The organism is Pseudomonas rhizophila (genome assembly GCF_003033885.1).
In the GTDB taxonomy this organism is placed as follows: domain Bacteria; phylum Pseudomonadota; class Gammaproteobacteria; order Pseudomonadales; family Pseudomonadaceae; genus Aquipseudomonas; species Aquipseudomonas rhizophila.
Genome location: NZ_CP024081.1, coordinates 2,084,870 through 2,142,540 on the forward strand (window position 1 = coordinate 2,084,870; position 57,671 = coordinate 2,142,540).

Genomic DNA, 57,671 nt, shown 5'->3' on the forward strand with positions numbered 1-57,671 from the left:
GGTTCTAGCTGGGTCAGTGCGCCCTCGCCATGTCGATTCGGCGGTAATGCACCTTATAACGTCAATTGGTACGGTTTTTTCTGGACCACCCCGGTAGAAGGTGTGTGCGCCAAAAGGGCTCGTTACTTGATCCCCAGCATGACTTACCGTTATCTGGATTTTGCCTATGAACTGCGTACCCCCAATCCCTTGACCATGTCGACTGGTCAATACACGGGCTCGCTGACTTATAGCGTTGGTCCGGGGCAGGACTTCGATATGGGCGATGTGATGCTCCCGAATGATTCAATAATCGCGTTCAATTTCAAACTGGATGTCGAACACACCCTCAAGGTCGAAGTGCCTCCTGGCGGCAACAAGGTCGTGCTCGAACCTCAGGGCGGTTGGCAGGCCTGGTTGAGCCAGGGGCAAAAACCGACGCGGTTGTTTCGTGACCAGACCTTCCACATCTCAGCCTCATCGCGTTTCAAGATGGGCCTGCAATGCCAGTTCGCCGGTTCGAGTGATAACACCTGCCTGCTCTGGGCACCCAGCTCCGGCCAGATGGTGCCGGTGAACATCAGTGTGACCCTGCCCAATGGCTTGACCGACGCTGGTGGCCAACCGGTCAACCGCCGTCGGCTCTATCTCGATGGAAGCGGCACCGAGTTGTTCCAGCCGGGGCATTACATCGAGCGTCGGCCGGGAACGATGCATTTCGAAGTCGCCCGCAACCAGGTCGAGGAAATGCTGGCCGGCGATGCCAAGAGTTACATAGGCAATGTGACGGTGATCTGGGATTCGGAGGTCTAGCGGTCCACCATCGCTCCTAAGGGGTTGGATTGAGTCAATGGCGCGCCACCAAAGGCTGGCACTGGGTATGGCTACCCGGTTGCAGGTACGGCGAGAGGAACGGCGCCATGCCCTTGAGCACTTGTACCGGCAAGGCCGAGGTGAACTTGAAATTCTGCGCCGAAGCCCCCGGTACATAGGCGGTGAGGGTGCCGAAATGGCTGTCGCCGATGTAGAACACAAAGGTCGCGGTGCGGTTGATCGACTTGGAACTGATGACCCGCCCGCCGGCGCCAACGGCTTCGATGCGATTGTCGCCGGTGCCGGTCTTGCCACCCATCGATAACGGCGTGCCATCGGCCAGGGTGAAACTGCCGGCCACCCGTTTCGCGGTGCCGGCATCGACCACCTGGGACAACGCACCGCGCAAAGCCCGGGCCACTTCCACCGGCATCACCCGTTTGCCGTTATCCGGATCGCTGATCAGCCGTGTCTCATAAGGGGTATTGACGGCGAAGTCGAGGCTGTCGACGCGCAGCGCCGGGAGCCGGATGCCGTCGTTGAGGATGGTGCCCACCAGCTCCGCCAGCGCGGCGGGGCGGTCGCCGGAGCTGCCGATGGCGGTGGCCAGCGACGGCACCAGATGGTCGAACGGGTAGCCGACTTTCTGCCAGCGTTGGTGGATATCAAGGAAGGCCTCGACTTCCAGCATGGTGCGGATACGACTGTCGCGGGCGCTCTTGTGCCGGCTTTTGAATAGCCAACTGTAGACCTCTTGGCGTTCGAACCGGCTGGCTTTGACGATCTGGCTGAACTTGGCATCAGGATTGTTCAGCAGATAACCCACCAGCCACAGGTCCAGCGGATGGACTTTGGCGATAAAGCCCTGGTCGGGCAGGTCATAGTTGCCCGGGCCGTAGCTGCTGTAGAGCCGTTCCAGGCGTTCGTCGGTGAGCTTTTCGGCGCTCTTGGCCGACTTGAGGTGCGAACGCACAAAGTGGTTGAAGCTTTCCTGGCTGTCGCCGGGAAAGAAATAGCGGTGCACGGCGGCCAGGCGGATCGCGGTGGGGCGCATGCCGTCGAGGAAGGTTTCGAGACGCTGGCCCGTGTCCTTTTTCTGATACTTCTTCCAGAACTTGAGCAGGAAGGTGGTGCCTTCGCGGTCGGCGAACTGGGCCAGGTACTCCTGGCGGCGCGGATTCTTGTCGTCCTTGAGCAGCTCCGAACTGCTGTCGGGACCCGCGTACGTGGCGTAGCGCACCAGGTCACGCATCAGGCGAATGAATGGCAGGTTGATCGACTCGCGCAGGGCGTCGCGCAAGGTGGGATTACGGCCGTTATCTTCCTTACGGAAATTATTGAAGGTGTGCAGCCCGCCGCCGGTGAAAAACGCCTCGCCGGGGCTGGCTGAATAGGTACGATCCAGCGCCGCCTCAAGCATCGTCGGCAGGTTGCGATCGCTGTGCTGGATCAGGTAGTCGACGGCCCAGCGGGAGAGGCGGTCCTGGTCGGCGATCTCGGCTTTTTTCAATGTTGCCGGGGTTTCGTGGGCATAACGTTCGTGCAGTTCGGCGATGATCTGCAGGTAGGTGGTGAGCACCCGTAACTTGGCGGTGGAGCCCAGTTCCAGTTTGCTGCCTTCGTTGATATCAAAGGGTTGGTCGGTGCTGTCGGTTTGCACGCGCACGCGCGAGCCGTCCGGGGTCAGTTCCAGCAGGGTGAAGCTGTAGCGCACCTGGGCGGTGCTGGTAGGCGTCAGAAGACGTTCGCCCATCAGGCCGATTTCGGCAGCGAACGCCGGGTCCGCCAAGCGCTTGAGGTAATCGGTGGCCTGGGTCTGCAAGTCGTTTTGCAAGGTGCTGGTGGCGGAGAGGTCCAGGCGATCGAGGTCGTAAAACGAGCGGTTGAGCAGCGTGGCCAGACGACTGCGGGCGGCGCTGATGCCCTTGTTGATTTCGTTGGGCTGGATGGTGGGTTGCTGCACCCAGTCGCGATAGCTGACCTTGCTTGCCAGGGTCGCCTCGGCCAGCGAGGCGTCGATCACGCCGTTCTGGGCCAGCAGCCGGACGTGGCTGTCGGTCAGGCGCGCCAGTTCGTCCCGGCCTTTGGACAGGTAATAGGAGGGGCGGCGCTGGGCGATCATCAACGACAGCATTTCCCGCAGGGCCAGGCCTTTTTCCGCGAGGCTGGCGGGGTCTGTCGCGGTGCTGGACAAGCGTTCGTTGGCACGCTTGAAATCGGCGCCGTACCAGACCCGCAAACCTTCGGCCATGCCGTGGACTTCGCCATGCCCCGGTACGGCGGAGAGCGGCACGCTGTTGAGGTAGTCGCGAATGATTTTCTGCCGGGCCTCAAGGGTCTGCGGGCCCGCCTGATAGGCACGCACACTGGCGGAAATCATCTGGCGGATTTTCTCCGCTCCCGACCCGGTGAGGCCGTCGGCGGAGTGGCGGTACTTTTCCAGCTGCGTCGCCAGTGTACTGCCCCCGGCGGACTGCCCAGGCAGACTCAGGAGCTTGGCGACTTGCGACCACGCCGCCATGCCGAAGCGCGGCCAGTCCACCGCCGGGTTGGCCTGGGGGTGCTTGGGGTCGAGCAGAAAGCGGTTCTCGATGAACAACAGGCTTTGCACCACCACGGGGGGGATTGCCTCGAAGCTGGCGTACAGTTGCTGCGGGTACTTGAACTGGTACAGCGGCGCGACGCGGCAATCGGTGATCGTCAGGCCGGCCTGGATCTTTTCCGCATAAGGGGCAAACAGGCCCTTATCGACGTAGTTCATCAAGGCCGGAGAGAAACGTGCCTGGGCCTGGATCACATAATCGCGCTTGAGCAACCGCGGCAGGAATTCATCCAGCGAGCTGTAACCCAACCGCCGGTCGAACGGACCCGCCCCAGGGTAGACGATGGCGTCGCTGGGCCCCGGTTGCACCGAATAGGTCAGAGACGCGGCGTACCGGCTTAGCTCCTGGGCTTGAAACCTGGACGTGCGCATTTCCTTGGCCACCGCCAGGCCGACCACCACCACGATAATCAACAGCAACAACCAGAACGCTCGCCAGCCATGCCCTGCGCGGCGTTTTTTTTGGGGTAAAGGTGCTTCTTCCATACGTTCAGTCGGGCCCACAGGTTTACTCGAATCGGTTTGCCATAACGCGCCCATAGTCGACTGATCCATTCACGCATTGATCGGGACTTGTTTGAAGCTTAGACGGTGGCGGCGCGGGCGGCGGGGAAATTGTGGACAAGTCAATGTCATAGGCCGCGCCGACGATCCTCTGTGGCGAGGGGATTTATCCCCGTTGGGCTGCGCAGCAGCCCTTCTGAAGCATTCTCGAGCCTCATGATATTGCGACTGCTGCGCAGTCGAGCGGGGATAAATCCCCTCGCCACAGGTGGTGGGGCTTCAAAGCCATTCAGTGTCCCATAGGGGATAATCGCCTATGCGATCCACCAGTCCTGCGCGAAGTGGATTGGCAATGATGTAGCGGGCGAAGGGGAGCAGGTCTTCGTTGTCACGGATCGCACGGTCGTGGAAGCCGCTTTGCCAGAGAGGGCCACAAGCCTCGGTTTTGCTGTTCACGCTATGGGCGCATCGAGCTTTCGTAGCGCCGATGACCCGGCTTAGTTGGTTATCGATGAGTTGCAGCAGCCAATGGAAATGATCCGGCATGACCACCCAGGCCAAGGATTTCACCTGGCCGGAATCATGAGCGCGTTTTAGTTCTGCGACCAACAGTCTTCCAACTGTCCAGTCGGCAAAAACCGGCCGCCGACGATGAATAACGGCAGTCACCAGATAGGCCCGTCCATGCTCCGAATAACGTCCTCGGCGCAAGAGATGGGAATTGGGTCGTGGATGCATTCCTTGCTTCCTTTGATAGAGGGGGTGAATGCAGCTTAGCCATGGCGCTGTCGTTTCGACGCTGAAACGGCGGAACGAATATTCCGAAACTTTCGTAGGTCCTGTGGCGAGGGGATTTATCCCCGCTCGACTGCGCAGCAGGCGCAAAGGTCGTGAGCATTGTCTGAGAGATTGAGGAAGCTTCTCAGAAGGGCTGCTGCGCAGCCCAGCGGGGATAAATCCCCTCGCCACAGGGCCTGTTCAGCCCAAGAACCCTGCGCTAGAGCCATCGGCATGTCCCGGGCATGACGCTGCACCATCGCTGTGCAATACTCGGCGCCGTTTTACGAATTGACTGTAATCCCAGGCAATACGTCTCCACAGATGGGTGTATGGATGAGGTTTATCCCTGATTTTCCCTGGTTTTACAGTGAAACTCTCTGCCTCTGGCTTTTTATACTGCACGACCCGCTGATCCTGCGGCGTTTGTTCTACAGGACGGTCTGTCCACAAAACAGACCCGGTTTCGGCAAGGTGGCAGGCCTATCGGCTTGCGGCTTTGGAGACTCGGTGGTCAATCCAATAACAAAACGAGGTTGTATCCCTATGCCTGTCGGCAATCATCTGCCCCATGGCGAGACCGCTCAGGGTGGTCCGCTCAAACGTGAACTCGGCGAGCGGCATATCCGCCTGATGGCGCTCGGCGCTTGCATCGGTGTCGGGCTGTTCCTCGGCTCGGCCAAGGCCATCGAAATGGCCGGTCCGGCGATCATGCTGTCCTACATCATTGGCGGCCTGGCGATCCTGGTGATCATGCGTGCGCTCGGCGAGATGGCCGTGCACAACCCGGTGGCCGGCTCGTTCAGTCGTTATGCCCAGGACTACCTCGGGCCGCTGGCGGGCTTCCTGACCGGCTGGAACTACTGGTTCCTGTGGCTGGTTACCTGCGTGGCGGAAATCACCGCGGTGGCGGTGTACATGGGCATCTGGTTCCCCGACGTGCCCCGCTGGATCTGGGCCCTGGCGGCACTGATCAGCATGGGCTCGATCAATCTGATTGCGGTCAAGGCCTTTGGCGAGTTCGAATTCTGGTTCGCCTTGATCAAGATCGTCACCATCATCGCCATGGTCATCGGCGGCGTGGGCATCATCGCCTTCGGGTTCGGCAACGACGGCGTGGCCCTGGGTATTTCCAACCTCTGGACGCACGGCGGCTTCATGCCCAATGGCGTGCAGGGTGTGTTGATGTCCCTGCAAATGGTGATGTTCGCCTACCTGGGCGTGGAAATGATCGGCCTGACCGCCGGTGAGGCGAAGAACCCGCAGAAAACCATCCCCAACGCCATCGGTTCGGTGTTCTGGCGGATCCTGCTGTTCTACGTCGGCGCGCTGTTCGTGATCCTGTCGATCTACCCCTGGAACGAGATCGGCACCCAGGGCAGCCCGTTCGTGATGACCTTCGAGCGCTTGGGTATCAAGACCGCCGCCGGCATCATCAACTTCGTGGTGATCACTGCGGCGCTGTCGTCCTGCAACGGCGGGATCTTCAGCACCGGGCGGATGCTCTACAGCCTGGCGCAGAACGGCCAGGCCCCGGCTGGTTTCGCCACCACCTCGGCCAACGGCGTGCCGCGCCGCGCGTTGCTGCTGTCCATCGCCGCGCTGCTGCTGGGCGTGCTGCTCAACTACCTGGTGCCGGAAAAAGTCTTCGTCTGGGTGACCTCCATCGCCACCTTCGGCGCGATCTGGACCTGGGTGATGATCCTGCTGGCCCAGCTAAAATTCCGTAAAAGCCTGAGCGCTTCGGAACGTGCGGCCCTGAAATACCGCATGTGGCTGTACCCGGTCAGTTCGTATTTGGCGCTGGCGTTCCTGGTGCTGGTGGTGGGCCTGATGGCCTACTTCCCCGATACCCGCGTGGCCCTCTACGTGGGCCCGGCGTTCCTGGTGCTGCTGACGGTGTTGTTTTATACCTTCAAGTTGCAGCCCACGGGTGATGTGCAGGGTTCGATGGATACCGCTTCATAAATTGCCGGCAATAAAACGAAAAGCCCCGGTCGAATGATCGGGGCTTTTTCTCAAGGGGATACCCCTCGTACCGTGGAGGATCCTATCTCATGCCTGATGGCACTGCCGTCAAGCGGCGGCGACTTCCTGCGGCTCAAAACTGTCCGCCCGCGCCATCTGCCACATCCGCGAATAAAACTCCCCATTGACCTCACCCGTCAGCAATTCCCCCGGTTTCAAGAACACATGCAACTGGGAAAACAGTTTGATTTCAGTGGCGGACATGCGGCGGACCAGATGTTTGGGTTGCAGTTGTGAAGGATGCTCGAGGCCGGCGGCGGCGAGCATTTCGGCCAGGGCCTTGAGGGTGTTGCGGTGGAAGTTGTAGACCCGCTGGGCCTTGTCCGGCACAACCAGGGCGCGCTGGCGCAGGGTGTCCTGGGTGGCGACGCCGGTAGGGCATTTGTTGGTATGACAGCTTTGGGACTGGATGCAGCCGATGGCGAACATGAAGCCCCGCGCGGCGTTGGCCCAGTCGGCACCGATGGCCAGGACGCTGGCGATGTCGAAGGCGCTGACGATCTTGCCGCTGGCGCCGAGCTTGATCTTGTCCCGCAGGTTCAGGCCCACCAAGGTGTTGTGGACAAACAGCAGGCCCTCGCGCAATGGCACGCCAATGTGGTCGGTAAACTCCACTGGCGCTGCACCCGTGCCACCTTCCTTGCCGTCCACCACGATGAAGTCGGGCAGGATGCCGGTTTCCAGCATGGCCTTGGCGATGCCCATGAACTCCCAGGGGTGGCCCAGGCAGAACTTGAAGCCCACTGGTTTGCCACCGGACAATTCGCGCAGTTGTTGGACGAACTGCATCAGTTCGATCGGTGTGGAGAAGGCACTGTGGCGTGACGGTGAAACGCAGTCCTCGCCCATGAGGATGCCACGGGTTTCGGCGATTTCCCGGGTGACCTTGTGCTTGGGCAGAATTCCGCCATGGCCGGGCTTGGCGCCCTGGCTCATCTTGATTTCAATCATCCGCACCTGCGGGTTCTGCGCTTGGGCGGCGAAGCGCTCCGGGTCGAAGCGACCTTCACGGGTGCGACAGCCGAAATAGCCGCTGCCCAGTTCCCAGGTCAGGTCGCCGCCGTGTTCGCGGTGATAAGGGCTGATGCTGCCTTCGCCCGTGTCGTGGGCGAAATTGCCGAGCTTGGCGCCCTGGTTCAACGCCCGAATGGCGTTGGCGCTCAGGGAACCGAAGCTCATGGCGGAGATGTTGAACACCGACGCTGAATACGGTTGGGTGCATTGCGGTCCGCCGACCGTCACGCGAAAACCGCTGGGGTCGCTTAACGGAGCCGGGCGCATGGAATGGCCGATGAATTCGAAACCAGTCTGATAAACATCGATCAGGGTGCCGAACGGTTTGTCGGCGCTTTCGTTCTTGGCCCGGGAGTACACCAGCGAACGCTGTGCGCGCGAGAAGGGCAGGGCGTCGCTGTCGGATTCGAGCAGGTACTGACGAATTTCCGGGCGGATACCTTCGACCAGATAGCGGATATTGCCCAGGATCGGGTAGTTGCGACGCACGGCATGGCGGTTCTGCAGCAGGTCGAACAGTCCCAGCAGACTTAACAGCCCCGTTACCAGCGTGATCGGCCAGAGCCAGTCGTGGTTCAGGAACGGCAAGCTGGCGAGGGTGAAAACCACGCAGCCGGCAAAGAAGGCGTAACGACTCAGCAGAGACAGGCTCATACGGTTTCCTTCGGGTGAGCGATGGGGTGGGGCGGTGCAGGCATTCTGCGCTGGCAGCGAAAGGGCGGGCAACTGTGGCGAGGGGATTTATGCTCGCTGGGGTGGGGGCACCCCCTGCTCGCTAAACAGGCGCCTCGGTTTCTGAAGACCGCATCGCCTCCATCGCGGGCAAGCCTTGCTCCCACACAGCGCGATCTCAGCTCGCCTGTTTCATCTGCCGCACCGGCAACTCCACGCGGAAGGTGGTTCCCACCCCGACCTCGCTGCGCACTGTGATCTCGCCGTTGTGTTTTTTCACGATGCCGTAGGACAGTGAAAGTCCCAGTCCCGTGCCCTGGCCGACAGGTTTGGTGGTGAAGAACGGGTCGAAGATTTTTTGCAGTGTCTCAGGCGGCATGCCCGAGCCATTGTCGGCGACTTCGATCCACACGGTGTCTTCTTCAATGCCGTTGCGCAAGGTGATGGTGCCACGCTCGGGGCCGATGGCCTGGGCGGCGTTGACGATCAGGTTCATGATCACCTGGTTGATCTGCGACGGCAGGCATTCGACTTCCGGCAACGGGCTGTATTGCTTGATCACGTCGGCCTTGTACTTGATTTCATTGGCGACGATGTTCAGCGTCGAATCCAGGCCTTGTTGCAAGTTGGCCATCTGCCATTCCTGGTTGGAGTCGACGCGGGAGAAGTCCTTGAGGTCCTTGACGATCTGCCCGACCCGGCTGATGCCGTCCTTGGACTCTTTGATCAGCAGTGGAATGTCCTCGACGAGGAAGTCCAGCTCCACCTGCTCGCGCAGCTTTCTCAGATTCACTACCAGTTCCGGCGAAGAAATGGCTTGCTCGGCACTGTCATAGGCCTGGAGCATCTCCTGGAGTTTGCCAAAGTAGCCATCCAGGGCCCCCAGATTGGAAGAAATGAAACCGATCGGGTTGTTGATTTCGTGAGCGACCCCGGCGGCCAACTGGCCCAGCGAGGCGAGTTTTTCCGACTGGACCAACTGGCTTTCCAGCATCTTGCGTTCGTCGATTTCCATCTGCAGCAAAGAACTGGCCTGTTTGAACGCCTGGGTCCGCTGCTCCACCAGCTCCTCGAGTTTGCTCATCTGCAATTGCGCGCGGGAAGTCATTTCCCACTTGGTGGTCAGGGTGTTGGCCATTTGCTGGACTTCGATGTTGTCGAAGGGTTTCTTCAGAATCAGCAACCGGTCATGGCCATTGAGGCGGTCCAGCAGTTCGTCCCAGGAATAGTCCGAGTAGGCGGTGCAGACCACCACTTGCAACAGTGGGTCGTGCTTCCAGAGTTCCTCGATGGTTTTGGCGCCATCCCAGCCCTCGGGCATGCGCATGTCGACAAAGGCCAATGCATAAGGGTGCTCCGTTGCCAGCGCTTGCAGCAGTTTGTTCAGACCTTCCTGGCCGCCGTAGGCCGAGTCGAGTTCGAATACGGTGCCGGCCGGTTTCGGTGCGTCGCCGAACAAGGCGTTTTCCATGTCCAGTAGATCGACATTGACCTGATCCTCCGGCGTGAGGATTTTGCGGAAATCGTCATGGATGGCCGGTGTATCGTCGATCAACAGGATGCGGCGGTTGCTCAGATTATTCATGCTCACCTTCTGCGAGTTTCAAGGGCAGTTGCAACACGAACGTTGCTCCTGTGCCTGGTCCCTCACTGTGAGCGGTGAGGTGGCCGTTCATCTCAATGGCCGCGAGCGCGCAACTGTGCAAACCGAACCCGTGGCCTTCCTTACGGGTGGTAAAACCATGGGCGAAGATACGCGTCATGTTTTCCGCCGGGATGCCTTCGCCTTCATCCTTGACGCTGATCTGCAGGGTATCGTCATTGATCACCGTAGCCTTGAGGGTCATGTTCCGTGCGTGGTTGGAAACCCCCGCCATGGCGTATTTGGCGTTGCTGATCAGGTTGATCAGAATCAGCAGCAAGCGGTGTTTGTCGCCCAGGATCCGCGGCACGTCGCCGTATTCCTTGAGCACCGTCACGTGGTGTCGGGTCAGGGCGCCGGAGTTCATGCGCAGGGCGTCTTCGAGCAGTTCGCTGACCACCAAAGGCTCCACCAGGCTGTTGGCGCCGGCATAGGATTGCTGGGTGGAGACAATATCCTTGATGTGATCCACGCTCTTGCTCAACTGGGCCAACTCGTCGGTAAGGCCTTGCTGTTCGACCGCGATGGCCTCCACCAACTGGTTCAGATAGCCGGGCAACAGCTTGCCTTTTTCGTCTTCGGTAAGGAAGTGCCCCAGGTCGTGGGGGTGTTCATTGATCAGTTGCATCGCCTTGCCCAGTCCCAGGGCCTTGCTGCTGCGCAGTTTACGGCTGATCAGATCGGCGGAGATGTTCACACTGTTGAGCACGTTGCCAACGTTGTGCAGCACGTTGGTGGCGATTTCCGCCATGCCGGCCTGACGGGCGGTGTCCATCAGTTCGCTCTGGGTGTCCTTGAGTTGGCGGGTGCGCTCTTCGACCCGTACCTCCAGCTCGTCGTTGGCGGTTTGCAGGGCGTTGTTGGCGCGTTTGGTTTCGGCGAAGCTGCGCATCAGCCGGATGGCCAGCCAGATCAGGATCAACACCAGGAACGTGGCGAAAACCAGCAGAAGAATATGGTTGCGCTGATGCCTGGCGGCAGCTTTCTCCTGGTCTTTGTCCAGCAGGCTGGTGATGGTGTCCAGTCGGCCGGCCACGGGAACGGCTTCGATTCCCTGCAAGAGGTCATTGACCCTGGGTTGTTCGCGCAAGATCAGCGCGATGTGCCTGCTCAGGATATCGACGGATTTTTGCAGGCTTTCCGGCAGACGCTCCTTGTTGACGTCCAGCCGATTCAGGCCTAGCAGCACTTCGGCGGCTTGCTCACGGGTGGCCAGATGGGCGAACTCCATGGAACTGAGCAACAGGTCGTAGGTATCGATGGCAACGTTTTGCAGCTGCAGTTTGTCGGCGTCCGAAAGCTGGGCGAACTGGGCCTGGATGTCATCTTCGGCGGTGGGCAGGAAGGCGAGGGAATTGCGCAGTACCGCATTGTGGGATTTGAATCTTTCCACCAGGCGGGTTTTCTCCTTCACCGCCTTGAGGTATTCGTCGCGCTCCTGTTCCCAGCTTGACGGTGCGTGGCGAGCCGGTTCCGATTCGATGGCGTTGAGGCGCTGCCACAGACGTGCCATCTCATTGAGGGGCGAGACTAGGGGGTCATAGTTTTGGCTCAAAGCCATCCGGGATTTAAGGACTTCGTTGTCCCAGATGGCGTCCTGCTGTTTGAGCAGGCGGATCAGGTCCCGAGATTCAATGTACGAGGCGGCCTGCTGTGCACTCGACTGGATGTACATGAACAGCAGGATCGACACCAGCAAGAGGCCGACGAATGCCAGACCGAGGCGACGCAGGGCGGTCATAGCGGCTTGCCCTCCCGTTCGCCGGTGAGGGTCTTGAGGAATTCGACGATCAGTTCCGTGTCGTTCTTCAAGGGTTCACGGCCCAACTGGTACTTGAACATCACTTCCACCGCGTTCTCCAGGGTAGGCGCTGACCCGGCGTGAAAGTACGGGGCGGTGATGGCGACGTTACGCAGACTCGGCACCTTGAAAACCTGGCGGTCAGCCTCGTCGCCAGTGACGTTGAAGCGGCCCTCGTCGGCCCGGGTAGGGTTGCCCCGGTCCTGGATGTAGTCGCCCATCACGCCGAATTTCTGGAACATGTTGCCGCCGATGTTCACGCCCTGGTGGCAGGCGATGCAGCCGTATTCCTTGAAGCGCTGGTAACCGAACTTTTCCCGGGGTGTGAGGATGTCGGTGTTGCCCAGCAGGTACTGGTCGAAACGTGAATTTGGGGTCAGCAGGGTGCGTTCATAGTCGGCCAGGGCACCCTGGATGTTGGCCTGGGTCACGCCGTCGGGGTAGGCATCGTTAAAATCCCGGGCGTAGTCCGGATCCTGGCCGATGCGCTTGAGCACCGTTTCCCAGGTACTGCCCATTTCCGCAGGGCTGGTCACGACGATGTGCACCTGTTCTTCCAGAGTGTCGACGCGGCCGTCCCAGAACTGATGGAAGTTCAGGCTGGCGTTGAACACCGTGGGTGTATTGAACTCCACTGGTTTACCGTCGAAGCCCAGGGAAAACTGTTTGTCGTCGGCGCCACCCTTGTCCAGGCGATGGCAACTGGCACAGGACAGGGTGTTGTTGACCGACAGCCGCGGGTCGTTGAAAAGCCGCAGGCCCAACTGGACGCGCTTGGGGTCCAGGGTCGGAATGGGGGGCAGCGGTTTGAGCGGTTCATCCAACGGCTCGGCGTGAACGGTCACGCTCAATCCCACCAGCAGGCCGAGGGCCAGAATCAGTCCATGTGACGCCATGGGATGCTTTCCTTGAAACTTTTGGTTGATGGAACTCAGGTGTGTTCACGCAAACGGGTTGTGGCGTTGTTCCCACTCGCTCATCCACAGGGCAAAGGCTTGTGGCTCCACGGCCTTGCTGAAGTAGTACCCTTGGGCTTCCTCGCACTGGTGAGCCTTGAGGAACTCCAGTTGCTCAAGGGTTTCCACGCCTTCGGCAATGATGTGCAGGTTCAGGCTCTTGCCCAGGCTGATGATGGTGCTCACCAGCTTTGCGTCATTACTGTCGATGCTCAGGTCGCCGACGAACGACTGATCGATCTTCAACACATCCACCGGAAATTTCTGCAGGTAGCTCAGGCTCGAGTAGCCGGTGCCGAAATCGTCGATGGCCAGCCGTATTCCCAGGCGCTTGACGGCCTTGAGGATGGCGACGGTGGTGTCGACGTTCTGCATCAGTACGCTTTCGGTGATCTCCAGTTCTAACTGTGTCGGGTCGAGACCGGTTTCCTTGAGGGTCCGGGCGATGCCTTCGACGAAACCGCGCTGGCGAAAATCGATGGTGGAGACGTTGACCGACAGGTAGAGCGGGCGCATGCCATCGGCTTGCCAGCGACAGGCCTGCTGGCAGGCTTCCTGGAGCACCCATTGGCTCAGCGGGACGATCAGGCCGCTGTCTTCGGCCACGGGGATGAAGTCCGATGGATAGATCAAGCCGATGTCAGGCCGGTTCCAGCGCACCAGCGCTTCGGCGCCGACCACTTTGCCGCTCCTCAGATCGATCTTGGGCTGGTAGTGCAGCACGAACTCCTTGCGTTGCAAGGCCAGGCGCAGGCCCGATTCGATGGTTTGCTGCTGTCGCGCCCGACGGTTCATGTCTTCAGTGAAAAAACGGTAGTCGTTGGGGCCGGTTTCCTTGACGTTGCGCATCGCCGTTTCGGCTTTTTTGATCAACGCCACGGCATCGAAACCGTCGGCCGGATACATGCTGATGCCCAGGCTTGCGGTAACGGTCAGGTCGTGTCCGTCGATGGGGTGGGGCGTGCTGATGGCCGTCAGCAGTTTGTCGGCCACGCCTTTGGTCTGTTGCGAGTCGGTGATGTCTCCCAGTATCACCACGAACTCATCGGAGCCGTAGCGAAACACCGAGTCGGATTCACGCACCACCGTTGCCAGCGCCCGGGCCACCCGCTTGAGCATTTCGTCGCCCACCGGGTGCCCCAGTGCGTTATTGATACGCTTGAAACGGTCCATGCCGATGAACATCACCGCCAGTTGCCGGTCGTGGCGACGGCACTGGGCCATGGCCTGGGTCAGGCGATCACCGAGCAACATGCTGTTGGGTAGCTCGGTGAGTACGTCGTATTGCAGCAAGTGGGAGACTTTCAGCAACTCCTGGACCCGTTCCTCGATGGTGCGCTCCAGACTGCGCATTTTTCTCGCCGCATCCTGGGCCAGTTGCCATTTCCAGGTCATGGCACTGGCCATCTGGCGGATTTCCAGGGTGTCGAAGGGTTTCTTCAGGATCAGCAACTGATCGTCGAACTCGATGCGTTCGGACATGGTTTCCCAGGAATAATCCGAAAACGCCGTGCACAGCGCGATTTGCAGCCGTGGGTCGGCCTCCCACAAACGCTCGATGGTTTGCAGGCCGTCCCAGCCCGGCGGCATGCGCATGTCGGCGAACACCAGCGCATAGGGCTGGCCTTCGGCCTGGGCGCGCTTGACCAGTTCCAATGCCTCTTCGCCCTGATAGGCCGAGTCGATCTGAAATTGCAGGCGGCTGACCTGGGGCGTGCCAAACAGCAGGCTTTCAGTGTCGTCCAGCGAGTCGTCGCTACCGGCGCCCGGGCTGAGGATCTTGCGGAAGTCCTGGTGGATCGCCGGGGTGTCGTCCACCACCAGGATTCGCCTGTTCGCCGGCACCGACATGGGGTTCATGGGTTGCTCTCCGATAACTGGCTGGCAGGCCGGGTCCAATGGTCCGTCACGGGAACGATGGTGCCGGCCTTGAGCAGTTCGCTGGCTTGCCCACTGTCTACGGCAGTGCTGAAGTAATGCCCCTGGGCCTGCATCGACCCGCCGCTGGACATCAGCGTGGTGCGTTGCTCCTGGGTTTCGACGCCCTCGGCAATGATCCCGATGCCCACATCCCGGGCGAAATTGATGATCGCTCGCAGCGTCATTGCGTTCTCGGGGTCGACGTTGGCGCTGTCGAGAAACCGTTGGGCGAGCTTGAGATGGTTGACCCGGTAGGTCTTGAGGTAATCGAACGAGGAGTACTCGGTGCCGAAATCATCGATGGCAATTTGTACGCCCAGTTCGCACAGACGTGGCAGCACGTCGTTGTGGGTCCACTTGGTTTGCGCCAGGGTGGCCTCGGTGACGTCAAAGCGCAGGTCCCAAGGGGCCAGTTCCCAGCGGGCGGTGGTGCGCAGCACGTCATAGATCAGCTCCGGACCGGTCTTGAGTTGCGTCAGGCAGAGGTCGATGGCGATCACCGGGGGCGCCATGCCCTGGTCACGCCACTGGCGCATCTGTTGACAGGCCTGGTCCAGCACCCAATGCCCCAGGCCAACGATGATCCCGGTCTTCTCGGCGGCCGGCATGAACGACGCCGGCTCCAGCCAGCCGCGCTCAGGGTGGTTCCAGCGCACTTGCACGCCCATGCCCAGGATTTTGCCGGTGCCCAGGTCGACCTCCGGCAGGTAGTGCAAATGCAGCTCGTTGTTTTCGATGGCCTGGCGCAGGTCATTGGCCAGGGCGACGCGGTCGGTGACTTCCTGATTAATCTCCTCGCTATGGAAATGGTACTGGTTGCGGCCCTTTTCCTTGGACCGGTACAAGGCCATGTCGGACTGTGCCATCAGGCTGTCGGCGCTTTGGCTCTGGGAGGAATACAGGCTGATGCCGATGCTCACGGAGATCCGCACTTCGTTGCCGTCCAGGGAATAGGGCGCCACCAGGGCATCCCGGATCTTGGCGGCCAGGGCGGCGCAATGGGTCGCTTCGTGGACATCCAGTTGCAGGATGGCGAACTCGTCGCCACCCAGGCGCGCTACCACGTCGTTTTCCCGGGTACAGCCCTTGATGCGTGCGGCGACCTCCTGCAGCAGCAGGTCGCCGATCGGGTGACCCAGGGTGTCGTTGATCCGCTTGAAATGGTCCAGGTCCAGGTAAAACATCGCAAACGGCGCCGCTCCCCGGCGAGCCGCGGCAAAGGCTTGATGCAGGCGCTCGATCATGGTGGCGCGGTTGGCCAGCCCGGTCAGGCCGTCGGTGCGGGCCAGCAGGGCGATTTTCTCCTCGGCCAGCTTGCGTTCGGTGATGTCAAGAATGATGCCTTCCACTTCCAGCAGCAGGCCCTGTTCGTTGCGCACCGGAATGTAGCGGTTTTCCACCCAGCGGAACGTGCCGTCGCCCGTGCGCATGCGGAACTCGATGGACGCCCCCGCTGTGTCGCGGTTCAAGACGCGGACCATGGCGTCGTCGATCTTGCTTTGGTCGTCGGGATGGATCAGGGTTTGCGCCCAGTCCGGCGAGTTGACCAGTTGCGCCGCCGCGTGGCCGAACTTGGTGATGTTGTGGGAAATGTACATCAGCGCGAACGGCGGCTCGCCACGCAGGCGGTACAGGATGGTCGGGCTGTTCTGCACGATGATGTTGGCGTCGGCCAGCTCCCGCGTGCGCTCCTGCACCGCGCGTTCGAGCATGTCCATTTTCAGCGCCGCGTCTTCGGTCATCTGCCATTTGACGGTCAGGGTACTGGCCATCTGGCGGATCTCGATGGCATCGAAGGGTTTTTTCAGGATGAGCAGGCGGTCGCCCAGTTCGAGGCGCTCGGCGATGTCTTCCCAGGAATAATCCGAATAGGCGGTGCACAGCGCCACTTGCAGCTTGGGGTCGACGCGCCATAGCCGTTCGATGGTTTCAAGGCCGTCCCAGCCAGGGGGCATACGCATGTCGATGAACGCCATGGCGTAGGGTTTGCCCTCGGCCAAGGCAGATTCGACCTTGTTCAGGGCTTCCATGCCCTGGAAGGCCGAATCGAGCACGAAACTCTGACTGGCAACCGCCACAGGCGCGCCGAACAGGGCTGCTTCAGCGCTGCTCAGGCTGTCCTCGGGGGTAGCATGGGGGCTGAGGATCTTACGAAAATCCTCGTGGATCGTCGGAGTGTCATCGACGATCAGGATCCGCCGGTTGGCCCTTTCCGTCGGCAGGCTCATGGCCGTGCACCGTCGCGATGCTGACTGTTGAACCGTGGATACATCTGATATCCCTTCCGTTGGCATGAGTATTCTGGCCTGTACTTGGCCCTTCATGGTCTACAGCATAGCTGTCTCATTGAGATGCGCTCGGCCGGTCAAGGCAAAATCGTGTCTAAATTCACGCAATCTACTAGCCTCTAATTCGGGGGTAGCGTAGAACAGGTGTCGTTAACAGGAGGGGGGTCCAATGGAAGATCAATCGCAGGATGTACCGGTCCGGAAGCCGACGGTACTGTTGGTCGATGATGAAGAGTCGATTCTCAATAGCCTGCGTCGGTTATTGCGCAGCCAGCCGTACGAAATCCTGCTGGCTGACAGTGGCGCCAAAGCCCTGGAAATCCTCAAGGAGCGGCCGGTCGACCTGGTCATGACCGATGCCCGCATGCCCAACATGGACGGCGCCACTTTGTTGGCGCAGATTCGCAAGCTTTATCCATCGACCTTGCGCATCCTGCTCACCGGTTATGCCGATGTGGACATGATGACCAAGGCCATCAACGAGGGGCAGTTGTATCGCTACCTCAGCAAACCCTGGAACGACGAGGAACTGGTGCAGGCCCTGCGTCAGGCCCTGGCGCACCAGCACTCCGAAAGCGAGCGCCAGCGCCTCGAAGCGCTGAACCGTGAACAGAACGAACAGCTGCGGATACTCAACACCACCCTGGAAAAACGCGTGGCGTCGCGCACCGCCGAGCTGCAGCAGACCGCCGACATGCTCGACCTGGCCTATGACGAGCTCAAGCGCAGCTATGTGACCGGCACCGAAGTGTTTTCGCTGATCGCCAACCTGCGCCTGCCCAAGGCCAAGCAGACCAACCGGCAGATCATCGAGCTGATCCGGGTCTACAGCAGGCTGCACTTTCTGGACGAGTCCACCGACCGCGACCTGACCATGGCCGCGGCGCTCTACAACATCGGCAAATTGAGCTGGACCGACAACATGATGGTCACGCCCGCCGACATGCTGCACCACACCGAGCTTGATCTCTACCGGGCCTATCCGAAGCAGAGCGAGTCGCTGCTGATGACCCTGGACCCGATGAAAGACGCCGCGCGCATCATCCTCCATCACCAGGAACGTTGGGACGGCAGCGGTTTTCCCGACCATCTGCGAGGCGAGGCCATTCCGTTCGGTTCGCGGCTGTTGAAACTGGCGGTGGACTTCATCGAACTGCAGCGCGGGTTGATCCTGGAGCGGCAGATGAACAGCGACGAGGCGCTGGTCTACATCCGCAAATACGCCGGCAAACTATACGACCCGGGCATGGTGGAGGACTTCATCAAGGCGTGTGGTGAATACCTGGACGACGTGACCTTGTCGGATCCGACGGTGCAGGTCATGACAACCCGCGACCTGACGGCCGGCATGATCCTGGCGCGCAACCTCAACGCCGACAACGGCATGCTGTTGCTCAACGCCGGCAAGGTGCTGAGCGCGCCTCTGGTGGAAAAGCTCATTGCTTTCGAAGCGATGGAAGGGGCGCGCTACAGCGTGTTCGTCAAAATCCCCGAAGAGGCAGACCCTTCGGTGCCGAAGCCGATGTTGGGGTGATGCAGATCTGACTGAGAGTACAGTCATCCTGTGGGAGCGAGCTTGGCTCCCACAAAAACTGCTCCCACAGTGGTTTTGTGTGGCGTCTGAAGGTGGCGCCGGGCTTTGCTCCCATCGCTGCGCTCTGTACCCTTGCGAGCATTTTTCTGCCCAGGGCATTTCATCATGACCACTCCCATCATCCGCATCGCCGCCGCTCTGTTGATCGGACCGGACGGCCGGACCTTACTGGTGCGCAAGCGCGGCACCCAGGCCTTCATGCAGCCGGGCGGCAAGATCGAGGCCCATGAGCAACCGGTCCAGGCCCTGGCCCGTGAGCTGGACGAAGAGCTTGGGCTGACGATTGATCCGGCACAGGCCCGTTACCTGGGGGCGTTCAGTGCCCCGGCCGCCAACGAGCCGGGTTTTGTCGTGCAGGCTGACGTTTTTTTACTGAGCATCGATGCGCCGGTTTCTCCCGCCGCCGAGATTGAAGAAGTGCGCTGGATCGACCCGGCCAGTGACAGCGATCTGCTGCTGGCGCCGTTGACAGGCGAGGTGATCCTGCCGTTTTATCGAGCCAGCCTTCTCGAGACGTGCTGACCCCAGACTCAAGGACTGACGCCCATGATTCCATTGCCGGACCTGCTGATTTTCGCCGCCGCCGCGTTGCTGATGGTGCTCACGCCCGGCCCGAACATGATCTACCTGATTTCCCGTTCGATCTGCCAGGGCCGCAAGGCCGGCGTCACCTCCCTGCTGGGGGTGGTGGCTGGCTTCTTCGTGCACATGTTTGCCGCGGCGGCGGGGCTGACGGCGGTGTTCCTGGCGGTGCCCATGGCCTATGAGGTGTTGAAATGGGCCGGCGCGCTGTACCTGTTGTGGCTGGCCTGGCAGGCAGTCAAGCCCGGCGCACGTTCGCCGTTCCAGGCCCAGCAACTGCCGGTGGACTCGACGCGCAAGCTGATCACCATGGGGTTCCTCACCAGTGCCCTGAATCCAAAGATTGCAGTGTTTTACCTGTCGGTGTTCCCGCAGTTCATCAGTCCGGAACACGGCTCGTTGTTCACCCAGAGCATCATCCTCGGGCTGACCCAGATCAGCGTCAGTTTCAGCGTCAACCTGCTGATTGCCTTGTTCGCCGCCGGCATTGCCTCCTGGTTCGTCCATAACCCCACCTGGTTGGCGGCGCAGCGCTACTTCATGGGGTTTGTGCTCGGCGCGCTGGCGTTGCGCCTGATGCTTGAACAGCGCAGGACGGCGTGAGCATGTGGATTGAGCGTTTGGATGCCAATCACGCCTTGGCCTACCGCGAGCTGATGCTTGAAGCCTACGATCGCCATCCGCAGGCGTTCACTTCCAGTGTGCGGGAGCGGGCGCTGATGCCGTTGAGTTGGTGGGAAGGGCGGTTGACCGGCAAGCTTGATGTGGTGCTGGGTGCGTTCGAAGCAGGAACATTGGCCGGCATCGTTGGCCTGGCTTTCGAACCGAGGGAAAAGGCCCGCCACAAGGCAACACTGTTTGGCATGTATGTGTCGGCCGAATTTCGTCAGCGCGGCTTGGGTTATGAGCTGGTACAAGCTGTACTGGCCGAAGCGCAAAGCCACCCTGCACTGAAACTCATCCAGCTCACCGTTACCGCCGGCAATGAGGCCGCCTTCAAGTTGTACCAGCGCTGCGGTTTCATCCAGTTCGGGCTTGAACCTTTAGCGGTGCGGGTGGGCGAGGATTATTTCGACAAAATCCACATGTGGCGCCAGATATCGATGCCTGAGATCAAGGGCGAAGAGGTCGATTCGCCCTTGTCCTGATAATTGGTCAAGGGTATTTGATCTCTGGCCGTGGACCGGTATAAACGGGCAAATCGGATTCCTCCGCAGGCGCGCTCATGCTTCCTGCTCCACTGTTCAAGCGCACGATTCTTATGTTTCGTATGCCGAAATCGTTGCCGTTACCGCTATCCTGGTCATTGTTTATATACATTCGTACCATCCCTCGTTCGGTGATGGTGAACTCGATTGAAAACAGGTACCAGACTCCATCCTTGGGGACATGACGGGGCACGCCACGCCATTGCGGCATGCCGGTGTCAGGGTAAAGGATCGGGTTGACCAGCCCTGGAATGTGGCTGCTGTCGGCAACATGGGTTCCTTCGAACGTGAATTGGTATTGTCCGGGAATGAAAAGGAAATCCTGATAGAGGATGACCCCGGCGAAGCCGTATGGGGCGCCTTGATCGGTGAAGTTGAAAAACGCGTTTACTGATTGATGGTTCATGACGTGCGGGCGGATAGATCCGGAACGAGCCGCCAGATAGGGAATCCAGCCGTTATAGGAGTCCGCCAGTGAAGTGTAGTGATCCTCCCATTCCACCGGTGCCGTGCCGATGATGATGGAGCTCGTCGTCGATATATTGCTGTTGCGCAACTGATCGACAATCCGGGCACTCACCGGATGGGTGCCGTCGCCGATCTGCTGAAGGTCGGCGGCCGACAACGTGTAAGTGATCGGGTTGGCAGGATGGACATAGGGGATTGTTTTACTCCAAGTCCCCACGGTCAGTGTCACCTCATCAAATTCGCGTGGGTAGCTGCGGGTTAAAGTAAATGTGCCTGGCTGTGCCGGGCTGACGCTGGCCGGATGGCTGACCGTGATCCCGGATGGCGGGTAATGGAACAGCAGGTCCAGGATCGGGGTCGAGTCTTCGTGATTCTGGCTGACCCGGGTCACTCGGTAAAACAGTGTATTGCCGCCGTTCACCAGCCACCCCCATGGCAACTCCATGTCTATGCGGTCGTTCTCCTCGCCTGCCTTGATGACCTTGATCACGGATGTCGGTTTGCCATTGACCCACAGCTCGACAGAATCACCGATATCCATTGGTTCAGAGAGTATCGTCACCGGATCAATCACCATGTACAGGCTGATGGATGGCGAATGAATGGTCAGGGGAATGCCGCCGTGGTAGGCGCCGGTCGGCAGCACGGGTGTCTTCCATCCGGGAATGTACATGGGCAGCAGCTCAAGAGCTGCGTCGGCCTGCGATGAGTTGCGCACGCTGTCCATCTTTCTCCTCGCTACGGTGCCTGAACTGACTCGGGGCTGGCACCATCAGAGCGCGAAAGGAGAAGGGTGTCACCTGTCAGACCTGACAGGTGAGTGTGATATTCAGACAGTTGGTCATTTTGCACACCGAATGAAAAAACACGCTGTGCTTCAGCGCACGGCACTGACGCCGTCGAGGGTCGAAAACGAAGTGTCCTTGGCCGTCAGCAGAAAGTCGCGCATGTAGGGCGCATCGAGCATGTCGGTGCGCACGGCGGCATACAGCGTGGCGAACAAACCTTTCTCTCCCAGTCGCTTGGCCTTCACGTAGCCCCGCGAGCTGTATTCATGCAGTGCCCAATGGGGCATGCCGCAGACGCCACGACCGCTGGCCACCAGTTGCATCATCATCACCGTCAGTTCAGACGTGCGCACCTGGGCCGGTTCGATGTCGGCCGGTTCCAGGAAACGGGTGAAGATGTCCAGGCGATCGCGCTCCACCGGATAGGTGATCAGGGTTTCGCTGACCAGGTCTTCGGGCACGATGTAGGGTTTGTTCGCCAGTCGGTGCTGGTTGGCCACGGCGAGCATCGCTTCGTAGGTGAACAGCGGCACGTAGGTGATGCCCGCCAGGTCCAGCGGGTCGGAGGTCACCACCAGGTCCAGGTCGCCCCGGGCCAGGGCCGGCAGTGGGGCGAAGGCGAAGCCCGAGGCCAGGTCCAGCTCGACTTCCGGCCAGGCGTCGCGGAACTGGTCGATGGTGGGCATCAGCCACTGAAAGCAACTGTGGCACTCGATGGCCATGTGCAAGCGCCCGGCGGTGCCTCCGGCCAACCGACCGATGTCCCGCTCGGCGCTGCGCAGCAACGGCAGGGTGGCGTCGGCCAGTTGCAGCAGGCGCAGGCCGGCACTGGTGAAACGCACCGGTTTGGTCTTGCGCACGAATAGTTGCATGCCCAGGCGTTCTTCCAGTTCCTTGAACTGGTGGGAAAGGGCGGACTGGGTCAGGTGCAGGCGTTCGGCGGCTTCGACCAGGCTATCGGCTTCGCGCAGGGCATGCAGGGTCTTGAGGTGGCGGATTTCAAGCACCGTGGGCTCCATGAGTAAAACTCGTGATCAACACGAAAAGGTTGAGTTTGTCTCATGTGGGGCTGGCTGTCGACAATGGCGCCATCTTTTACAGGAGGACACACACCATGGCCCTGGCCCACACCTTAGGTTTTCCCCGCATCGGCGCCGACCGCGAACTGAAAAAAGCCCTCGAAGCCTACTGGAAGGGCGACCTGGCACCGGCCGCGCTGCAAGCGGTGGGCCGTGAATTGCGGGCCCGACACTGGCAACTGCAGAAAGAGGCCGGCATCGACCTGCTGCCGGTCGGTGATTTCGCCTGGTACGACCAGGTGCTCAGCCACACTTTGACCCTGGGTGCCGTCCCGTCGCGATTCCACAACACCCTCGATGCTCAGGCCAAGCCGACCCTCGACACCCTGTTCGCCATGGCCCGAGGCGCCACCGCTGCCTGCTGCGGAGCTGATCACGGGCAAGCCCAATACGCTCAGGAACTGACCAAGTGGTTCGACACCAACTACCACTATCTGGTCCCGGAGTTTTCCGCCGACCAGCGCTTCGCCCTGAGTTGGGAGCAACTGTTCGAAGAAGTGGACGAGGCCCATGCCCTGGGACATCAGGTCAAACCGGTGATCATCGGCCCTTTGACGTATCTGTGGCTGGGCAAGGCCAAGGGCGAGGACTTCGACAAGCTCGACCTGCTCGAGCGTCTGTTGCCGGTCTACGGTGAAATCCTCAATCGCCTCAAGGCCCAGGGTGTTGAGTGGGTGCAGATCGACGAACCGATCCTCACCCTCGACCTGCCCCTGGCCTGGAAAAGCGCGTTCGAGCGGGCCTATCACATCCTTCAGTATTCGCCGCTGAAAAAGCTGGTGGCGACCTATTTCAGTGGCTTGGAAGACAACCTCGGCCTGGCGGTGAGCCTGCCGGTGGACGGTTTGCACATCGACGCGGTACGGGCGCCGGAACAACTGGGTCAGGTGCTCGATCGCCTGCCGACCTACAAAATCCTGTCGGTGGGGTTGGTCAATGGCCGCAACGTCTGGCGCTGTGAACTGGAACAGGCGCTGGCGCAATTGCAGCCGGCCCAGGAGCGTTTTGGCGACAACCTCTGGGTCAGCACCTCTTGCTCACTGTTGCACAGCCCCGTGGACCTGGAGCGTGAAGACCGACTGGACCCTGAACTCAAGAGCTGGCTGGCCTTTGCCGTGCAGAAATGCGGTGAAGTGGCGGTACTGCGCGATGCGCTCAACGACCCCCAGGCACCCGGTGTGCAACACGCCTTGGCCGACAGCCGTGACGTGCATGCTCGTCGTGCCGGCTCGACACGCATTCACAAAGCCGAGGTTCAGGCCCGCCTCGCCGCGATACGACCACAGGACAGCCAGCGGCGCTCGCCGTTTGCCCAGCGCATGGAGCAGCAGCGCGCCCGGCTGAAACTGCCGGCCTTTCCCACCACCACCATTGGTTCCTTCCCGCAGACTCCGGCGATTCGCCTGGCGCGCCAGGCCTACAAGCAAGGCAAGCTGTCGGCCAACGATTATCAGGACGCCATGCACACTGAGATCCGCCATGCCGTGCAGATCCAGGAACGCCTGGGCCTGGATGTGCTGGTACATGGCGAAGCCGAACGCAACGACATGGTGGAATATTTCGCCGAACAACTGGACGGCTATGCCTTCACCCGTTTCGGCTGGGTCCAGAGCTACGGTTCGCGTTGTGTGAAGCCGGCAATCATCTACGGCGACATCAGCCGCCCGAAAGCGATGACCGTCGACTGGATCCGCTACGCCCAGAGCCTGACCGACAAGGTGATGAAGGGCATGCTCACCGGCCCCGTGACCATGCTGATGTGGTCGTTCCCTCGCGAGGACGTCTCGCGTCAGGTTCAGGCGCAACAACTGGCCCTGGCCCTGCGTGACGAAGTGCTGGACCTGGAAAAGGCCGGGATCAAAATCGTGCAGATCGACGAGGCTGCATTCCGCGAAGGCCTGCCCCTGCGACGCGGGCAATGGCAGGCGTACCTGGACTGGGCTGTGGAGGCCTTCCGCTTGAGCGCATCGGGTGTAAGCGACGAAACCCAGATCCACACCCACATGTGCTACAGCGAATTCAATGATGTGATCAAGGCCATCGCCGACATGGACGCCGACGTGATCACCATTGAAACCTCGCGTTCGGACATGGAGTTGCTGGAGGCTTTCGAAGCGTTCGAGTACCCCAACGATATCGGCCCGGGCGTCTACGACATCCACTCGCCACGGGTGCCGGACACGGCCGAGATGGTGGCGTTGATGAGCAAGGCGGTGAAGCGGATTGCGGCGGACCGGCTGTGGGTCAACCCCGATTGCGGCCTGAAGACCCGGGCGTGGCCGGAGACAGAAGCGGCGCTGGTGAACATGGTGGCGGCGGCGCGGCAGTTGCGCAGTCAGTTGGCCTGAAGCCCGAATACTCTTACAGGCATGCCCCTGACCTGTGGCGAGGGGATTTATCCCCGCTGGGCTGCGAAGCAGCCCCCCAGATCTATCAGGTTTATTGAGTTGCTGGTTTGGGCCTGCTGCGCAGTCCAGCGGGGATAAATCCCCTCGCCACAGGGGGAGTGCTCTGCTTTGCTTCATTTGACCGGGTGGAGCGACCACTCGGCAATCTTCATCAAACTGTCACGCAACTGTGGCAGCGCGCTTGAACAAACTTCATCAGACTCGCGCTCTACTGGGGTTCTGCGTTTTGGTGTTTCTTCATGCGTGTATTTATCTTTCTGTCCGCGTTGTTGTTCGGCCTGCCGTCGATTGCGGCTTCTCGATGTGATGTCAACGTTGCGACCCAACGGGTCGATCTGGATCAGGTCAGCCTGGCGTACCAGAGCATCGGCCGTGCCTCCGACCCGGCGTTGTTGCTGGTGATGGGCTTGGGCGGGCAGTTGATACATTGGCCGGACGAGGTGGTGGCGGCCCTGTGCGAGCAGGGCTTTCGGGTGATTCGCTACGACAACCGCGACGTGGGCTTGTCCGCCTGGCGTCAGGCGCCCGGCAGCGCCAACCTGGCCTTTGAAGCCTTGCGCTACAAGCTGGGCCTGCCCGTGGCCGCTCCCTACACCTTGACCGACATGGCCGACGACGGCTTGGGGTTGATGGACGCGTTGCAGGTGCAAAGCTTTCACGTACTGGGGGTGAGCATGGGCGGGATGATCGCCCAGCACATGGCGGCCATGGCGCCGCAGCGGGTGGAGAGCCTGACCCTGATCATGACCAGCTCGGGTGCCGAAGGCCTGCCGGCACCCAGCGAAACCCTGGTGCAGCTGTTGTCCCGGCGCAGTGCGCCGAATCGTGAAGTGGCCCTGGAACAACAGGCCGATCTGCTGGCCGCCCTGGGCAGCCCGATGGTGGTGGATGATCGTCAGGCGCTGCTGCGTCAGGCCGCCCAGGCCTATGACCGGGCCTTCAACCCCGAAGGCGTGCAACGCCAGATCATGGCGATCATGGCCGAGCCGAGCCGGGTGGCGCTGCTCAATCAACTGCGCGTGCCGACCCTGGTGGTTCACGGCACCGCCGACCCGTTGTTGCCGGTGATGCACGGTGTGCACCTGGCGGCGCACATCCGTGGCAGCCGCCTGAAGCTGATACCGGGCCTGGCCCACCGGTTTCAAGAAGCGTTCAAGGAACCGTTGCTGGGGGCGGTGTTGCCCTACTTGCAGCAGCATCGCGAAGACACCTCGCATTGGGCGCAGATCGAGCCGGTGCAGGTGCCGAATCTGCTGTAGCTTTTCCCGTGATAAGGGGACTGATCTGTGGCGAGGGGATTTATCCCCGCTGGGTTGCGAAGCGACCCCAAAACTGGCGCCTCGGTATGTCAGGCTGATCATGTTCGATTGCTTGGGGCCTGCTGCGCAGTCCAGCGGGGATAAATCCCCTCGCCACAGGGGGCTTGCGGTGAAACAGCTAGCGCGTCTGCGCCTGCTCCACCAACCACTCCATCAGCGCCTGCAACTGCTCCGACGCTCCGGGCTTGCGCGGATACACCAGGTGATAGGCCAACCCGGTCCTGACCTTCAGTTCGAAGGGCATCACCAGTCGCCCGGCGTTCAGGTCGTCGCCGATCAGCGACCAGTCGCCAATCGCCACGCCCGTGCCTTGGGAGGCCATGGACATCGCCAGGTCCAGGGTTTCGAAATGCTGGCCTTTGCTGACGTTGCTCAGTTGCACCTGCGCAGCCTCCAGCCAAGCGTTCCAGTCGCGCTCGTCACTGGTGGGATGAAGCAGCAGATGGTGTTGCAGGTCGGCGGGTGAGCGCAGCGGCACCGGACCTTCAAGCAGTGGACGCGAACACACCGGTGTCAGTTGTTCGTCGAACAAGTGCAGGCTCGTCAATGAAGGCGCGGGCGGCGGCCCATAGACCACCGCGGCGTCGAAGGTTTCGCGCTGGAAATCCACGCCGTGGCGGACGGTGGTGGTCAACTCCACCGGTATGTCCGGTCGTACCTTTTGCCATTGCAGCAAACGCGGCATCAGCCAGCGCAGCACGCAGGTCGGCGCCTTGAGTCGCACGCTCTGGCGTTTCTCGCCGATCTGCTCCACCGCTTCCGCGATCAGGCCGAACACCTGTTGCACCCGTGGCAACCACGCCTGTCCCTGCGGCGTCAGGCTCAGGCCCCGTGCCTGACGCAGGAACAGCGCGTAACCCAAATGCTCCTCCAGCCCGGCGATCTGCCGGCTCACCGCGCCCTGGGTGATGTGCAACTGTTCCGCCGCCCGGGTGAAGTTGCAGCACTGGGCGGTGATCAGAAACGTGTGCAGCGCCGGGAGCGGAGGAAGTCGTTTCATTTGGAATCGAGCCATGATGTAGGGACATGGCTAGTATGACTTTTTATCCATTGTTGCGGCTATGGCCTGGCCGTTCCAATAACGCCATTCCCCGAAAACAAGAAGGTCAGTGGCAATGGCGACGTGCGGCGAAGTATTGGTCAAGTTACTCGAAGGTTATGGCGTGGAGCAGGTGTTCGGGATTCCCGGCGTGCACACCGTCGAGTTGTATCGTGGGCTGGCCCGTTCCAGCATCCGCCATGTGACGCCGCGTCACGAACAGGGCGCCGGCTTCATGGCCGATGGCTACGCCCGCGTCAGCGGCAAGCCCGGTGTGTGCTTCATCATCACCGGCCCCGGCATGACCAACATCACCACCGCCATGGGCCAGGCCTACGCCGATTCGATCCCGATGCTGGTGATCTCCAGCGTGCAGTCGCGCAGCCAGTTGGGCGGCGGGCGCGGCAAACTCCATGAACTACCGAACCAGAGCGCGTTGGTGAGTGGCGTGGCGGCGTTTTCCCACACGCTGATGTCCGCCGCTGAGTTGCCGGGAGTGCTGGCCCGGGCTTTCGCCTTGTTCCAGGCCGGTCGCCCGCGGCCGGTGCACATTGAAATTCCGTTGGATGTTCTGGTCGAAGACGCCGATGCCTTGCTCGCCACAAGGCCAGTGAACATCAGCCGTGCCGGGGCCGCGCCGAGTGCCGTGGCGCAGATGTCGGCGATGCTGGCGAAGGCCCAGCGGCCTCTGATCCTGGCCGGTGGCGGCGCCATTGATGCCGCCCGCGAACTGACCGAACTGGCTGAATGCCTCGGCGCCCCCGTGGCATTGACCATCAACGCCAAAGGCTTGTTGCCGTCGCGTCATCCTCTGCTGATCGGCTCCACGCAAAGCCTGGTGGCCACCCGCGCACTGGTGGCCGAGGCCGACGTGGTGCTGGCCATCGGCACGGAGCTGGCCGAGACCGACTACGACATCACCTTCGCCGGCGGCTTCGAAATCCCCGGTGCATTGCTGCGCATCGACATCGACCCGGACCAGACCGTGCGCAACTACCCGCCGCACCTGGCGCTGGTGGCCGATGCCCGCAGCGCCAGCCAGGCCTTGCTCGATGGGTTGAAGCAACAATCCCTGACCCAGCGCAACAGCGATTGGGGCCAGGTGCGTGCCGCGCGGTTACGGGCGGATCTGGACCGGGACTGGGACGTCGCGACCCGCGCGCAGACCTTGTTCATCGACACGGTTTTGCAGGCCTTGCCCGACGCGGTATTCGTCGGTGACTCCACACAACCGGTGTACACCGGCAACCTGACCTTCAACCCGGAACATCCACGTCGCTGGTTCAATGCTTCCACCGGCTACGGCACCCTCGGCTATGCCTTGCCGGCGGCCATCGGCGCCTTGCTCGGCGGCATCGATTCGGGTAAGGGGCGTCCGCCCGTGGTGTGCCTGATCGGTGATGGCGGCTTGCAGTTCACCCTGCCGGAGCTGGCCAGCGCCGTGGAAGCAGGCGTGCCAGTGATCGTGCTGCTGTGGAATAACCAGGGTTACGAAGAGATCAAGAAATACATGGTCAACCGCGCCATTGAACCGGTGGGCGTGGACATCTACACCCCGGATTTCATTGGCGTGGCCAAGGCCCTGGGCTGCTTTGCACAGGCAGTCGACGGCGTGGCGCCATTGCGCGCCGCATTGCTGGAGGCCCACGACCGCCAGGGCCCGACCCTGATCGAAATCGATCAGGCGCGCTGGATGCTGGGGGTGGCCCAATGAATTTCCCCACCACCCAGGACGGCCTGTACATCAACGGCCAATGGTCATCGGGCGATCAGCATTTGCGGGTGATCAACCCGGTCACCGAGGCGCTGCTGACCACGGTCAATGGCGGTGAGGAGCGCGCCGTCGATCAGGCCTTGAACGCGGCGACCCAGGCTTTGGTGCAATGGTCGAACACCACCGGCGCCGAGCGCGGGGCGCTTCTGCGCCGTATCGCCGCCGGCGTGCGGGCCGCTCGTGAGCGCTTGATGCACCTGCAATCGAGCAATAACGGCAAACCCCTGTTCGAAGCGGCCATCGATGTCGACGACGTGGTCGCCACCTTCGAGTATTACGCCGAACTGGCCGAAGGGCTGGACGCCCGGCAGGACAGCCCACTGGCATTGCCCAGCGATGACTTCAGGGCACGCCTGCGCCGCGAACCCTGCGGTGTGGTGGGCTTGATCGTGCCGTGGAATTTCCCGATGGTCACCACCGCCTGGAAGCTCGCCCCGGCCTTGGCTGCCGGCTGTTGTGTGGTGCTCAAACCTTCGGAGGTGACACCGCTGCCGGAGTTGGAACTGGCGTCGATCATCGCCGAGTGCGGCTTACCCCACGGCGTGTTCAACCTGATCTGCGGCACGGGGCTGGCCGTGGGCGCGCCGCTGGCGACAGATCCGCGCGTGGCGAAGATTTCCTTTACCGGCAGCAATGCGGTGGGGGTGCAGGTGATGCAACGGGCGGCGGAAACGGTGAAGGGCGTGAGCCTGGAATTGGGTGGCAAGTCGTCGCTGCTGGTGCTGGCCGACGCTGATCTGGAGCTGGCGGTGGAGCTGGCCTGTGGTGGCGGTTTCTTCAACGCCGGACAAATGTGCTCGGCCACCAGTCGCGTGCTGGTCGCCGATGAGCTGGCCGACGAGTTCCTGCAACGGCTCAAGACTCGCGCCGAAGCGATTCGCGTGGCTGACCCGTTTGACCCTGACGTGGAGATGGGCGCGCTGGTCAACCAAGCGCAATACCAACGCGTGCTTGGGCATATCGACCGGGGCTTGAGCGCCGGGGCGACGCTGGTGTGCGGCGGACAACGCCCCGCGCATTTGCCGCGCGGCTATTTTCTACAGCCGACAGTCTTCACCGACGTGCCGGTGGACAGCGAGCTGTGGTGCGAAGAAATCTTCGGGCCGGTGCTGTGTGTGCGCCGTTTCACCTCCCTGGAGCAAGCGATTGCCCTGGCCAATGACAGCCGTTTCGGCCTGGTGGCCAGTGTTGTCAATCGCGATACCGAAGTTGCCGAACAGGTGGCCAATGCACTGCAGGCGGGACTGGTGTGGATCAACGCCCCCCAAGTGATCTTTCCCCAGGCGGCGTGGGGCGGCTACAAGCAGAGCAGCATGGGCCGCGAGTTGGGGCCTTGGGGGCTGGCGGCGTTTCAGGAGATCAAACATGTGGTGCGGGCGGTTTGAGCGCTAGAAGTGGGCTGTCTTTACTGGCCCCATCGCGAGCAGGCTCGCTCCCACAGTTGATCTGGGTGACCGGAGAATTTGTGTTCAACACAGAGCCCTTGTGGGAGCGAGCCTGCTCGCGATGAGGCCGGCACAGCCAACCCAAAAATCAGCTCAGACAGTCATCCGCAACCGCGCCAGATCCCGCAGCGGCGGCGCGCCGAACAGGCGGCTGTACTCGCGGCTGAACTGCGAAGGGCTTTCATACCCCACCCGATACCCCGCCGCCGAAGCTTCCAGCCCTTCGGCCAGCATCAGTCGCCGGGCTTCCTGAAGGCGCAGTTGTTTCTGGTATTGCAGCGGGCTCATGGCCGTCATGGCCTTGAAGCGGTGATGCAGGGTCGAGACGCTGAGGTTCACTTCCCGGGCCAGGTCATCGATGCGCAACGGTTGCTCGAAATGGCCATTGAGCCATTTGATCGCCTGGCTGATGCGATGGCTCTGACTATTGGTAATGGCGATTTCGTACAGCCGATAGCCCTGAGGGCTGCGCAGCAGGCGGTACAGAATCTCCCGGCGCACCAGGGGCGCAAGCATGGCGATGTCTTTCGGGCTGTCCAGCAAGCGCGTCAGGCGCAACACGGCGTCGAGCATCGGCGTGTCCAAGCGTTCTACATACAGGCCGCGACCGGTGGGGCGCGTGGGTACGCCGAGGGGGCCTGCGTCGGCAATCAGCGCGGTGATTTCCGCCGGATCGATGTCCAGGCGCAGGGCCAGGATCGGCTGATCGGGCGAGACGCTGGCGATGCAACCACTCAGGGGCATCGAGACCGAGACCACCAGGTAATGGAGCGGATCGTAGTTGAACAACTCATCCGCCAGGCGCACCTGCTTGCTGCCCTGGGCCATGATGCACAGCGCCGGTCGCGCCAGCACCGGTGCGAATTGATGGGCTTGACTGTGGCGCGACAGATTCAGCGAGTCGATGGCTGTGGCGTAGTTGCCGTCTTCACTGGTATTGCGGGCGATGATCGACGCCAGTTCGGCGCGCTGTTGTTCCAGATACGTGTCCAGCGGGACGTGGGCGTGGTCAAGCGGCGACATGCCGGAATCCTCGGGAAAGGGGGAGCGATGAGCAGAGCTTATGTTTGTGCAAGTTGCAGTGGTAGCCACATCCTGTCGAAAGCTTGCCTGATCCTGCACGGTGCATCGATTCACCATGGCTTAATGTGACAAAAACTTGCTTGAAACCTTTTGTTTCAACTTTCCCGGATCCTCGCGGATGGAGGACCGATTGGGTCCCGCTTTCGCGCAGGATCGTGCAATGGGTCGGCAGGAATCGACTAACGAGCCTGGTGTCGTGACGCTTAACCTTTGATCCTGTCGCAGCCTGTCCCGGGCTGCACAACGGATTACCTGGGAGGGTTGAACATGTCTACACAGATCCCCGTCAGTCATATGGCCTTTGTGCGGGCCCGTTCCGGTTGCTCCAAGCCATTGGGTGCACGCCTGAGTACGCTGATCGCGCCTTCGCGCCAGGCTCCCGGATGCCTGCATTTTGCCTTGCAGCAATCGCAATGCGACGCCGATCTGTGGCTGGTGTCCGGGCTCTGGGTCAATCAACAGGCGATGGATGCTTATTTCAACTCACCGGCCATGGCGATCTTCGCCGAGCTGGTACAGGACCTGGTGGTGAGCAGCCTGGATTTCCACACCTTCCGGGAAGTGTCCGCCGCCCAGGCGACCGAAGGGTGCCTGGCGAAGGTACACAAACTGGCGGGTTGAAGGTTTAATGAGCGTCATTTTCCATCGCCAGGATGCGCAATATGGCACGTAAAGCCTTTGAAACCTTCGAAGCTGTTTCCGCGGTCGTTCCCAAAGAGGGCGGCGGCTACTACGCGGCGATTGCCACCAAAGCCATTGGTGGTTCCGGTGCGCCGCGTTTTAACAAGGTGCTTGAAGATCAGACGTTCAAGACGGCCACTGATGCCGACTCGGCGGCGGCCATTGAGTTGACCCATCTCAAGGGTGTGGGCGATGAGGGCGAGCTGATCTGGAACCCGCGAGATTAACATTATGGGAGCAAGGCTTACCCGCGATGCAGTCACCTCGGTTCAAAAGACAGGCCGCGTTGTCTTCATCGCGGGCAAGCCTTGCTCCCACAGATAAACGCTGTGTCGTGCACTGCTATTGAGGACGGTGCATCTTGAACAGCGCCTCGGGACCCAGCTGGAAATAATCCGCCGGCCCGCCGCCGCGCAAAATCGGCTCGGCAGCGGCGGTGTCGTATACCCCATCTTTCAACAACCATTTGGCGATATGCACGGCGACCACCTCGCCGAGAATCAGCCAACTGGGCACCAATGCCTTGTCCGCGCGCTGCAACTGGATGATCTGGGTGACCTTGCATTCGAAGGACACCGGGCTTTGCGCCACGCGTGGCACCTGGATCACCCGTGATGGCGCTGGCGTCAAACCGGCCAGTTCAAATTCATTGACCTTTGGCGCGACCATGGCGCAGCTCTGGTTCATCTGCTCGGCCAACGGGCGTGTCGCCAGGTTCCAGGCGAATTCGCCGGTCTGTTCGATGTTGTTCAGGCTGTCTTTGCGCCCGACGCTGCAGAAGCCGATGATCGGCGGAATGTAGTTGAAGGCGTTGAAAAAACTGTAGGGCGCCAGGTTCAGGTGCCCTTCGGCGTCCTGGGAGGAAATCCAGCCGATGGGGCGTGGGCCGACGATGGCATTGAACGGGTCGTGGGGCAGGCCGTGGCCCTGGGCGGGTTCGTAGTAGTGGATGTCGTCGGGCATGAGGCGAGGGTCCTGGGGATGGATTTTGAGGATGTTGTGGATAGTGCAGGGGGCGACTGTTTTTGTCAGCACCTGGCAAGCCTGCTCACTCATTTGCTCTTCAGGGTTCACGGAACTTTCGTCTGCCACACAATCCTGTGGGGAGCGAGCCTGCTCGCGATGACGGTGTAGCAGGGGACGTAGGGGTTGAATGTGCTGACCTCTTCGCCAGCAGGCTCGCTCCCACAATTTGTTCTTCAGTGAGACCACGTTTGTGTTGGGCTTGAGGCTGACCGTTTTCCTGTACCCCAAAAACAACTAAGCCCGGCCGAAGCCGGGCTGTGAGAGAGCCTCGTTGGGATTAGCTGAGAGAGGCGGTGTTGGTGCGGTCAAAGCCGTCTTCAGCGATAGCGTTCGAGCCAGTGCGGTCGAAGCCGTCTTCAGCGATAGCGTTCGAGCCAGTGCGGTCGAAGCCGTCTTCAGCGATAGCGTTCGAGCCAGTGCGGTCGAAGCCGTCTTCGGCGATAGCGTTGGAGCCGGTGCGGTCAAAGCCGTCTTCAGCGATAGCGTTCGAGCCGGTGCGGTCAAAGCCGTCTTCAGCGATAGCGTTCGAGCCAGTGCGGTCAAAGCCGTCTTCGGCGATAGCGTTGGAGCCGGTGCGGTCGAAGCCGTCGGCGGCAACGGTGGCAGCGCCGGTGCGGTCGTAACCGTCAGCGGCAATGGCCGACTGAGTGCGGTCGAAGCCATCGGCGGCGAAGGTGTTGGCGGCCAGTACGGACAAGGTCAGGGCGAGGATCAGTTTGGTTTTCATGGTCGTTCTCCGAAGTGGTTGGCGTTGATCGCCTTGGGTGTGGAATTCATATTACGCTTGTTAAATCGATTAAAAAGCGCAAAAAAATGCTCAAACAAATCGTATTTATCGATTGGTTGCTCGTTGTTACTGATCGGCGATAAATGTCATCACCGGCGTACCCGAACAGCGTTTTGGTGAGGATGAGGATGTAGGGCGGGCATTAACCAGAGATTAATGTCGGATAAATCTTCAGACACGAAGCACAAAAAAAGGGGCGAACCCGTACAGGTTCGCCCCTTTCGTTTTTGTGTGTGCGCAGGTCAGTCGGTCAAGATCCGCGAATGCTTGCGGGTGTCTTTCATGGTGATGTAGACCAGCAGCGACACGGCGATGCACGCCGTCACGTACCAGTAGTAGCCGGTTTCCATGCCGATGCTCTTGAACCACAGGGCGATGTATTCAGCGGTGCCGCCGAAGATCGATACGGTCAAGGCGTACGGCAAACCGACGCCCAGGGCGCGGATCTCGGTGGGGAACAGCTCGGCTTTGACCACGGCGTTGATCGAGGTATAGCCGCTGACGATGATCAGCGCGGCCATGATCAGGAAGAACGCGCCCCACCAGGTCTGGATGGTGTGCAGGGTGGTCAGGATCGGTACGGTGAACAGCGTCCCCAGGATGCCGAAGGCGATCAGGATCGGCCGCCGACCGACCTTGTCCGACAAACCGCCGATCAAAGGTTGCAGGCACATGAACAGGAACAGGGTGGCGGCGGAAATGGTGGTGGAGTCGGAAATGCTCATGCCGACCGTGTTCACTAGGTATTTCTGCATGTAGGTGGTGTAGGTGTAGAACGCCAGGGTGCCGCCCATGGTCAGGCCGACCACAGTCATCAACTCTTTTGGATGGCGCATCAAGGTGCGCATGGCGCTTTCCTTGGCTTTTTCCTTTTTGGTGAACGACTCGGTTTCTTCCATGCCGCGACGCAGGTACAACGCCACTATCGCGCACAACGCGCCGATGGCGAATGGAATGCGCCAGCCCCAGGCATACAGCTCTTCAGTGGTGAGAAAGCGTTGCAACACGATCAGCACGCCGAGGGCGATGAGCTGGCCGGAGATCAGGGTCACGTACTGGAAGCTGGAGAAGAAGCCGCGACGTTCCTTGGTGGCCATCTCGCTCAGATAGGTTGCCGAGGTGCCGTATTCACCGCCCACCGACAGGCCCTGAAGCAAGCGGGCCACTACCAGCAGGATGGGGGCACCGACGCCGATGGTTTCATAGCCGGGGCTCAGGGCGATGATCAGCGAGCCGAAGCACATCAGGTATACCGAGGCCATCAGCGCCGCCTTGCGCCCGGCGCGATCTGCGTACAGGCCCATCAGCCAGCCACCGATCGGGCGCATCAGGAAGCCCACGGCGAAGATCGCGGCGGTTTTCATCAGTTGCGCGGTGGAGGACCCGGCCGGGAAGAATACTTTGGCGAAGTACAGCGAGAAAGCGGCGTAGACGTACCAGTCATACCACTCGACCATGTTGCCGACCGAACCGCTGAAAATCGATTTGATCCGGCTGGCAGTGGTTCTTTCACGGGCGGGCGCGGCGGCCGACCCGAGGGGAAGGGCGTTGGAGTTATCCATTGAAGGATCCTTCGTTTAATTGTTTTTGTGGAGCGCGTGGGAACGCAGCCTGCCAGGGCTATAGCAGGAGCTGTGCCAGGTGGGAGAAGGCCGGTCTAGAGGGGTTTTGAGTGCTGGGTGAGCGGATTGGCGCTCATTTTGGTGGTGGAATGAGCGGGAATCCGCTCATTCTGGGGGGCATCATTCTTGGCTGCTGGCCTCATCGCGAGCAGGCTCGCTCCCACAGGGTTCTGTGTATGCAGGTCCAATGTGGGAGCGAGCTTGCTCGCGATGGCGCCAGTACCGACACCCGAAGGCTCAGGGCGACGAGGTTGAAGGCGTGAACTCCAGGTTCAGCTCTCCCCGATATTGCCCGGTATTCTTGTCGATCTGCCGAAACTGCGGCGTCTCCAGGGTGATCGGCCAGGGCGTGCACACGACCGGGAAGGGGACGTTGGGCAAGCGCACGGCGCGGATATCGGCATTGTTGATACCGGTAAAGGTCACCGGTTGACCTGAGACATGCTGTGTCTCGCCCAGGTTGGCGGTGCGGGTGCGAACTCGGTATTCGATACGGTTACGTTCGTCCGTCCCCCCGGAGGTGTGCTTCACGAAGAAGCGCCCGGCCATGCCGGGTACGGGGTTTTTGTCGGTGACGCGCATTTCGAAACGCTGGCTGTTGGAGTTGTAGCCGTCGTAGAGGCAGGCATCGACGACAGCCTGGCCGGAGACGATACCTCCGGGGCCATTGATCAACGGGCGGGTGCGCAGGTTCAGGTCCACCTGCGGGGTGCTGATGCCGTGGGCGGGCAGGTAGATCTGCACGTTATTGTGATCGGTCACGTCCAGCTTGAAATCGACGGTGTAGATATGGGCGTCTCCGATTGGCTGCGAGTAGAACCTCCTGAGCTTCATGACCAATTGCGCCGTCCAGATGCCACCGGCAGGCAATTTGGCGAGTTCTGACCGAGGAATCCAGAGGGTGGAGGCCGTACCCGTCGCATCCACTCCCTCGCAATTGCCATGTGATGTCGAGGTCAGCATCCAGGTGCTGGAACCCCACACCCCGCAGGGGCTGTGGATCGGGAGTCTGCGTGTAATGTTGCCTTTGACGGTCAGAACCACGGACAGTCGGCTGCGTTTCTCCGTGAAACGCAGCTTTATCTCGGTGGTGCCATATCTGCCTCCGGTGGTGGTCAGGCACTGGCCTGTTGCTGGATCGGTGTTGGACAGACAGACAAAATGCATTGTCTTATAGCCTGCGCCTGCCACGGGCTGTTCGTGCCAGCCATGGGTCATCCGCGTCCAGATGTAATGATCGGCGGGCGGAGTCGAGCGGTCGAATTGCAGCATCTCGGATTGATAGTGGTTGCTGGGATGGATGTCCCCGAGCGCCGGTAGCGCAGCGAACGCGCCAATCAGTGCGCCAAGGCGACGGGCCCAACGGTGAAAGATCAGATTCATGGCTGGTTTCTCTTGTCTGACGATAACGCGGCGCTGCGGCGCGCGGTCCAGCGTTCCAGTCGGTCGGGGTCGCGCAGGTCTCTGGGCAGAGCGTCCAGGGTGGTGCTCTGGCAGGTCAGCGTGCCGACCTGGCGCAAGCTGCTGCGAGCGGTGGCCGACTGCACGGCGCAGGCATGCACGCCGTTCAGGTCCAGGGCGAACAACGGTTGCGGGGGCTTGTTGAGATCGACGACGAAGCTGCCGTCCTCGGCGGTTTCCATCATCGCTGCGTTGAGGATGGCCGCCTGTGCCAGCGGTTGTCCCCGGGCGTCCACCAGGCGTCCGATGTAGGTGTAGCTGAGGCTGGACTCGATGCGCTGCACCGCCAGCTTGCCGGGTGGCAGGAACCAGTCGCGGCTGCCGTTGCCGACATTCACCGAGCTCAGGTTCTGGCGCGAGGCATCGGCATCGCTGATGCGAGTCTGGGAGACCTCGAAGCCATTGATCGGAATCAGCCGTTTCTCGCCGAAGCCGATGCTGGTCTGGGCGCCGTAGCCGCCACTGACCTTGGCCGCGGCGCCGGTGGCGTTTTCCATTGGCGCAGCGACGATGCCGACGGCGGCGCCAGGGCCTGTGCCGCCCTGGCCGGGGCCCCAGAAGAAACCTTCGCGCCCCAGTGCCAGGGAGGAAGAGTGGTTGCCGCTGAGCCCAGGGCGTGAATCATGCCGGTCACCGCCGCGCTGTGACATCGCCAGGCTCGTTTCGCCCCAGCTACGTTCGAGTCGCCCGGCCAGTTCGGCGTCCCAGCGGCCCAGGTCGTCGTAACCCAGCCCGGTATTCATCTCGTTGCGACCTTGCTCGCTGTCCCAGACACGGGTATGGGCCAGGCTGGTCCGGACGCTGTCGCTGGCGGCCTGCTCGCGGCGCGCGTCCAGGCCGACACTGGTCTGCCGGAAGCCACCGGATGTCGAGCGCTCGTTATGGGACAGACTGAGGCTCAGGTACAGGCCGTGGTCGGTCGGCCGATTGCCGCTCTGATTGCGAAACGCGCCCACGCGGTGGGTGAGGTGGAACTGGCCCAGGCGATGCCCGCGGGAGAACCCCACCTGCAGGGTGCGGGCCCAGGTGGCGGTGGTCAGTTCGTCGGTCAGGTCCGGCTCGCCGGGCAACGTGTTCCAGTAGTAGGACGGATTCACCTGGGCATAACGGTTGTAGCTATAGCCGGCGGTGAGGGCGCCGCCGGCCAACGGCAGCGATGCGCTGGCCGTCAGCGATTCGTTGCAGCCACTCTGCTGGTAGGTACGGCGGTTGTGCTCGCAGGACGGGCTGCGCAGCGAGTAGCGATAGAGATTCCAGGACAGGCCATGGTTGAACGTGAACTGCTGGCTGTTGCCGCTCGCCCCGTCGTTGCCCTCCAGGAGGGCGGCCGACAGCGACCAACTGCTGGCGCCCAGCGTGCCGGCCCAGTCCAGGCGGCTTTCGTTGTAGAACGCGGTGTCCAGCCAGGTGATCGCGCTGGTGAGCGCCAGGTTATCGAGCAGTGGTACCCGCAGGCCGGTCTGGGCCACGGCGGCGGGATCTTGTTCGTACAGGGAATGCTCGGCCGTGCGCCCACCCTGTAAAAACCATTGCACGGTGTCATCCCCCAGGCCGTTGCCGTCGGTGCGGCTGAAGGGCACGGTTTCGGTACGGGTTACCTGGCCGTTTTCGATCACCCGCAGGGTCACCGGATAACTGCCGTTGGGGAAGGTCCGGGTGTCGACGTTCTGCACACCGGCATCCAGATAAGAAGTGGAGAGCAGTTCTTCGCCGCGAAAGGCATCGACGCGGGCGCGTTGGGTCAGGATCAGGGAGATGGGCGTGCCCTGTCCGACGACGTCGCGATTGAGGTAGGCCAGGGTGGTGCCGACACGGGCACCGTCGATCCGGCCCAGGGGCAGCAGGCTGAAGTTGAAGTTGCCGCCTTCGGCGCTGGACAGGTTGCTCATGTCCATGCGTCCCGCCTGTGCGTAATGTTCGCGGTCGAAGTCTCGCCGGTAGTAGGCGTTGTTGAATTCCAGGTTGCTGTCACTGCCGCGCTTGTTCTGGTTGGCCTGATAGGTCCAGGTGAACCCCAGGTGACTGTTTTCTCCCAGGCCGAGTGCGCCGAGGCCGCTGGCACCCAGGGCGCGGTAACTGTCGGACTGGGCGATATTGATGTTTTGCCGGTGGACGAGGGCATTCTCTGCCTCGCTCGGTGTATGCAGCCGCAGGGCCGAGGCCTCGTTGGTCGGCAGCCAGTCCTTGCGCAGCAGGACCTGGAGACGGGCGCCGGCCTCGTCGAGAATCACGGCCACTGCCTCGGTTTCGAGATAGCCGCAACTTGCCTCGCTGGCCAGGCCGTAGGAGCAGGCCAGCTGGCTATTGCTGGGCAAGGGCTGTGACAGTAATGGCAGCAGTTCCTGAGGCGAGGCCAGTACGCCGGCTTCCACCAGCAGGGCCGCGATGCGCTCAGGCTGCTTGAATTCGATCCGGCCGGGCTGGACCAGCACCGGGTGCACGCCGAGATTGCGGTTGAACAGTTGTAGTTCGAGCTGTTCCACCTGCCCTTCGACCAAGGCTTCGAAGCCGGCCGGCACCTGAGTCAAGGCGTCGGTCGCGGCCCAGGCGCCTTCGGCCAGCGCCCATGAAAGGGAGATGGAGATAGCTGTGAAGTGGCGTTTCATACGTGGCCTTGATGCAGGAAAGGGGGTACGACGACGCCGTACCCCCTTGGGAGGAACGGTTGTGTTTACGGTTGCTGAGTCAGCACCAGGCTGACGATGCCTTCATAGCGGCCAGCGTTTGCGATAGCGCCAACGGTGGTTTGCTTGATCTCCAGCATCTGCTCGATCGAGCCGCTGGTCGGGTCGCCACCGGGGAACAGGTCGGCCGCCGACAAGGCGACGCCGGTGGTGCTCAACGTTCTGCCGCCAAAGGTGACGGACAGGGGAACCGCGGTGGAAGCCGGGTTGGTCATGTTGGCCAGGACGGGGCTGGTGATCAGCCTGATGGTCATGTCCTTATCGGTGTCATTGCTGAAGACCCGCGTGCCCAGACGCGTGGGTTGCAGACCCGCACCCGGCAGGTAGCTCATCTCCATGGAGGGCGGCAGGGCACTGCCATCGGATTGGAGCAACTCCAGTGTCGGATCGACATCGGCATAGACCAGGATGCTTTTCTCAACCGCCAGGGCGGGCATCGAGACCAGTGCGGCCAGTGCCAACGGGGCGAATTTGAGCAGTTTCATGGGGTGTTTCCTCTTTTCTATGGGTGAACAGGAGCCCAGCCATGTGCAGGCACATGGCTCAGATTGAAAAATGTGAGGGGGGAGTGGGTTACGGCAGCACGGCCAAAGTGCGTGGCCGTTTGTCGTCGCTGGTCACAAAGCGCATGAGCAGGTTGCCGCTTGTGCCGGATGCCTGGACAGGGAGCGTGCTGCCCGGATACAGGCTGCGATTGACATCGTTCCAGAGGCAGTCTTTTTCGCCCTTGACGTCGGTGCAGCGTCCGACCTGCAATACACCGATGCGCACGTTGCCGTCATTGCGTAGCGCTTCACCGCTTTGTTGCAAGCCGACGCTCATTTGACGGTCATCGGGCAGTAGGCGCACCAGCGCGCCCCAGATCAGGTTTACGCCGATTCTGGGTTGCGTGCCTTGCGGGTCGTCGTCTTCTGCCGCCAGATCCTGTGGAGCGGCCACTGGCTCGAAATAAACCCGGTAGACGGTTTCCTCGCTGGGCATCGCCTGCGCGATAATCCGTACCGTGCGGCTGGCGCCGGGAGCGAGTACCGTGCGTTGTGGCGACACGACGATACCCTTCGTATCGGCCGCAGACACTGGGCTTTCGTGTTCATCCGGCGTGCCCGGGCGCTGGATCTGGACCACACTGACCTTGATGTACTGCACCTTGTCCGACTTGGAATGCAACTGGATCTGTCCAATGCCATCCTGCTCGGCGCCGATCGTACTGGTCATCGGATAAACCACCAGATTGGCGGTCGCCGGCGACGATAAGCCGAACGCCAGCATCAAAAGCGCCAGCTTGCCCAAGGCAGCCCAACGGTGGGTAAACGTTTGATTCAAATCCATGTCAGACCTCAAGTAAAAAAGCTAAAAACTCAACGTTATTCAATGCGTCTGCTGAAGCGCTCTTGCCTTCGATGAAGGTCGGTGACGAGAGGGAAGAGTCTCACGACTAGAGGCGAGCTATATTTACGACACTTCCTTTTGTGCTACAGATGCTTCTCTGTTCCATGTAGGAAATTTCCAGAGTAGATTCCAGCCCTGACGCTCCGACACGCTTGCTCCCGTGATTTGAGGTGACTTCCCGGGTGTACAGCGTCGGTACGGGCCATGGTGGTGACTCCTGTGAGGCGAAGATGATTGCTGTTTGTCCGAATTATTTTGGTGGGATAGTTACACCATGTCAATAGATTTGGTGGGATATATCCACGTTCGTCTGCGCGAGGAGATTGACCGTTGTGGGTTGTCATTGGCCGCGGCATCCCGTGCCGCTGGTGAATCCAGTCCGCAGCGTTTGAAAGAAGTGGTATCGGGGCGGCAGAAATGTCCGGCCGATCTGGTGGCCAAGCTGGTGGTTATCGGCGTGGACGCGCAGTACGTCTTGGTCGGTGAGCGCGCCCAAATCGCCAAGCCGCCATTGACGCCTGATGAGGAAATGCTATTGGAGGCCTACCGGGCACTGGACGTGGGCGACCGGAAACGAATGCTCGCCGGCTTGATTTCGGGCTAGCGGGCAGCCTCATCGCGAGCAGGCTCGCTCCCACATTTCGACCTGTGTACACATCACTTCTGTGGGAGCGAGCCTGCTCGCGATGAGGCCAGTACAGCCGCCACAAAAAACGCCAACCCTACAAAAACATCTCCCGGCTCAACCCATGCCGCTGCATCTTTTCATTGAAGGTGCGACGCGGCAGCTGCAATTCCTCGAGCACGGCTTTCACATCGCCCTTGTGCCGCGTCAGGGCGGCGCGCAGGCATTGAGCTTCGAAGGCTTCCTGCCGGGCGGCGAGGGATTGGCCCGGCTCCGTGTCGAGGACGCGGGGTTGATCCAGTCCCAGCAGGTGACGCTCGGCGACGTTGGCCAGTTCACGCACATTGCCCGGCCAGTCGTGGCCGAGCAAATGGCTCAACTGCGCACCGCTCAAGGGCACGGCGGGGCGACCCAGGCGTTCGGCGGCGTTGTGGGTGAAATGATCGAACAACAAAGGAATGTCCTCGCGCCGTTCACGCAATGGCGGCAGGCGCAGCTCGGCGACGTTCAGGCGATAGGCCAGGTCTTCGCGAAAACGTCCGGCGCGGGCTTCGTCGAGCAGGTCGGGCTTGGTGGCGGCGATGATGCGCAGGTCCACATGGATGCTCTGGTTCGAGCCCAGGCGTTCGAGCTTCTGTTCCTGTAGCACCCGCAGCAACTTGACCTGTTGAGCCAGGGGCATGCTCTCGATTTCATCGAGAAACAGCGTGCCGCCGTCGGCGTATTCGAGCTTGCCGATGCGCTTGCCCTGGGCGCCAGTGAAGGCGCCGCTTTCATGGCCGAACAGTTCGGCCTCGAACAGCGGTTCGGGGATGGCCGCACAGTTCAAGGCCACGAAGGGTTTGTTTGCCCTAGGACCGAAGTCGTGCAGGCAACGGGCGACCAGTTCCTTGCCGCTGCCGGTTTCGCCGCGGATCAACACGTTGACCGGCAGTGTCGCCAGGTCCAGCACCTGGCGACGCAGGTTTTGCAGCGCCCGTGAAACCCCAAGCAGTGTCCCATCGAGCTTGTCCTTGACGTCGGCCTGCTCGTGCAGACGACGGTTCTCCAATACCAGCGTGCGCTTGTCCAACGCCCGGCGCAGGCTGCCGAGCAGGGTTTCGGGCGTGAAGGGTTTCTCCAGGAAATCGTAGGCGCCGTCGCGCATGGCTTCCACGGCCATCGGCACGTCGCCGTGGCCGGTCAACAGGATCACCGGCAGGTCCGGGTCGCGTCGGCGCACTTCGGCCAGCAGCTCCAGGCCGCTGAGCCCGGGCATGCGCACATCGCTGACAATCACCCCCGGGAAATGTCCTGGCAATTGCGCCAGGCATTCTTCGGCGCGACTGAACAACTGCACTTCAAAACCCGACAGGCTCAACCATTGCTCCACGGCGCTGCGAATGCTGGCCTCGTCGTCGACGACGATGACCTTTTTCAATGTGCAAGGGTTAAGCATGCAACTGCGCCTCCTGATCGATCGGCAAGGTCACGCAGAACTGTGCGCCGTTTTCATGGTTGTCCGCCGTCAGTCGTCCACCCGATTCATGAATGATTGCAAAGGAAACCGCCAGGCCCAAACCCAGGCCGTCGCCCACTGCCTTGGTGGTGAAGAACGGGTCGAATACCTGGCTCAGGTGTTCCTCGGCGATCCCGGTGCCGCTGTCACTGACCGTCAGGCGCCACAATTGCTCATCGGCTTCCAGGCGCACTTCCAGGCGTTTGAGCGGCTGGCCGGCCATGGCATCGAGCGCGTTGCGCAGCAGGTTGATCAAAACCTGTTCCAGACGGATTGCATCGCCACGCACCCACGCCGGGCGGGTCAGGTGCAGCACCGTACTGACCTGTTCGTCCCGCAGGCGTGTGTCCAGCAGTTGCAGTGCCTGATCCACCACCACCGCCAGGTCGAGGCGTTCGCGCAGGCCGCTGGGGCTTTTGCGGGCGAAGGTTTTCAGGTGGCCGGTGAGGGCGGCCATGCGGGTCAGCATGTCGTCCAGGGGTTTGATGGCTTTGTAGGCATCATCGACCCGGCCATGGTCCAGCAACAGGCGCAGGGTTGCCAGTTGCATGCGCTGGGCCGTCAACGGTTGGTTGATTTCATGGGCCAGGGCCGCCGACATCTGTCCCAGGGCTGCGAGTTTGGCCGATTGCACCAGGCCGTCCTGGGCGGTGCGCAAATCCCGGGTACGTTCTTCCACCAGCCGTTCGAGTTCTTCACGACTGCGCTGGCGCAGCTTTGCCAGGCGCCAGCGCTGGTTGAGAAACAGCAGCAGAAACACCAGGGCCAGCCATAATCCGGCGGCGGCGAGCCCTGCGTTGCGACGGTCTTCGAAGGCGATCTGCGGGCGGCGCAGCAAGTGCAGCGTCCAGCCTTCGGTGGTCAATGGCAGGGACTCCCACAGGTAATCCACTGCACCGTCGGGGGCCTTGACCCGGGCCAGATGACTGTTGTCGTCAAAGCGTCGCAGCGGCTCGACGGCCAAGGGTTGCAGCGGTTGCTTGTCGTATTGGCGAGTGGCCTTGAGCTCGGCGTGGTCGCTGTCGGTCAACGGCTGCAAGTGGCGATAACGCCAGCCCTCTCTGTTGGCGATGAAAATGATGCCTCGGGCATCGCTGACCAGCAGGGTGTCGCTGCCCTGCCGCCATTCGCGTTCCAGCTCGGGAAACTCCAGCTTCACGACCATCGCCCCCAGGAACTCACCGTTGTCGTCGGTCACTGCGCTGGACAGGAAGTAGCCCGGAATGCCACTGGTCACACCCACCGCATAAAACCGTCCGGTGCCCTGGGTGCGGGTCTGGAGGAAATACGGCCGAAAGCCATAATTGTGTCCGACATAACTGCTGGGCAGGCGCCAGTTGCTGGCCGCGACGGCCAGGCCGGTGTGGTCGAGCAATTCCAGTGTGGAAGACTTTGCGGCGCCGTTGATCTGTTCCAGTTTGCGATTCAGCGCGTCCTGTTGCGCGGTGCTGACCGGCCCCTTGAGGGCCGAGCGCAACTCGGGGTCCAGCGCCAGCACGGCGGGCAGGGCGCGGTAGCGCTCGATCAGGGTATGCAGGGAGTTGGCGTACAACGCCAGTTGCTGGTTCGCACGGCTGGCATCCTCTTCCAGTGCCTGGCGTTCGGCGTGCCGCACGGCCAGGGTTGCGGCAATGATGGCGCCGCTGAGGATCAGCAGGGTGTACAACGACAGACGCAAGGGACGAGGCATTGCCGGCATGTGACTGTTTCAAGGACTGGGCAGGGACAGGCACGATAGCATGCCGTCTGCCCGCGGTGATGCGCCTCGCTCCGGCGTTATCGGAGCATGCTTTGTGTCTTCCTCAAGCGGCCGATGGTTGCTTCCATCTCCCTTCTCAGGCTTTGAGGCGTGTCGCCACTGGACTGGCCGATTACTTTGCTGAGCGGTCGGTAGGTATTGACTGCGTCAAGTTCCGCCTCGGCAAACAGCGTCTCGATGTGGGCCATTTGTGCGTTCAATATTTCCACCATGCCGTTGATGTGCGCATCTGCCCGAGCGATTTTCTCCTCGGTCAGTTCATGGCTTGCGGCGCCAATTTCATGAATGATCTCAATGGTTCCCAAAACAATGCTGGTCACGGCTCCTATTTCGCTGGAGGCCACGGTTCCTGTCGCTTTCAGCGCGATCTTGGTGCCAGTGCTGGTCACTTCCTTTCCCGCTTTCAGGACGTTTTTCTGGGTGGGCGCGCTGACGGCGTGGGCCAGATCCCGGGCTTTTGCCTTGGCATAGTGAAAGAGGTCAAGATTCTTGTATTCGCCTTTCTTGACGATTTTTTCCGGGTCCAGTTTCCGGCTCTTGAAGTTGACCGCTGCGCTCAGGCTCAATCGTTCCAGCGCATAATCCAGGCCAACGCTCACCGCTTTGCTGGTGACGAACCCCAGCGCGGCGCCCATGACGATGCCGGGTGGTCCCGCCACGCTGCCCAGCGCCGCGGCGCCGAAGCCTACCGCGAGTCCCGTTCCGTAGCTGACAACCTGTGCACCGACGTGACTACCCACACGTACCGCAGAGGCCTGGGCGTGCGCTGTTGCCGAGCGATGGCTGGCCAGTTGAGTTTGCGCTTCGCTGGCTCTGCGTGAAGTCAGCTTCATGATGTCCGTGAACTTTTTGATCTCCCTGTCCAGCCGGTTATAGTTTTTCCAGCGTTGCCAATAGGCTGCGCTCTGCGCTTTTCTAGCGTCTCTCTGCGCCGGGGTCTCTAGTATCAACCCTTGGTAGTCGGTCAACGTCATCGGGTTATTGCCGACAAATCCATACAGATTCAACCCATCCACATCCCCCGCCGGGTCCGCACTGACCCAGCGCTGCAACCACGGGGCGTAGTAACGCGCGCCGTAGTAATACAGCCCGCTGCTGTCCATTTCCTTGCCTGAATAACGAAGGGTCTTGTAGTCGACTTCAATTCTGGAACGAGCGGCGTGCCAGGCGGTGCCGCCAAAGGGGTAGTAGTGCTCGAGGCTGATCAAGGCGCCGTGACGGTCCAGCTCCAAGGTGCTGGAACCCAAATGATCGTCGAGGGTGTAGCGCAATTGGTCGGCTTCGATGTCGCTTGGCTGGCCGGCTTCCCAATGCAGGCAACGAACACTGCCATGGGCCAATGCACAGGTGACCACGTGCAGTTGTTCGCCGTGGCTGCTGGTGCGGATTTCAAGGCCTGGCAAATATCGCGTTTCGTGGCGAGTGCTGGCGGTGGTGTGGGTCTTGCTGACCCGTTCGCCCTGGCTGTAGAGGCAGGTTTCGTCATCGTTCAGCAACCCGTTGTCGCGTTTGAGCAACGTGACTTTAGTGAGCTGGTCGCGGGCGTCCCACACCAGCGACTGCGCGCCGCGTTGCAGGTAAAGCTGGTTGCCATGGGCATCGAACAGCGCGTCGAAATCCGGCTCCGGATCGCCTTCGGTCCACTGCACGCCTCGGTTGCTGTGAGGGTCGATGCGCAGTGTCCGGGTGTGATTGTTGCCGTCGCGAACATGGCGCAGTCGGGTCAGGTTGTGGCTGGTGTCGTAGTCATACAGCTGGGTGTAGTTGAAACGGTGGCCGGGGTCGATGGGGACGATCGGCTCGGGCAAGCCGGGATGCAGCTGAGGTGTCTCGCCCTCGAAACCGCTGGCGCTGATCAAACGGTAGAGCGAGTCGTAGGTGAAGTCGCGATGACCGTCTACGCGCTGGTTGGCAAAGTACAGGGGGGCGACGGTATGGTCTTCGATACGCAGCACATTACCCATGGGGTCATGGAAGTACGTCAGGTTCTGGAGCAGGGCTTGTCCGGGTTTTCCGGTCTTGAGGGTGCTCAGTTGATCGTTGGCCGGGTCATAGGTCCAGCGGCTGGTCACGCCGTTGGCCGTATCCTGGCGCTCGATCTGGCCGGCGGCGTTGTAGCGGGCGTCCAGCAGAATCGGTTGTGGCGTGTCCTGGTCCCTGAGTTGCAGGTCCACCTGTTTGAGTTGCCCGCCGATATCCAGCCGCAAGTAATGTCGGTGGCCAGCGGCGTCGGTCCGGCTCACGGGCGTGCCGAGGGCGTCGAGGGTCTGCTCGCAGATGTGGGGGATGGCATCGGCAAAACGGCGGACCTGGCGTAGCGGTTCGCCCGTCAACCCGTAACTGTCCAGCTGCACGGTGCCGGAGGGATCGCTCTGCTCAATCAACTGCCCGCGCAGGTTGTAATCGGCATCGGCCGTGGCATCGGCGTAGGTGAAGGCGTCGACCTCGGCCCGGCCGTTTTCCTCCAGGGCTATCGGGCGCAACTGATGGTCATAAGTCACGCGCCAATGATGGGCGCGTTGATCCCAGCGCTGGCGGGATTCACCTGCCAGGCCCGGTAATATCAGGCGCCATCCGGCATCGACGCTGTCGGTATGCAGCGGCTGACCGGTGAGGCTATGCAGCGTTGTCAGGTTGGGTTTGGGCGCGTGACCGAAGAGGCGAGGGTCCCACTGCTCGACGAGATGGCCGATGCTCTTGTGGTGCTGGCGCGATATCAGCGCGACGGCGGGGGGCGAGGCCTGGTTGCGCAAGTAAGTGGTTTGCCGCACAGGCAAGCCACGGCCATCCACGGCAACGACGTCTGGAGTGCGCAAATGCACGGTACTCATGGGGCTCTGGCCTCCAGAGGGGTGTCAGTCTGAACCTTGATGCACGAGGAGCCGCGCTGCCTGGATCACGTGGTCATCCATTTCGGGCGGCCCTTGCCATGGCCGACAGGATGCGCATGCCAACTCGCCCACAAATTGTCCGTCGTGCCCATTTCCTTGTAAGCGGTGATTCCCTGCTGCGCGGCCTTGATGTTGGCCAGGGTGGCTTGGGTTCTTTTGCGCAAGACGGCGCGACTGATCGGTGCCAGGGCTTCCTTGGACGTCATGAAGTTAACGTTGGGCAGCAGGTCTGCGGGGGAGATGACATCGGAGCCTAACGCATCGAAAGCATTTTCGGCCCAGGCAGCGCGTTGCTCCACAGCCGTTTTCCAGTCGGAGAGCAGCGTTTCGATTTTGCCGATCTTGACGGGGTCGAGGCGGTTTTTGATGTCTTCGCCCTCGATGGCCCGGGCGAACATATTGAGTGTGCCGCCGATGATCGGGATCCACGAACCCATCACCCGGTTCATCACGAAGCTGGGGTTGAGGACTGAGTTGAGCGCCGGGTGGATCACCTCATCTTTCATCTGCCGCCAGTTCTTGATGTCTTTAACCGCACCCTCGATACCGAGTCTGCGATCGATCGCCTCAACGGATATTTTTGAGGTCTGCGGTATGAGCGCGCCCACCAACCCTGCGCTATGCACGAACGGATCGGCGATCTCGCCGGCCACATCGCCGCCGACGTTGCCACCGATCAGTCCACCCGTGGTGGTGTAGGGCGTTGTGAAAGGGGCATCAGGCAGCACCAGATCGACCACCTCGCCACCCAGCACGCCTGTCTCATAGCCGAAGACGCCTTTGACCAGCTCTCCCCCCAGATTCCCCATCAGGCTTCTGAACACGCCTTTTTGCTGGATGATGTTGTGAAGTTGCCCGAGCAGTCGGCTGGACTCTCCACTGAGTTCGGAGAGAAAGCCTGAATAAAGCACGATCACGCTCTCGGCTTTTGCCTGCCCGTCCGTATCCACATAACGTAGCGGATTGTTGCCCACGAACGCATACCTGTTCAGCCCGTCCACATCCCCTGCCGGGTCGGCACTGACCCAACGCTGCAGCCACGGCGCGTAGTAACGTGCGCCGTAGTAATACAGCCCGCTGATGTCCATTTCCTTGCCCGAATAGCGCACGGTCTTGTAACTGACCTCTACGCCGGGACGGGCTATCAGCCACGCCGTGGCGCCGAACGGGTAATAGCCTTCGTGACTGATCAGTTGCGCATGCTGATCGAGCTCCATCATGTTTGAGCCTGAGTGGTCCTCCAGGCTGTAGCGCAACTGATCGGTGTCGATATCTGCCGGCTTGCCCGTTACCCAATGCAAGCAGCGGACGTTGATCAAACCCGTGTCGAGGATGATGATGTGCAGTTCTTCGCCATTGTCCCGGGTGCGGATCTCCAGGCCCGGGAGATAGCGCACGTCCTGAAAATGGTCGCGCTTGGCGGTATGGGTTTCGTGACGTTTGTAGACCCGGGTCCCTTGGCTATAGCGGTAATGTTCTTGGTCATTGGCGGCGGTTTCGCGGTCGATCAGGGTGACCGCTGCCAGTTGGTCCCGAGCGTTCCATTGCAGGTTCTGCCCTGGCTGCAATGCCAGGAGATTGCCATGGCGATCGAACAGTGTGTCGAATGACGGGGCAGGATCTCCAGGCTGGTATCGCACCCCTCGATTGCTGCCCGGGTCGATGAACATCTGCCGGGTGTAGCCGGCACCCTCACGCACATGTGTGAGCTTGGTCAGATTGCCGCCCTCGTCATATTCATAGGTTTGCAGGTAGTTGAGCCGGTTGTTGGGGTCGGTTGGCTGGGGCAGGCCAGGTATATCCGAGGGCGGGCCATCGTCGTAACCGCTGGCACTGGTCAACCGATAGAGCGAGTCGTAGCTGAAGGCACGATGGCCGTCGACTCGTTGGTTGGCGAAATGGGTAGGCGTATAGGTATGGTCCAGAATGCGGGTGATGTTGCCCATCGGGTCGTGGACATACTCGAAGTCCACCAGTGCGGTGGCCGGGGCTTTTTGTGAACGTTGTCTGAGCAGGCGAGCGCTGGCCGGGTCATAGCTCCAGTGGCTGATGACGCTGTTGCCTGCGTGTTGTTCGATGATTTGCCCGGCGGCATTGTATTGGGCATCGTGCAACACCGTCTGCCAGTCGGTTTGCCCCTTGAGTCGCAACTGCACCTGCTTGAGCTGCCCGGCCAGATCGTAGCGCGACTGTTGCTGGTGTTCACCGGCATCGGTCTGCTCAAGGACAGCCCCCGAAGGCCCGAAGAGACGACGGCTGGTAAACACCTTGCTGTCGTGAAAAATACGCGTCTCACATAACGGCAGGCCGACCAGGCCATAGCTGTCCAGAAGCACAGTACCCGAGGGGTCGACCTGCTCGAGCAACCGACCGCGCAGGTTGTGATCGGCATCGGCCGTGGCGTCGGCGTAGATGAAGGTATCGACTGCGACCTGACTGTTTTCCTCCAGGGCCACCGGACGCAGTTGGGGGTCATAGGCAATACGCCAATGACTGCCGCGTTCATCCCAGCGTTGCAAGGTTTCACCCGCCAGGCCCGGTAATGCCAGGCGCCATCCGCCATCGACGCTGCGGGTACGCAGCGGCTGACCGGTGAGGTTGTAGTCGTTGCGCAGGTTGGCCGTGTCCGTACCGTAGAAACGTGGGTCCCATCGGGCGATAAGGCGCCCGGCGACGTCATACGCCTGGGCCGTGACCAGCGTTTGGGTGTCGTCGTTCGGCGATCGGCGCCAGTAGTCCACTCGCCTGACCGAGCCTGCTCGTGCGTCAAGTACCGACAGGACCGGTGTACCGCCATGAGTTAGCCTGCTCACTCGTCAGCTTCCCGGGTCCGTGTCGTTGTAGTCGTGGTCGCACAAGTACCAGGGATGATGCACATGCCAGGCTTCATAGCCCTTGGCATTGATGACCTTGACCAGGCGTCCTGGTGGATCGTAGAACTGCTGGTCGTGGTAGCCGTGCAGACGCAGCGAGGCGTCGTTGATGTAGCGCCAGGCGTCGGCGAAATACGGCCGATAGACCCGCGTGACCAGTCCCTTGTTGTTGTACTCGACCCGTTCGCTGACGCGCCAGCGCGGGTCGGCCAGGTGCTGCAACGGTTGCCCGTTCTGTAGCTCCAGCGAGCCGTCCTCGGCCACGGCATAGGCCTCCCCGGGTTCGACCCGCTGCTTGGTTTGCAAGGTGCGGCCGAATCCGTCGATGGCGCTGAGGGTGATGCGGACCTGTTGCAATGGATCGTCCGGGTAGCGATCGGCGCTCAGCACGACGCTGTGAACCGGCTCTCGGGCCGTGGCCTGGATCAGCGTCCACAACTGTTCTTCGGCGGCGCTGCGTTCGGCCAGCCGCGCCAGGTGAATGCGTGCCCTGGCGCGGACATGGCCGCTGGGCATCAAGTAGCGGGCGCTGATCCACTCGTTGCGCTGCGCAAGGGAGACTTGGGCGAGGTCAAGCGCGCCCATCCAGCTGAACTCGTCGGTGCGCACGGCACTGGCGATTCTGCCCAGGGTGGCTTCGGGGTGTTCGATGGCATAAGCCGGTGTCAGGTCGTCGGGCAGCTCGTAGGTGTCGATGGCATCGAAGCCTGCCGGCAGGCCATTTTCGCTGCCGAAAAACGTAATGCCCAAAGGCACGCCGTCGGGGCCATACAGCGCTTGCTGCACGTTGTCGTTGGCGTCGATGATGCTCTGCGGCAACAGCGAGTGATAGTCGTATTCGATCTGGGTCGTACAGCCGTCCGGCAGGGTAATGGCGGTGGTCATCAGGTGATAGGCATCGTACGTCAGGGTCGTAACACCATGACTCTGGGTTTCTTGCAGGGCGTGGATCTGGAAGAAGCCATCAAGCGAGTGGTAGGTGGCAAAACCGCTCTTTTTCGACCAGAGGTTTTCGGCGGTGTCTTCGTCCGGATCTTCAGGCAGAAACAGCTGCATGGGCTCAAAGCCGATTTCTTCCAGTTGCCCGCGGATGTCGAACGGCGGTGGCACGGCGTCGTAGGCGTCCAGTGCCTGCTTGTCGAACTCGGCCGTCTCCAGCGGGCCGAGCAACGCCTGGAAGGCAATATCGCCTTGGTCGTCACGCAGGTAGTTCTGTTCCTCAAGCGCAACCAATTGCCGTGCGGCTTGCCATTGCGGGGAGTCGTGATGTGCGAGGAAGGTTTCATAGCTGATCTGGCGAGGGTTGAGGCCTTGCGGCAGTTCGCCCTTGGGGCGTTGCAAAGCGTTGGCTCGACTGCGCCAGGGCAGGCCCAGGCGCTGACGCCACCCGGTTTCGTCGAACAGGTGCAGGTGCTCGGCCCGGCTCTCGGCAAGGTGGAACACCTGCTGCTGCTCATCATGGGCATCGAGCCACCAGGTGTTCTCGTCTTCATCGTCGAAGGGTGGCGGATCGAGCGGCGTAAGGCGTCGGGCGTAATGGACGATGAAGCCGTGAACAAGCTGGCCGTAGAGATTCCATTTCAGATTGATGCCGTGCTGGCTTTGCGGGTCATTGGTAAAACCGTCGTATTGATGGCTGAGCGCCTCCAGTTCCAGTACCAGCAGGCTTTTGTGATGGGGATGGTGCTGGCGCAGCAGATAGCGTTGTTGCGTCACGGTGTAGGGCCGGGCCGTATCGTCCGATTCGGCGGGATGGATTTCTGTGCGTAACACCTGGCCGCCCAAGGCATAAGCCATATCCCGGGCGGTCTCAGGGTCGGGCACGATAATCTCGTCGGCCTCGTCGCCTTCATGAAAACAGCTCAACAGCGCCGGGCCAAGCGGCACGGCGTCATCGTCGCCGTCGAAACAGTCCTTCAGAGGCTGGTTGACGGTTCGGCCGGTGTGGAACCAGGTCTTGACCAGTACTGGCGCGGTAAAGCCGCTTTGCACTTCACCGTCGGGCAACTCGCTGTCCACCTGGTACAACCGAGCGAAGCCCCGGAACTCACGGTGATAGCCGTCGTAGTCGCCCTCGAAATAGGTGAAGCGCTGGGTCAGGCAATTGCCGGTGATTTCATCCAGCTGTTGCTGACGTGCCAACAACGGCAGGGCCATGGGCAGATAACAGGCCAATTGCTCGCCCTGCGCCCGGCGCTGTTGTTTTTCATCCAGCCAGTATTGCGCACTGCTGCGATAGGTCAGGGTGGTGCTGCAGCCCATGTTGTTATGGGTGGCGTTGAGCAGATAGGGCCGCGCCGCGACGAAGTCATAACGCCAATGCCTGGGCTTCATATCGGGGGAGATGTGGGGCACGCTCAGAATCAGACTGGCGCAACCCAGCCCCTGCAGATCGGCCAGGCTGACCTGGCACAGATTGTCGTACCGCACGCCCGCCGGCCATGGCACCTTGACGGGAGTTTGCTCAAGGCCATTGCCGCCGTGGTTGAGGTAAATATCGAAACAGTCGCTGTTAAGGTAGATCAGCGCGGGCGCTCCGGCGCCGTCCAGGTCGGCGATCCGCACCCGGTCAGCGTCGAATTGGCCGTAGCTGAAGGGCAGGGCGCTCATGACAAAACCTTCGCCGAAACGCCCGTGACCCAGGTTCGGCCAGCACTTGATTTCATCGAAGCGAATCCGGCACAGCTCGGTGCTGTCGCTGCCCAGCAAATTGCCGAACAACACCAGCTCGCTGCGCGAGTCGCTGAACAATGGCAGGGGGCTGTCCGGTTCATGGGGCACATTCACCCCTGGGGCGAACCCCTGTTCGCGGAGATTGGGGTACAACCGAACGCTTTTGGGGCCGACCATGGCCAGTGAGCGTAAACCGTCGCCGGTCAAATCGCCCAGTTGCACGGCGGGGTGCAGGAACTCCGTCGGAAAACGATCAAACGGGGTGAAGGTCGACCAGCTACGGTCCGGGTTGAGGGTATGGAAGCCGCTCATGCCGGGTTGGGCAATGACCCAATTGAGGCGGCCGCTGCCGGTCAGGTCAGTCAGCACCTGCATCACGGCCGGGTTTTGGCTGGCGACCGGGATACTGTCCAGGCGAGACCACGGGCCATAACCGATGGCATCGTCATCGGGCCCGGCGCGCTCAGGCTCGCGGTAGTACCAGGCATCGGTGTAACGGCACAGAAACCCCGGCAGACCTTCGCCATACAGGTCCACGCATTGGTAATGCCGGTTGCCTTCGAGGGCGGGCATTGTCTCCAGGTCGAAGAATTTTTCGGGTGCCAGATTGAGGTCGAAATCGGTGTACTGCAATTCCACCGGAGGGCTGTAATCGACACCGCCTTCAGTGTCCCAATCCTGATAGTGGGCGGCCGTCAGCAGGTTGTAACCCAGCGCAGTGGCGGTGTATTCCAGCACCAGCCGCCGGACCAGGGCAGGTTCAGTATCGGCCACGGCGGGGAAGTGGTGGAACATCAACACCTGATGACACAAGCGCCGGGTGCCGACCTCAAAACCGTATCGATAGGTGTGAAACGGGTCGCTGCGTAGCAGCCAGGGCGCCTCTTCGGGGGCTTGCCAGGAAGGTTGTTGCGCAAGATCGAGGGTGCGTTGCCCGTAGTCGAACAGCAGGTGAAAGTGCCAGTTGTGCTGGGCCGGGTCGGGCTCTTCGAAGCAGTACAGGGTGTCACTGGCGCTGGCGTTGCCATAGCACACCCGCCGCAGGTAGCGCTGGGCGCGATAGTCGTGGGGGCCGTCCAGCGCGCCGGGGTCGGCCTGGTACTCATAATAGATGTGCTCGCCTGCCGGGCTGACTTCTTCGAGCAACAACCATTCGGCGATGCGTGGTGGTTTTGGGGGATCGGGCTCGGGTTCGGCTTCAGGTTCGGCAATGCGCGACGCTTCGGTTTTACCGTAGCAATACACATGGCCGTTGCTGCCCTGGACACGCCAGAAGGGTGCCTGGCCGTCGGTGGGTGTCCACAGCTCATAAATATCGAAGCTGCTTTCAGTCCTGGGGTAATAACGCACCACCGAGCACGTTGCACTGCCGGGGCCCGCCAGGGGGCGAATGAGCGGTTCGGCGTTGAATTCGGGCCAGCGGTCAACCCCATCGGCGTCGACCATGACATCCTCATCAGCGTAGTGCGGCACACCTCTGCTGGTTTTGCGCGTGATGCTGGCGATGGAAAGCTGCATGCCGATGCCGAAGATGCCGTTGCCGCCCTGGCTGCTGTAATTCAAGGTCAGCGCCGGCGTCAGGTGGCGGGCGGCGGACAGGGGTAACGGCAGTTCAAAAGAACTTGCCCCTCGCGTACCGACAGGGCCGAGGCTGTTACCGAGGGTGGCGATAGAAGCACTGCCGGCGATGGTCGGGGTCACGATCTGGAGGGGCGCTTGTTCTGCCATCGGGATCATCTCTGTTAGCCGACGCCAGGGCGAATACCCGGCATGACTTCAGGATGCCAAGAGATGGTCCTTGGGTAACCTGTCAGATCTGACAGGTAGGCGGGCATGCCGATGAACGGCTCTACTCACGCCCGGCGGGGAGCATTGTGTGGGAGGCTTGGCTGAACATAGGTCGGGGTCCACTGAAGATCCAGTGTGGGAGCAAAGCTTGCTCGCGATGACTGAGGCACATCCAACATGGATGCAAGCTGACCCACCGCTATCGCGAGCAGGCTCGCTCCCACAGGTTTTCTGCTGATAAAAAAAGGCCGGTGAGTTTGTCGCCCACCGGCCTTTTTTACGGCGTCAACGTGCGTGTTACTGCACTTCTACCGCCAGGCTGTCGCTGATTTTCTTCTGCCAGATCGCCGGGCCGGTGATGTGTACCGACTCGCCTTTGCTATCGACCGCAACGGTCACGGGCATGTCCTTGACCTCGAACTCGTAGATCGCTTCCATCCCCAGTTCGGCGAACGCCAGAACCTTGGACTTTTTGATCGCCTGAGCCACCAGGTAAGCGGCGCCGCCGACGGCCATCAGGTAGACCGCCTTGTTGTCCCTGATCGCTTCGATAGCGGTCGGGCCGCGTTCGGACTTGCCGATCATACCCAGCAGGCCGGTCTGCTCGAGGATCTGGCGGGTGAACTTGTCCATCCGCGTGGCGGTGGTCGGGCCGGCTGGGCCTACCACTTCGTCGCCTACCGGGTCGACCGGGCCGACGTAGTAGATGAAGCGGCCCTTGAGGTCCACCGGCAAGGTTTCACCCTTGTTCAGCATCTCGACCATGCGCTTGTGCGCCGCGTCGCGACCGGTGAGCATCTTGCCGTTGAGCAAGACGGTTTCGCCCGGCTTCCAGCTCTGTACGTCTTCAGGTGTCAGGGTGTCGAGGTTCACGCGGCGCGCCGACGGACCGGCTTCCCAGACGATTTCCGGGTAAGCGTCCAACGGTGGTGCCTCCAGCGACGCCGGGCCGGTGCCGTCCAGCACGAAGTGGGCGTGGCGGGTGGCGGCGCAGTTGGGGATCATGCACACCGGCAGGGACGCGGCGTGGGTCGGGTAGTCCATGATCTTCACGTCGAGCACGGTGGTCAGGCCACCCAGGCCCTGGGCGCCGATGCCCAGTTGGTTGACCTTCTCGAACAGCTCCAGGCGCATCTCTTCGATGCGGTTCTGCGGGCCGCGGGCCTTGAGTTCGTGAATGTCGATGGACTCCATCAACACTTCCTTGGCCATGACGGCGGCTTTTTCCGCAGTGCCGCCGATGCCGATACCCAGCATGCCCGGTGGGCACCAGCCGGCGCCCATGGTCGGTACGGTTTTCAATACCCAGTCCACGATGGAGTCGGACGGGTTGAGCATGGCCATCTTGGACTTGTTCTCGGAACCGCCGCCCTTGGCCGCCACGTCCACTTCCACGGTGTTACCCGGAACGATGGAGTAGTGGATCACCGCAGGGGTGTTGTCCTTGGTGTTTTTACGCGCACCAGCCGGGTCGGCGAGGATCGACGCGCGCAGGACGTTTTCCGGCAGGTTGTAGGCGCGACGCACGCCCTCGTTGATCATGTCGTCCAGGCTCATGGTCGCGCCATCCCAACGCACGTCCATGCCCACGCGCACGAACACGGTTACGATCCCGGTGTCCTGGCAGATCGGCCGATGGCCGGTGGCGCACATGCGCGAGTTGATCAGGATCTGCGCCATGGAGTCACGGGCCGCTGGCGATTCTTCGCGCAGGTAGGCTTCATGCATCGCCTGGATGAAATCCACGGGGTGGTAGTAGGAAATGAACTGCAGGGCGTCGGCAACGCTCTGAATCAGGTCATCTTGCTTGATCACGGTCATGAGTCGCGCTCCTCTCTAAAGACGGGAACATTCAATAAGGTGCCGTCCGTTTGGGTGCATCGGTCGACGGACGGCACCTCTTAAGGCACGCCGGGCATGCTGGCGCGACACTAAAAAGGCGCGGCAGTATATCGCAGGCGAGCACCCTGTGGGAGCGAGCTGCCTTTGTGGCGAGGGGATTTATCCCCGCTGGGCTGCGCAGCAGCCCTGAAAGTCAGTCACCTCGGTGCGTCAGGTTGTTTGCCTTCAGTCATTTTCGGGCTGCTTCGCAGCCCAACGGGGATAAATCCCCTCACCACAAGGGGACCAG

38 protein-coding genes (1 of these 38 cut by a window edge) are annotated in these 57,671 nt (G+C 61.3%); 13 read left to right on the forward strand and 25 right to left on the reverse strand.

Annotated elements, in window-relative coordinates; genetic code table 11:
• Window positions 1–792 carry the 3' portion of a hypothetical protein gene (locus CRX69_RS09755; protein WP_240539592.1) on the forward strand. Its footprint begins 474 nt before the window's first position, so the window shows 792 of its 1,266 coding nt (coding positions 475–1,266); its start codon lies beyond the left edge, outside the window; the stop codon is at window positions 790–792.
• Window positions 793–826: 34 nt separating this feature from the next.
• Here CRX69_RS09755 and CRX69_RS09760 read toward each other — a convergent pair whose 3' ends face one another.
• Both CRX69_RS09760 and CRX69_RS09765 read right to left on the reverse strand, forming a co-directional pair.
• Window positions 827–3,934, reverse strand: coding sequence for a transglycosylase domain-containing protein (locus tag CRX69_RS09760; RefSeq protein ID WP_107321933.1), 3,108 nt, complete (start codon window positions 3,932–3,934; stop codon window positions 827–829).
• A 243-nt stretch (window positions 3,935–4,177) separates the two neighbouring features.
• Entirely contained in the window at window positions 4,178–4,636 is a 459-nt protein-coding gene (locus CRX69_RS09765) for an REP-associated tyrosine transposase (RefSeq protein WP_107321934.1), read from the reverse strand.
• Between the two features lie 585 nt (window positions 4,637–5,221).
• On the opposite strand from CRX69_RS09765, the gene CRX69_RS09770 reads away from it, so the two are divergent.
• Window positions 5,222–6,643 carry an amino acid permease gene (locus CRX69_RS09770; RefSeq protein ID WP_047230406.1) on the forward strand — a complete coding sequence of 474 codons (1,422 nt, stop codon included), beginning with the start codon at window positions 5,222–5,224 and terminating at the stop codon, window positions 6,641–6,643.
• 108 nt (window positions 6,644–6,751) lie between these two features.
• Here the strand turns inward: CRX69_RS09770 and CRX69_RS09775 are convergent, their stop codons facing one another.
• The 6 genes from CRX69_RS09775 to CRX69_RS09800 form a co-directional block, all read right to left on the reverse strand.
• Window positions 6,752–8,371, reverse strand: coding sequence for an FMN-binding glutamate synthase family protein (locus CRX69_RS09775; RefSeq protein ID WP_107321935.1), 1,620 nt, complete (start codon window positions 8,369–8,371; stop codon window positions 6,752–6,754).
• A 196-nt stretch (window positions 8,372–8,567) separates the two neighbouring features.
• Window positions 8,568–9,974 (reverse strand): ATP-binding protein, encoded by a 1,407-nt coding sequence (locus tag CRX69_RS09780; RefSeq protein ID WP_107321936.1) that lies wholly within the window; start codon window positions 9,972–9,974, stop codon window positions 8,568–8,570.
• Entirely contained in the window at window positions 9,967–11,772 is a 1,806-nt protein-coding gene (locus tag CRX69_RS09785) for a DAHL domain-containing protein (RefSeq protein ID WP_107321937.1), read from the reverse strand. Before CRX69_RS09785 ends, CRX69_RS09780 begins: the two co-directional genes overlap by 8 nt.
• Window positions 11,769–12,728, reverse strand: a complete 960-nt coding sequence (locus CRX69_RS09790) for a cytochrome-c peroxidase (RefSeq protein WP_076383648.1) — start codon at window positions 12,726–12,728, stop codon at window positions 11,769–11,771. The genes CRX69_RS09785 and CRX69_RS09790 overlap by 4 nt, the downstream gene beginning before the upstream one ends.
• A 45-nt stretch (window positions 12,729–12,773) precedes the next feature.
• Window positions 12,774–14,648: a putative bifunctional diguanylate cyclase/phosphodiesterase gene (locus CRX69_RS09795; RefSeq protein WP_076383649.1), complete on the reverse strand. Its 1,875-nt coding sequence runs from the start codon at window positions 14,646–14,648 to the stop codon at window positions 12,774–12,776.
• Window positions 14,645–16,936: a GGDEF/EAL domain-containing response regulator gene (locus CRX69_RS09800; protein WP_107321938.1), complete on the reverse strand. Its 2,292-nt coding sequence runs from the start codon at window positions 16,934–16,936 to the stop codon at window positions 14,645–14,647. The genes CRX69_RS09795 and CRX69_RS09800 overlap by 4 nt, the downstream gene beginning before the upstream one ends.
• Before the next feature lie 229 nt (window positions 16,937–17,165).
• Between CRX69_RS09800 and nosR the strand changes: the two genes are divergently transcribed.
• The 4 genes from nosR (at window position 17,166) to CRX69_RS09820 (ending at window position 20,320) form a co-directional block, all read left to right on the forward strand.
• A complete protein-coding gene (gene nosR, locus CRX69_RS09805; RefSeq protein ID WP_047230399.1) occupies window positions 17,166–18,530 on the forward strand; it encodes a response regulator c-di-GMP phosphodiesterase, NosR family in 1,365 nt (454 codons plus the stop codon).
• A 165-nt stretch (window positions 18,531–18,695) separates the two neighbouring features.
• Window positions 18,696–19,112, forward strand: a complete 417-nt coding sequence (locus CRX69_RS09810; protein ID WP_047230398.1) for an NUDIX hydrolase — start codon at window positions 18,696–18,698, stop codon at window positions 19,110–19,112.
• Between the two features lie 24 nt (window positions 19,113–19,136).
• Entirely contained in the window at window positions 19,137–19,775 is a 639-nt protein-coding gene (locus tag CRX69_RS09815) for a LysE family translocator (RefSeq protein WP_107321939.1), read from the forward strand.
• Window positions 19,776–19,777: 2 nt separating this feature from the next.
• On the forward strand, window positions 19,778–20,320 hold the full coding sequence (locus tag CRX69_RS09820; RefSeq protein WP_076383651.1) for a GNAT family N-acetyltransferase: 543 nt from the start codon (window positions 19,778–19,780) through the stop codon (window positions 20,318–20,320).
• Window positions 20,321–20,327: 7 nt separating this feature from the next.
• Here the strand turns inward: CRX69_RS09820 and CRX69_RS09825 are convergent, their stop codons facing one another.
• Both CRX69_RS09825 and metR read right to left on the reverse strand, forming a co-directional pair.
• On the reverse strand, window positions 20,328–21,575 hold the full coding sequence (locus CRX69_RS09825) for a hypothetical protein (protein WP_076383652.1): 1,248 nt from the start codon (window positions 21,573–21,575) through the stop codon (window positions 20,328–20,330).
• A gap of 150 nt (window positions 21,576–21,725) precedes the next feature.
• Complete coding sequence (gene metR / locus CRX69_RS09830; RefSeq protein ID WP_107323250.1) at window positions 21,726–22,643, reverse strand: transcriptional regulator MetR; 918 nt, start codon at window positions 22,641–22,643, stop codon at window positions 21,726–21,728.
• A gap of 107 nt (window positions 22,644–22,750) precedes the next feature.
• Here metR and metE point away from each other — a divergent pair, with 107 nt between their 5' ends.
• Both metE and CRX69_RS09840 read left to right on the forward strand, forming a co-directional pair.
• Entirely contained in the window at window positions 22,751–25,063 is a 2,313-nt protein-coding gene (gene metE / locus CRX69_RS09835; RefSeq protein WP_107321940.1) for a 5-methyltetrahydropteroyltriglutamate--homocysteine S-methyltransferase, read from the forward strand.
• A gap of 299 nt (window positions 25,064–25,362) precedes the next feature.
• Window positions 25,363–26,382 (forward strand): alpha/beta fold hydrolase, encoded by a 1,020-nt coding sequence (locus CRX69_RS09840; protein ID WP_107321941.1) that lies wholly within the window; start codon window positions 25,363–25,365, stop codon window positions 26,380–26,382.
• 178 nt (window positions 26,383–26,560) lie between these two features.
• Here the strand turns inward: CRX69_RS09840 and CRX69_RS09845 are convergent, their stop codons facing one another.
• A complete protein-coding gene (locus CRX69_RS09845; protein WP_107321942.1) occupies window positions 26,561–27,442 on the reverse strand; it encodes a LysR substrate-binding domain-containing protein in 882 nt (293 codons plus the stop codon).
• A 115-nt stretch (window positions 27,443–27,557) separates the two neighbouring features.
• Here CRX69_RS09845 and CRX69_RS09850 point away from each other — a divergent pair, with 115 nt between their 5' ends.
• On the forward strand, window positions 27,558–29,195 hold the full coding sequence (locus tag CRX69_RS09850) for a 5-guanidino-2-oxopentanoate decarboxylase (protein WP_107321943.1): 1,638 nt from the start codon (window positions 27,558–27,560) through the stop codon (window positions 29,193–29,195).
• Window positions 29,192–30,640 (forward strand): aldehyde dehydrogenase family protein, encoded by a 1,449-nt coding sequence (locus tag CRX69_RS09855; RefSeq protein ID WP_107321944.1) that lies wholly within the window; start codon window positions 29,192–29,194, stop codon window positions 30,638–30,640. The genes CRX69_RS09850 and CRX69_RS09855 overlap by 4 nt, the downstream gene beginning before the upstream one ends.
• Window positions 30,641–30,793: 153 nt before the next feature.
• On the opposite strand, the gene CRX69_RS09860 is transcribed toward CRX69_RS09855, so the two are convergent.
• Window positions 30,794–31,723: an AraC family transcriptional regulator gene (locus CRX69_RS09860; protein WP_047230390.1), complete on the reverse strand. Its 930-nt coding sequence runs from the start codon at window positions 31,721–31,723 to the stop codon at window positions 30,794–30,796.
• A gap of 327 nt (window positions 31,724–32,050) precedes the next feature.
• On the opposite strand from CRX69_RS09860, the gene CRX69_RS09865 reads away from it, so the two are divergent.
• Window positions 32,051–32,404, forward strand: coding sequence for a putative quinol monooxygenase (locus CRX69_RS09865; protein ID WP_107321945.1), 354 nt, complete (start codon window positions 32,051–32,053; stop codon window positions 32,402–32,404).
• A 41-nt stretch (window positions 32,405–32,445) separates the two neighbouring features.
• Window positions 32,446–32,691: a hypothetical protein gene (locus tag CRX69_RS09870; protein ID WP_047230388.1), complete on the forward strand. Its 246-nt coding sequence runs from the start codon at window positions 32,446–32,448 to the stop codon at window positions 32,689–32,691.
• A 115-nt stretch (window positions 32,692–32,806) separates the two neighbouring features.
• Here the strand turns inward: CRX69_RS09870 and CRX69_RS09875 are convergent, their stop codons facing one another.
• The 7 genes from CRX69_RS09875 to CRX69_RS09910 form a co-directional block, all read right to left on the reverse strand.
• On the reverse strand, window positions 32,807–33,427 hold the full coding sequence (locus tag CRX69_RS09875; protein WP_107321946.1) for a flavin reductase family protein: 621 nt from the start codon (window positions 33,425–33,427) through the stop codon (window positions 32,807–32,809).
• 340 nt (window positions 33,428–33,767) lie between these two features.
• Complete coding sequence (locus tag CRX69_RS09885) at window positions 33,768–34,217, reverse strand: heme utilization protein (protein WP_107321947.1); 450 nt, start codon at window positions 34,215–34,217, stop codon at window positions 33,768–33,770.
• Between the two features lie 302 nt (window positions 34,218–34,519).
• Window positions 34,520–35,839 (reverse strand): MFS transporter, encoded by a 1,320-nt coding sequence (locus CRX69_RS09890; RefSeq protein WP_047227120.1) that lies wholly within the window; start codon window positions 35,837–35,839, stop codon window positions 34,520–34,522.
• Window positions 35,840–36,136: 297 nt separating this feature from the next.
• Window positions 36,137–37,282, reverse strand: a complete 1,146-nt coding sequence (locus CRX69_RS09895; RefSeq protein ID WP_107321948.1) for a CfaE/CblD family pilus tip adhesin — start codon at window positions 37,280–37,282, stop codon at window positions 36,137–36,139.
• The gene (locus CRX69_RS09900; protein ID WP_047227119.1) at window positions 37,279–39,966 is read right to left on the reverse strand and encodes a TcfC E-set like domain-containing protein; all 2,688 of its coding nucleotides are present in this window, start codon (window positions 39,964–39,966) and stop codon (window positions 37,279–37,281) included. The genes CRX69_RS09895 and CRX69_RS09900 overlap by 4 nt, the downstream gene beginning before the upstream one ends.
• A 65-nt stretch (window positions 39,967–40,031) precedes the next feature.
• Window positions 40,032–40,529: a CS1 type fimbrial major subunit gene (locus CRX69_RS09905; RefSeq protein WP_047227118.1), complete on the reverse strand. Its 498-nt coding sequence runs from the start codon at window positions 40,527–40,529 to the stop codon at window positions 40,032–40,034.
• An 88-nt stretch (window positions 40,530–40,617) separates the two neighbouring features.
• A complete protein-coding gene (locus tag CRX69_RS09910) occupies window positions 40,618–41,373 on the reverse strand; it encodes a fimbrial protein TcfA (RefSeq protein WP_107321949.1) in 756 nt (251 codons plus the stop codon).
• Between the two features lie 301 nt (window positions 41,374–41,674).
• Here CRX69_RS09910 and CRX69_RS09915 point away from each other — a divergent pair, with 301 nt between their 5' ends.
• Window positions 41,675–42,037, forward strand: coding sequence for a hypothetical protein (locus tag CRX69_RS09915; protein ID WP_157952120.1), 363 nt, complete (start codon window positions 41,675–41,677; stop codon window positions 42,035–42,037).
• 118 nt (window positions 42,038–42,155) lie between these two features.
• Here CRX69_RS09915 and CRX69_RS09920 read toward each other — a convergent pair whose 3' ends face one another.
• The 6 genes from CRX69_RS09920 to CRX69_RS09945 all read right to left on the reverse strand — a co-directional run bounded on the left by CRX69_RS09920 (window position 42,156) and on the right by CRX69_RS09945 (window position 57,361).
• Window positions 42,156–43,496, reverse strand: coding sequence for a sigma-54-dependent transcriptional regulator (locus CRX69_RS09920; protein ID WP_107321951.1), 1,341 nt, complete (start codon window positions 43,494–43,496; stop codon window positions 42,156–42,158).
• Entirely contained in the window at window positions 43,489–45,255 is a 1,767-nt protein-coding gene (locus CRX69_RS09925) for a sensor histidine kinase (protein ID WP_107321952.1), read from the reverse strand. The genes CRX69_RS09920 and CRX69_RS09925 overlap by 8 nt, the downstream gene beginning before the upstream one ends.
• A 77-nt stretch (window positions 45,256–45,332) precedes the next feature.
• Window positions 45,333–48,146 carry an RHS repeat-associated core domain-containing protein gene (locus tag CRX69_RS09930; protein WP_107321953.1) on the reverse strand — a complete coding sequence of 938 codons (2,814 nt, stop codon included), beginning with the start codon at window positions 48,144–48,146 and terminating at the stop codon, window positions 45,333–45,335.
• Window positions 48,147–48,211: 65 nt separating this feature from the next.
• Window positions 48,212–51,019, reverse strand: coding sequence for an RHS repeat domain-containing protein (locus CRX69_RS09935; RefSeq protein WP_107321954.1), 2,808 nt, complete (start codon window positions 51,017–51,019; stop codon window positions 48,212–48,214).
• Window positions 51,020–51,022: 3 nt separating this feature from the next.
• Window positions 51,023–55,480, reverse strand: a complete 4,458-nt coding sequence (locus tag CRX69_RS09940; protein ID WP_107321955.1) for a SpvB/TcaC N-terminal domain-containing protein — start codon at window positions 55,478–55,480, stop codon at window positions 51,023–51,025.
• A 357-nt stretch (window positions 55,481–55,837) separates the two neighbouring features.
• Window positions 55,838–57,361 (reverse strand): fumarate hydratase, encoded by a 1,524-nt coding sequence (locus CRX69_RS09945; protein ID WP_047227110.1) that lies wholly within the window; start codon window positions 57,359–57,361, stop codon window positions 55,838–55,840.
• Between the last annotated feature and the right edge of the window lie 310 nt (window positions 57,362–57,671).

What these genes read in the sequence shown, in the direction of transcription:
- CRX69_RS09760 (WP_107321933.1), bottom strand. Translation starts at nt 3,934, where the DNA reads ATGGGCGCGTTATGGCAAACCGATTCGAGTAAACCTGTGGGCCCGACT.
- CRX69_RS09765 (WP_107321934.1), bottom strand. Translation starts at nt 4,636, where the DNA reads ATGCATCCACGACCCAATTCCCATCTCTTGCGCCGAGGACGTTATTCG.
- CRX69_RS09770 (WP_047230406.1), top strand. Translation starts at nt 5,222, where the DNA reads ATGCCTGTCGGCAATCATCTGCCCCATGGCGAGACCGCTCAGGGTGGT.
- CRX69_RS09775 (WP_107321935.1), bottom strand. Translation starts at nt 8,371, where the DNA reads ATGAGCCTGTCTCTGCTGAGTCGTTACGCCTTCTTTGCCGGCTGCGTG.
- CRX69_RS09780 (WP_107321936.1), bottom strand. Translation starts at nt 9,974, where the DNA reads ATGAATAATCTGAGCAACCGCCGCATCCTGTTGATCGACGATACACCG.
- CRX69_RS09785 (WP_107321937.1), bottom strand. Translation starts at nt 11,772, where the DNA reads ATGACCGCCCTGCGTCGCCTCGGTCTGGCATTCGTCGGCCTCTTGCTG.
- CRX69_RS09790 (WP_076383648.1), bottom strand. Translation starts at nt 12,728, where the DNA reads ATGGCGTCACATGGACTGATTCTGGCCCTCGGCCTGCTGGTGGGATTG.
- CRX69_RS09795 (WP_076383649.1), bottom strand. Translation starts at nt 14,648, where the DNA reads ATGAACCCCATGTCGGTGCCGGCGAACAGGCGAATCCTGGTGGTGGAC.
- CRX69_RS09800 (WP_107321938.1), bottom strand. Translation starts at nt 16,936, where the DNA reads ATGAGCCTGCCGACGGAAAGGGCCAACCGGCGGATCCTGATCGTCGAT.
- nosR (WP_047230399.1), top strand. Translation starts at nt 17,166, where the DNA reads ATGGAAGATCAATCGCAGGATGTACCGGTCCGGAAGCCGACGGTACTG.
- CRX69_RS09810 (WP_047230398.1), top strand. Translation starts at nt 18,696, where the DNA reads ATGACCACTCCCATCATCCGCATCGCCGCCGCTCTGTTGATCGGACCG.
- CRX69_RS09815 (WP_107321939.1), top strand. Translation starts at nt 19,137, where the DNA reads ATGATTCCATTGCCGGACCTGCTGATTTTCGCCGCCGCCGCGTTGCTG.
- CRX69_RS09820 (WP_076383651.1), top strand. Translation starts at nt 19,778, where the DNA reads ATGTGGATTGAGCGTTTGGATGCCAATCACGCCTTGGCCTACCGCGAG.
- CRX69_RS09825 (WP_076383652.1), bottom strand. Translation starts at nt 21,575, where the DNA reads ATGGACAGCGTGCGCAACTCATCGCAGGCCGACGCAGCTCTTGAGCTG.
- metE (WP_107321940.1), top strand. Translation starts at nt 22,751, where the DNA reads ATGGCCCTGGCCCACACCTTAGGTTTTCCCCGCATCGGCGCCGACCGC.
- CRX69_RS09840 (WP_107321941.1), top strand. Translation starts at nt 25,363, where the DNA reads ATGCGTGTATTTATCTTTCTGTCCGCGTTGTTGTTCGGCCTGCCGTCG.
- CRX69_RS09845 (WP_107321942.1), bottom strand. Translation starts at nt 27,442, where the DNA reads ATGAAACGACTTCCTCCGCTCCCGGCGCTGCACACGTTTCTGATCACC.
- CRX69_RS09850 (WP_107321943.1), top strand. Translation starts at nt 27,558, where the DNA reads ATGGCGACGTGCGGCGAAGTATTGGTCAAGTTACTCGAAGGTTATGGC.
- CRX69_RS09855 (WP_107321944.1), top strand. Translation starts at nt 29,192, where the DNA reads ATGAATTTCCCCACCACCCAGGACGGCCTGTACATCAACGGCCAATGG.
- CRX69_RS09860 (WP_047230390.1), bottom strand. Translation starts at nt 31,723, where the DNA reads ATGTCGCCGCTTGACCACGCCCACGTCCCGCTGGACACGTATCTGGAA.
- CRX69_RS09865 (WP_107321945.1), top strand. Translation starts at nt 32,051, where the DNA reads ATGTCTACACAGATCCCCGTCAGTCATATGGCCTTTGTGCGGGCCCGT.
- CRX69_RS09870 (WP_047230388.1), top strand. Translation starts at nt 32,446, where the DNA reads ATGGCACGTAAAGCCTTTGAAACCTTCGAAGCTGTTTCCGCGGTCGTT.
- CRX69_RS09875 (WP_107321946.1), bottom strand. Translation starts at nt 33,427, where the DNA reads ATGCCCGACGACATCCACTACTACGAACCCGCCCAGGGCCACGGCCTG.
- CRX69_RS09885 (WP_107321947.1), bottom strand. Translation starts at nt 34,217, where the DNA reads ATGAAAACCAAACTGATCCTCGCCCTGACCTTGTCCGTACTGGCCGCC.
- CRX69_RS09890 (WP_047227120.1), bottom strand. Translation starts at nt 35,839, where the DNA reads ATGGATAACTCCAACGCCCTTCCCCTCGGGTCGGCCGCCGCGCCCGCC.
- CRX69_RS09895 (WP_107321948.1), bottom strand. Translation starts at nt 37,282, where the DNA reads ATGAATCTGATCTTTCACCGTTGGGCCCGTCGCCTTGGCGCACTGATT.
- CRX69_RS09900 (WP_047227119.1), bottom strand. Translation starts at nt 39,966, where the DNA reads ATGAAACGCCACTTCACAGCTATCTCCATCTCCCTTTCATGGGCGCTG.
- CRX69_RS09905 (WP_047227118.1), bottom strand. Translation starts at nt 40,529, where the DNA reads ATGAAACTGCTCAAATTCGCCCCGTTGGCACTGGCCGCACTGGTCTCG.
- CRX69_RS09910 (WP_107321949.1), bottom strand. Translation starts at nt 41,373, where the DNA reads ATGGATTTGAATCAAACGTTTACCCACCGTTGGGCTGCCTTGGGCAAG.
- CRX69_RS09920 (WP_107321951.1), bottom strand. Translation starts at nt 43,496, where the DNA reads ATGCTTAACCCTTGCACATTGAAAAAGGTCATCGTCGTCGACGACGAG.
- CRX69_RS09925 (WP_107321952.1), bottom strand. Translation starts at nt 45,255, where the DNA reads ATGCCGGCAATGCCTCGTCCCTTGCGTCTGTCGTTGTACACCCTGCTG.
- CRX69_RS09930 (WP_107321953.1), bottom strand. Translation starts at nt 48,146, where the DNA reads ATGAGTACCGTGCATTTGCGCACTCCAGACGTCGTTGCCGTGGATGGC.
- CRX69_RS09940 (WP_107321955.1), bottom strand. Translation starts at nt 55,480, where the DNA reads ATGGCAGAACAAGCGCCCCTCCAGATCGTGACCCCGACCATCGCCGGC.
- CRX69_RS09945 (WP_047227110.1), bottom strand. Translation starts at nt 57,361, where the DNA reads ATGACCGTGATCAAGCAAGATGACCTGATTCAGAGCGTTGCCGACGCC.